Below are 57,671 nucleotides of genomic sequence, written 5' to 3' on the forward strand. Positions count from 1 at the left end.
TGCTGGGCGATCCGTCAAGATGACTTGCCTGGACGCATACGCCAGGGCGGTCGAAACCCGCCGTGGCTGAGATGGCTGCCAGCGCAAAGTAAAAATGCCAGCTCGGTTCAAAACCGGGCTGGCATTTTTGTGAATGGAAATCGGAAATGGAAGCTTGGCTCTGTCAGTTAAAGAAGTCAGTGATGACCGTCCTGATGTCGCGCCGCTTGATCAGTTCATAGCCCTGCAAGGCATATGTTTCGCGTTTGGTGCCATCTTCGACCAGTGCCAAGCAGGCAGCCTGGATGTCGGCTGTCTTAACGAAATTCAGCCCACCGCCGCGCAGATCGGCCTCAATCTCCAAGTCATCGCTGAAATCACAGACGACCGCCTTGCGGTTAGCCATCAAATAGGACACTCGAACTATCTCGAAGATGTTGCCACGAGAGAAATTGACCACCACCTTGGACCGAGCGATGAACTCGTCGCGTTGCTTGCCCCAAACATTGCACAGCGTCATCACCGACATGCCGGTCAGGTCCGGCCGAAGGCCGGCAATATTGTGCAAGGAGTCAAAGCGATCAGGCGTGATATTGCCGTAGTACAGCACATCAATGTCTTGTTCCAGGCCGCGCGGGATCTTTTCCAAGTTGGGCGCGTAGGCAGTCTTGGCGTAATAGGCCGGGAACTTGGGGCTCAGCAAATTCCAGGTGTCCACATTGGCCTGGCTGTAGTCCCAAATTTGGAACTTGTTTGCCACATGGTGAGCGCCCGTGCCGAACAAGGACTTGCCGGCGTAGCGCTCCATATTGAAAAAGATCGTGTTGGCCGGGAAAGTGTCGATCAATCCGAGCTGCATGGGGATCTGAAACCCGAAGACGATATTCAGCGCCTCGGGGTCGAAATGATTGACACGTCTATCGACACTATGTCCTAGAGCCGCAAAGCCCCAGTGGTAAGACTCCACCACCTCGTTATAGGCCTCCAAAATACCGATTTTGGGGTAGAACGGGTTGTACTGAACCAAGCATATTTTCATGAACTCATGCCCTTGGGAAATGCGATATTTCAGACTGGAGCCAGATCTTGCGGATGAGCTCGAATCAGATAGCGCTCCGCGCTTTGCACCAACACCAATTGGGCGTTGACGCTTGCACAATATTGGAAATCGATCATCGTGTTCCAGACGAAATGCACTTGGCCGAAGAAGGCGGAGAGCAGATCGGAGAAGCCCACGTCGAATGAATAGCTGTCGCCGAAGATCACTACCGAGGTCTGATAGGGCGCGCGCTCGTTTTGCAGCACATAGTGATTGCCGACATGGGCGCCTGTCGTAGCCATCAGGCGGTTGTCGTAAACCACACGGGCTCTGCGGGCGATGCTGATGACGCTCTCGAAACAAAGCTCGTCGGTGTATTTCAGCAGCAGATCATGGCGCCACCAACTGCGCGCCAGTGGCACCCGCTCGAAATCGAAGCTCAGCTCCGGGCAAACCGACTGCATCAGCTCACAAAAACCGAACCAAGCGCCGCTGGCACACCAATGGCTATTGCCCCGCCAGCACAACTCAGCGCGCCAGGATTCGGCCCGCAAGCGCTCGACCGGATAGACCAAGCCTGACGGTATACGTTGAAGCAGTTGCAAGGCCGGTCGCGCTTGCGTTGCAGTCTGGCTACCTTGTGGCCAGCGTGCGTGCGGAATGATGGATTGCTTCTCTGGCACTACCAGATGGGCGAAGCGCGCACCTATGGCCGCACTATGGGCCTGGCGGCGCGCAAAGGTCTGCTGCCAAGCCTGCAGAGTGGGCTCGTCCAGTGTCACTTGACCCAAATACTGTTGCTCCCAGGCGTTATTGCCATTGGCGATGTACTGCCAACCATCCAGCCCGGCGATCGCTACTTGGTCGACAGACAGCTTTTCGAATGGCTGATCGTAGTGGCGGGCAAACAAAGCGCGATTGGTATGGGCCAGCTCGCGCTCGACAGCCAAGAACTCGCTCAGTCGGCTCATGATTCAGGCCGCTGCCAAGACCGGCGTGGTGGCCAGCTCCTGGCGACTGCTGGCGCCGCTATAGACATGCCAAAGTGCGAGAAACGCCTCTTCGGCGCCCTCCTCGGCCGCCGCCAGGCCGGGCATCACCGAGGTCAATTCGGCCATATCTTGCTCATGACCATAGCGCAGCTTGATCAAGGGGCACAAACCGGCCAGATTGGTCGCCGCCTGCGTCGCTGTCAGCTTACCCAAGCGGCGTCCGCCAAGCGTCAGGGCAATATAGGCCAGATGCGCCAACTTCATCGGCCGGCCCATGGCATTGGCCGAATGCTGCTCGGCACTGGTGCGAAAGTAGCCCAGATGCTCGTTGATATAGCCCAGCGATCCGCTCAAGCTGGCCTTCAAGAATGCGCCCAGATCTTCCAGTCCCGTGAAGCAAATGCCGCCCATGCTGGGGTCATCAAGCTGTACGGCCATCTCAGCGGAGAAGGTGGCATTGGAGAACTCGCCCAGCCAATTGCTGCTGACCGCTGCAGTCTGGGCAAACAAGAGATCGCAACCCAGGACCAGCATGCGCTGAGGATGTTGAGCAATGGCGGGAGGCACCGGCAAATCCCGCATTGGCTGCCCGGACTCCAGGGCTGTCCAGCGCCGGCTCACCACACAGTTCAAGGCGGCTTGGCGATGGGCGTCGAGATGGCGCTCGTAGAAGCTCGGATAGGGAATGTCATCGTCCAGTAGAAGATGAAACAACTCGCTGGGGCCGCCGGCTTGTTCGCGGTAAAGCCTCAGCAGATGCCGAAAGTTGTTGTAGGCGCCGTTGCGCGGGCCGGCCACAACCAAAACCTGCAAGTCGGCCACCAAGCTCTTGAGTGGTTCGGCATTCAGCATTGCGACAAAGGTCTGATCAGGGCTGTCGTCCGAGATGATCACCCGGGCTGGCTTGACCGTCTGGTGGCGCAACGCTGTCAGCAGTTCGATCAAGTACTTGGGCTTGTAGGCCGGAACCAGGGTGGTGATTTGCATGATGGATGAGTGACTGTTTAGCGGAGGGCCGCCTTGACCACCGAAGCAACCCGGTTGACATCCTCGACTGTCATATAGGGGGCGATGGGCAGGCTCAGCAGCTCGCTTTGCAGGCGTTCTGCGATCGGAAGGTTTGGCCAGCTTTGCTGCGCAAAGGCCTGCTGGCGGTGGCACGCGATCGGGTAATGCACCATATGCCCGATACCAGCTTCGCTCAGCGCCGCTTGTAAATGCTCGCGTCGGTCGGTCCGCAGCACCATCAGATGCCATGCTGACTCTGCCCCCTCAATCTGCTTTGGCAACTGCAGCGGAGCGTCTTGCAAGGCCGCCATATAGGCTGCGGCGAGGCGGCGGCGGCTGGCATTCTCGGCGTCCAACTCGGGCAGCTTGACGCGCAGCACGGCAGCCTGAAGTTCATCAAGGCGCGAATTGACACCCGCCAACTCATGGTGGTACTTGATGCTGGAGCCGTAGTTGCGCAGCATGCGCAGCCGCGCAGCGAGCGCATCGTCATTGGTTGTGATGGCACCGCCATCGCCAAGTGCGCCAAGGTTCTTACCCGGGTAAAAGCTGAAACCGGCGGCATCACCAAGGCCACCTGTGCGCCGTCCCAGGTAACGCGCCCCATGCGCCTGGGCAGCGTCCTCGATTACCTTCAGGCCATGGCGCTGAGCGATTTCCATGATCGGAGCCATGTCAGCGGGCTGGCCGTACAGATGCACCGGCATGATGGCTCGAGTAGCCGGGGTAATGGCTGCCTCAATGCAGGCAGGATCAAGGTTATGCGTAGCAATATCGGGTTCTACCGGCACTGGCTTGGCACCTGCCTGACTCACCGCCAGCCAAGTGGCGATAAAGGTATTGGATGGCACGATGACTTCGTCGCCGGTACCGATCCCATAAGCCCGTAAAACCAGGTGTAAGGCATCCAAGCCATCGGCAACACCAATGCAATGCTTGACGCCACAGAATTCTGCAAACTCATGCTCAAAGCTGGCAACCTCTTCTCCCAAGATGTACCAACCCGAGTCCAGCACGCGGGCAATCGCCGCGCGTATGCCCGCATCGTGGGCCGCGTTAACCCGCTTGAGATCAAGAAAGGGGATCGTTTGATTCTGCAAGCTCATTTACTCCACCTCGCCCTCATGAACTCGGCGTAATCGCGGTGGTAATCGTCTTCCGAGAATTTGGTCGAGGCCAGCACCATGCAGACGGCGCCGGACGAGAAGTTATCGAGCTCGCGCCACATCATTGGGCAGACATAGAGCCCCTGGTAGGAGCGATTCATGTGTACGCGTTTCTTGTCCTTGCCATCATCGAGCAGCACATCAAAGCTGCCCGACATAGCAACGATGAACTGATGCAATGTCTTGTGCGCATGGCCGCCGCGCTCTGAACCACCGGGCACGTCATACAAATAATAGACGCGCTGGATGTCGAAGGGGATGTGAACCCCGCCTTCGATAAAGGTTAGGTTTCCGCGGGGATCATGAATTTTTGGTAGATCAAGGATCTGGCAGCGATCAATGGACATGGACACACCCTTTAGCTTATGGCTGCCATTGTGCATCCAGCCTTTGTGCCAAAGGCGGCGAAAAAGGCCCTGAAATGGGCCAGATCAGCGCCGCATCTTTTTGAAGCGAGCCGAATAGATTTCTTGATCCAGTAACTCTACTTTCGCAGGCACTTTGAAGGCCGCCAGCTTTGCCAGGCAGGCCTTACGCACGCGAAGCCGCAGTTCTGACAGAGGTTCGGCATCGTGCAACGCTATCTTGGCAACGACGATTTGGCCAAGCAGGGCATGCTTCTCCCCAACCACCACCACATCGGCGACATTGGGCAGCGCCAAGATGACGTCTTCAACCTCGGCTGGATAGACTTTTTGCCCACCCACATTGATCAGATCGGTAACCCGACCGAGGATACGGAAGTAGTCGCCATCGACTTCGACCCGGTCCTGTGTATTGAACCAACCCTCAGCGTCAAAACCCGAGGCTGCGTTCAAGTAACCGAGCATTCGATAGTCCGAGCGTATCCACAGAATGCCATCGCGGACCTCGGTCTCAAAGCCAGAGCCGCCAATGCGAACCCAGAGCGAGCCGTCGGGACGCGACTGCGAACGCAACACACCGACTTCGGATAGTCCATAGGTTTGTTGGAGTTCAACCGCTGGAAATTTGGCTCGGATGCGGTCAAGTGTCGCCTGCGGCATGGTCTCGGTGCCGTAGGTGATGCGCTTGAGTGAACTCAAGTCATAACGTTGCGCCAGATCTGTCGCGGCCAGCAGGGTCAAAAACGAAGGTGTCGTGGGCAACAACTCGACGCGGTGATTCTGGATCGCTTCGCAAATCGTCGGGATGCTGCGATTCTCAGCCGTGACCACCGTACCAAGACTGGCTGTGATGGCAAGAATCGTGTTGATGCCGCCGAAATGATCGAGCATCAAGAAGGGTATCGCCACGACTGGGGTGCGGGCAACGCGAAACTTGTCCATCACCCGCTCAAAATCATGCAGCATGCCCTTGGGCTTGCCGGTGGATCCGGACGAAAACAGCACCAAGCCAGCGCGAACGCTGGCACGCAGTTCGTCCAACAAAGCGTTGCTGACTGGCACCGAACGTGGTCTCAAAGCCCAGCTCAAACCGTCGGGCGAGAATTCGATCAGATGGTCACAGCCTGAGATGGCCAGTGCCTCGGACTCCTCGATGACGGAGCCGCGCGTCATGGGTACCACCATGGTCTTCAGCGAGGCCAAGGCCAAAATAATACTGAACACCTCAGGGGCATAGTCGGCGAGCACCACAACGGTCTGGCCAGCACTCACCCCCTGTCGGCTCAGCGTTTCAGTGAAACGCCGAATATCAGCCGAAACCTGGCCATAGGTGCAAACTTGGCCTTTGTGAACAAAGGCAGCACGCTGCGGATCAGCGGATGCAAAGCGCTCAAGCAGCCACTGCATGGTCAGGCCGCGAGTTGCTCACCCAGCACCAGGGCGATCAGCTTGTATGAGGTGGCATTGGCGGCGTCCTCGTCTGGAATCGACACGCCGAAACTCTCTTCCAAAGCCAGGATCAAATTCATCTGCCGCAGCGAATCCCAGCCGGGTACGTTGTCCATGCTGGAATCGACATCCAGCGTACCGGCCTCGACCTCCAGGACCGAGGCCATGACTTTCTTCAACAAAACTTGATCAAGCATTGCGTAACTCCACCCATTCACTGTCGGCCAGCTGCACTGCGGCCAAATTTGCTTCGTAGGAGCGACTTCCGTCACTCGCCTGCGCCAGCCTGGGCAATCCCAAGCGGTCATAGAAGTCTGCCACCTGTGCGTTCTTGGCGGTCGGATGATAAGCGGCTCGCAGCCAGCGTTTTCCCCGCGCAAGCGCGTCGGCGCAGACTGCGCGCCAGACCGCGAACTCTATGCCCCGCCCTATCACCCGGCAGCTCATCAGAAAGCTGTGAACGACAACTGCGTCGCCTTCGTCCTCGGTAATCAGTACGCCGGTCAAACCGTGTTCGGCCAATCGGTCGCTGACCGAGAACGAATAGACCAAGGCATCGCTGCGCGCCATCAGCGCTTGCACCTCACCGGCCGCCAAGCGTCTCGTGCTCAAGTTGAACTGATTGGACTTCGCCATCAGTTCGGTGATGCGTGCCACTTGCGCTGTAGCGTCGCGCTGCAGTGTCACAGCCAATTGCAGGGATTGAAGGTAGTCTTGCTGGCTGGCAAAGCCTGCTTGCAACTCACTTGCCTGAGCTAGTGCTCGGTATTGCTGAGTCTTGTTGCTGCTTGAACCTTTTGAAGAACCGACGCCGAACAGCGGTGCGATCTCATCGCGCACCAGCGCTGGATAGTCTTGCAAGGCCTTGGGCACTTGGAATACCCGCACCTGCGGCAACTGCTCGCGCACAGCCTCGATCTCGAAGGCCGAATCGTCAACAAAGACAAAACTGTCTAGCCCCAAATTGAGCTGCTCGGACAAGGCGCGCAGATTGCTGGGCTTGTCCAGCCAGTTGACCTGTTTGCAAAGGATCTGCGCGTCACGCAGCACCATGTCAGGGTGCGTGAGCAAGACCTCGTCGACATCCGCTGGATTGTTCTTGCTGTTCAGACACAACAAGACGCCCTGCCGCTCCAGCGCCTTGAACTGCTGCTGAACAGTCCAAAATACATTGCCGGGGAAGCTGTGGCGGTCCAGCTTCAGGCCACCAATCCCGTCCTCGCCCACGATCCCGCCCCACAAAGTGTTGTCACAGTCCAGCACCAGCACCTTGTAAAAATGGCTGCCGAAGCCGCGCGTGGCCCGGCCGACCTGCTCTGCTAAGGCGTCGACAAAACCAGCCGTATAGGGTGCCTTGGCGCGGAAGTAAAAGCGAGCATCGAAGGCATGTCGGGCGCCGAACTGGCTCAGCAAGCCGGCCATGTCTACCAGCTTGACCTGAACCTGGTCCGCCGCCAGCGCGCCAAGGCCCTGGTTGAAGGAATCAAGTGCCCGCTGTTGCGCGCTGTCGGCTGGCACCAGCACGTTCAACAAATGTGCACTGCACAGCAGGACCTGACCTATGCCTTGCGCTGCATCCAAGGCCAACGCCAGACGATGGAGGTAGTCGGCCTGTGCGGACGCCCAAGCGCCGTCCTCCAACGCGCCAATCTGACTTTCCCAAGAAGGCTGCAGGTTGTCGAAAAAGGGAAGAATCAGCAGCAGATCAACGCCGGCATGGGCCTGCACATCGCCGAGTAAATCGTCATACGTGCCCTTGGCGACTTGCAGGCGTACACCGGCCAGATAGGCATGGCGGCGCAGATAAGTGGCCAGCAGGTCAACTGTGATGTTGGCCGCCAAACCCAGCTTCAAACTGCGGAATTCAGTGGAACTGTGATCCAGGTGTTTGAGCGCCTCCATAACCTCGAACTGGGCAGCGTCGGCACGGGCCAAGACCGCCAAAGCGGCCTGCGTCGCCTCGTCAGCAATCACCATGACATTGAGCTCCCGCCATTGACCCTGAGGTTCTGGCCGGTCACATAGGCGGCCTGCTCGGAGGCCAGATAGGCAACAGCGCCTGCGGTGTCCTCGGGCTCAGCCAAGCGACGCAGCGGGGTCTGCCGTGCGACCATCAATTGATGCTTTTCCGAAACGGCGGCGATGAAGGCCGTATTGGTCATCCCCGGCGACACCAGATTGACAGTAATGCCTTGCGGACCCAACTCGGCCGCCAGATAGCGGGTTAGCGTCGACAGCGCGCCTTTGGCGATCGCGTAGGCGGTCCAACCAGCCACCGGCACCCCGTCCCAGGATTGAGAGCCGATCGAAATCACCCGCCCACTGCCTGCCAACACCATGGCCGGCTTGCAGGCCTGGATCATCAGCAAGGCGCTCTTGAGCTGAACGTCTAGTTGCTGCTGTACTTCGTCCCAGGCCAACTCCTCGATTGAGCGCGCGACGATGCGTGGCGAGGCAGCATTGACAAGCACGGTGATGCCGCCGAAATGCTCGACTGCCGCATTTGCCAGCTTGGCCGCACCGTCGGGCGTTGACACATCGGCTTGCACGGCTAGCGCGGTGGCACCGCCCTCCTTCAACTGGGCCACCAACTTGAGTGCCTTGTCCTGACTTGCTTTGTAATTGACGACCACCGCGAAGCCATCGGCCGCCAGCTTGGCGCAGATCGCCCGGCCTATGCCACCGGCCCCGCCTGTAACGATGGCGACCTTCAAGCGAACGCCGGGTGCGGCCGGCTTAGGCTTGGGCGGCTCCAGCAACTTGACCTTGCCGCCGCCGCTAAGCACGACTTGGCCGTGCTGGTTGCAGATGCGGGTGTCAAGCTCCAGCAGGCGCTCGCGCGGATGCTTTTTGAGCACAGTGCAGGTCACGGTCAAGGTGTCACCCAGACGTACCGGCAGATTGAACTCCATGGATTGCGACACCCACAGCGCGCCGGGGCCAGGCAGCTTGGTGCCGATGACGGTCGAGATAAAGGACGCGCCGAGCATGCCGTGGACGACGATCTCCTTGAACGAGGTCTCACTGGCGTAATCGGGGTCCACATGCAGGGGGTTGTCGTCACCGGTCAACTCGACAAAGCGACGGATATCGGCTTCGCCAATCTGTTTGACCAGGGATTGCTGATCTCCCTCTTTGACCGCGTCAAAATCGGCAAAAACATTCATTGCGGAACTCCCAGGGTCCAACGCCAGACGCTGGCCGCGAAATTGAAACCGGCACCCACACCGGCCAGGGCGACTAGATCGCCGTTTTTGATGTGCCCGCCGCGTACCGCCTCGCTCAGGGCAATGGCCAAAGATGCCGAGCCACTATTGCCGATCTGCGCCACATTGGTGTAAGTCTTGTCCAGCCCCAGGCCCATCTTGCGAACCAGATACTCGATTAAGCGCAGATTGGCCTGATGGAAAATCATGAAATCCAAGGTCTTTACTTCCACCTCAGCCTTGGCGCAGGCGCGTCGAATGGTCGGCGGCAAATGCGTGATGGCCTGCTTCCAAGTGGCGATGCCGTTCATCTCCATCAGGTCGACGGTCGCATCAAACGGCCGGCCGTTATTGGCGAATGAGGCGCCGCCGCCGCGCAGACGAACCGCCTCGTAATTGGACGGGTCGGTATGGAAAGCGGAGGACTGTACGCCCTCTCCCGGCTTGGCCGGGCCTAGCACAGCGGCGCCGGCGCCGTCACTCAGATAGATGGCGGTGTTAGCGTCCTTACGGTCGATATAGCGGCTGCACATCTCTACACCAATGACCAGAGCGTAGCCAACGCTGGTGTCGACCCGCATACGGTCGCTTGCGCTCGTCAGGCCAGCCACAAAGCCGGAACAATTGGCCTGTAAATCAAAGGTCTGGGCGTTGGAAGCGACTAACTGCTGCGCGACCTTGACCGATAGCGGCGGAAACTGATAGTCGCCTGAAAAAGTGCAGCAGACAATCAGACCCAACTGGTCCGCTGCGATACCGGCCATTGCCAGCGCCTGCCTTGCGGCCGCGACCGAAAAGCCCCAGGCCGTGTCGTCGACGGCGGCTATGTAGCGTCGCTCAATGCCGGTTTTCTCGATGATCCATTCCGGCGTCACGTCCAGATGCCGGCAAAGGGTCTCGTTGTCCTCAAACTGGGCAGGCAGATGATGGCCGACGCCGATGATGGAAACCGCAGGAAGGTGAGGATTCAAGACTGTCATTGGGGGCAAGGTCAAGCAGGATGGGGGGCGGACATAAAGGCTCGCAGCTCTTCGTTGTGCGCGTGGATTTGATGGATGGTGGCCGTTCCGCCATGGCCCGGCAGCACCAAGACATCGGGCGCGATCCAGGCAAATAGACCGCGCAACGAGCGACGCAATTGATCATGGTCCTCGCCCGGCAATTTGGACAGAGCGGTACGGCGGGCGTAAAGCGAGTCACCGGAAAACATCAGGCCATCGACCAGAATGGCTGCGCTGCCCGGCGTGTGGCCGGGCAGCGGGTGAAAACTGAATTGCCGTCCGATCAATTCCAGCGCGGCGTCGCCATCGTCAATCAGGCTGAACTCGGGCAGAGCGATGCGATTCTTAAGCTTGAAGGCGGCCATCATGAAGTTGGACAGCTTGGCCTGCTTAAGATCGGCTGCGCTCAGGTAGACCGGCAGGCCGTAGGTTTGTTGCAGCCAGGCGGTCCCGCCAACATGGTCGAAATGCCCGTGGGTGCAAAGCACCGCCACTGGCCGCCACCCGCTTGTGACGATTGCAGCCTCGATGCAGGCGCGGTCCAGGCCAGGATCGATGACGACGCAGGCGCCGCCCTGCCCCGCATCTGACGGGCCGGCGAGCAAGTAGGTGTTGGAATGCAAATCTGTATTGGTGACGCGCAGCAGCGTGCCGCCCAACAGAGATTCGAACATGTGTTTCACTTCAGTTAACTCCGCCGAGATAGACCGTTTGGGCGGTCACATAGGCACTGCGTTCGGACGCGAAGAAGTCCACCACATTGAAGATATCGTCCGGCTGCGCATACCGCGGCAGTGGCAGACCTGCCACCACGGCATCGATCTTGTCCTTGGGCAGTTGGGCCAACATATCGGTCTCGATTGCCGTGATGGCCAGGGTGTTGCAGGTCACGTTGAAGGCGGCAAACTCGCGCGCCATCACGTTCGCCAGGGTAGAAATCGCGGCCTTGCTGGCGGCGTAAACCGAGTCACCCATCGGTTCCAAGCTGCTGGCCATAGAGCCGATATTGATGATGCGGCCCCATTTGGGTTTGCGCATCAGCTTGGCCGCCTCACGCGAGACCAAGAAGGTGCCGAGGATATTGACCTCCAACATGGTCTTGGCTGCCGCGGCCGGCATGATCATCGCGTATTGAGAAACCAACTGCGCGGCATTGTTGATGACGATATCGATTTGGCCGAACTCCTGGCGGATGCGCGCGAAACCCTGTGCCACCGAGGCCGGGTCGGCGATGTCCACTGCCATCGAGGTATAGCCGGGCAACTCGTCCTCATCTTCGTGACGGTTGAAGCCAATCACCCGCGCTTCGCCGGCCAAAAAATGCTCGGTCAACAACCGTCCGACGCCGCGCCGCGCTCCGGTGATCAACACCACCTTGCCGACATAGCTGGTAACGCTCATCCTACTCAGGCCAGCAGTTCGAGAATATAGGCCTGTAGCGACGTCACATCGCTGAACGGCACTGGGTCACGGCTCATCGCCTTGTCGTCGGTCAGGCTGATGGTGCGTCCAAATTTGTCGCTCACCAGAGTTTCCAGATCAACGATGACCGAGACCAAGGAGAGCGAGTCCAACTCGGACCCCTCACCGAAGAGGCTGGTGCTGGTGCCGATCTCGATTTGCTCGTCGGCTGCACGTTCCTCGTTCAGGGCACGCAGAGCTTGGTAAATCAACTCCAGAACCGACACGGCGTTGTCATTCGTTGTCATCTGCATCACTCCAATCAAGTATTCAAGAAATTAGCTTTGGCTGCTGGCTCTGGGTCGACCGGCTTTGATCAAGGCATTCATGCGCGGCAGCGCGGCTGCTTGGTACTCAGCTTCCAGCATGCCGAAGCAGACAGCGTCCTGAAAATGCCCATTGAGGAAGTAATGGCGGCGCAAGCGCCCTTCTTCCTTCATGCCCAAGAACTTCTGCCATTTGATCATCAGCAGGTTGTCGGACGAGATCGTACCGAAGACGCGTTCCAGCTTGAGTTGCTCAAAGACCAACTGATAGACCAGCTTCATCGCCTCGACCGCAGCCGGGATACCGCGCACCGCTTCCTGCTCGCCGATCAAGAAGCGACCGGGCTCGGCATGGCGATGTTGTTCGTCGATGCCGGTGATGGCGACCATACCGACCGGCGCTCCGTCCTTCAGACAGATCAGAAAGTTGTATTCACTGCTCGGCCGTGCGGCTATCCACGCCGCTTGCTGTGCCACCGTCGTCGCACCGCGGTTGAGGTTGGCGGCGCGATCGCTTTGGCGCCAGCTGAAAGTCAGCGCCGCATGCTCAGGCGCCAAGGGAATCAGGTCGACGAACTCGCCGTGCAAGGTCAGGGCGGGCATCTCGTTCAGGCCTTGGGTGTCAGCACCATCGCCAGCGCGCTCGGTACGGGTTGGCCGGGGCTGGTCGGCGCGTAGGCATTGGCGAAAAAGCAATTCTCCATGTGCAGGCCGGCCGCCTCGACTTGGTCCCAGACCTCCTGCGGCTGACGGTAGAGATAGATGTGATCGGCATGCGCAGCATTCAGAGCCGCCGTAACGAATAACTTGCCGTCATTGCTGCACAGACCCTTCAAGCCCTTCAACAAGGCGACCGGGTCCTCCAGATGCTCCAGCACCTCCACGCAAACCACTGCCGCGAAGCGTTGCTCGCCGGGCTGTTCGATGATGTTTTGCTGACGGGTCTGGTAGCGTGAGGCGAAGCCGAAGCTCGCGACATGACTGGCTGTGAACTGCAGCGACAGCGGACTGATATCAAGACCTACGCCGCGCAACCCGACGTCGTTCTGCAAAGCCAGACGAGAGTAGATGCCTGTGCCGACGCCCACTTCAGCAAACTCAAGCACCTGCCGAGCCCGCATCCAGGGCAGGAAGTAGCTCTTGAAGTACTCAATCTGCTGATAGTGATGAGGCCACAGATAGTGCGAGAGCAAGAGTCCGGGCAGGTACTGGCGGCGCATGTAGTCGTCGTTGTAATAGACCTCGGCGGCCGCCTCTGCGTAGGTCTTGGCAGGGTAGCTGAGCTCTTTCTCGAAGCGCTTTTGGCGCCGCATCGAGTCCATCACAAAGGCAGCATAGCCCTTCACCGCATCCAGCAGCGCCGTATCGTCCGTGTAGAACTGGCTCAGCATGGCCGAAAAATCGGTTTCCCAGGCTGGGCCGAATTCGGCCGCCGCGCGGTGCACGCTCTCGCGTGCAAAACGGGCCGACCCATCCATCAGAGTGAGCAATTTGGCGATCGGCGCCTGAGCAGGGTTGGCGAATGCGTTCATGGACAGGCGATCCCTCAAAATTTCGTCTATGTGCCGCTAGTAGATCCCGAATCGCAAGGGGCTAAACGGCCGAACATGGGCGACGTAACAGTCTAACTCCTCGGCACAAGGCCGAAGTGGCTAAAGGCTCAGCGCAGCGGCGTTAGAACGCCCCGGCCCATTGACCACATTAAGGCCACTAACTGCTGAGCGTCGAAGAGCGCATTCACATGCGCCACCCGCATCGAGTAATAGTCGCCTTCGGCCGCCATGACATCGAAAAGCGAACGCCGGCCGAGCTGCTGCCACTGCTGCAAGGTCGAGGCACGCACGCGGTCGCTATTGCGCAAAATCTCGACCACGCGGCGCGCCCTGTCGAGCGCCGAGGTGGCGGTCTCATAGGTTTCCAGCAGGCGGTAGCGTTTGACTTCCACTGTGTCATCGCGCTGCATGCTGGCTGCTTGATAGCGGCTCTTGGCTGCTTCGAAGCTAGCATCCGCGCCCGGCTGCAGCAGAGGAATATTCACTGTCACTCCGCCAATCCAGTCGCTTGAGCGACCGACACCCGCCAGCGTCGTGCCGTTCATCAAGAGGCTGACACTGGGGCGCTGACCAGCCAAGACAGATTCGGCATAACTGCGTTGTGCGCTTGCTTGCGCGGCAGCCTGTGCTACATCAGGGGCTTGCAAGATGTCCGCTTGCATTTCGGCCAAATCGGGCAGTTGCGCCAGCACTGTGCTCAAGCTGGCACTGATGGGGAGCTGATCACCCACAAAGCGGCGCATTTTGATCTCGGTCTGACGCATCGCTGAAAGGGTTTGCTCATATTGCAAATCGGCCTGTTGCAGACTTTTTTGCGCCTGTACCAACTCGCTGGCGCGGCCTTTGTCGGCTTTGGTGATGACCTCGAGCGATTCCACCAAACAGGCCATCTTGCGTACATATTGGGTGTAGACCTGAGCTTGTAGGGTGTAACGGCTCCGATCCAGAGCCAAGCTAACTGTCTGCAAGGCCACCTGCTCTTCGGCGCTGCTTTGGCCATATTTGGCTGCGTTGGCCAATTGAACCCGCCATTCGGTCAGCTTGGTGATCCGCCCAGCGTCATAAAGTGGCGCTGTGACGCTGACGGTGGCGCTGCCTTGAGTTCCCGTCACTGTGTTTGCCCCTGGGACGGCGCGGCCAATATAGCCAGCTCGGCCGAGCAGATTTACCTGGGGCAACCGTGAAGCTTTGGCTTCAGCTACATCGGCCTCAGCGGCCTGGCTTAGGAGACGCAATGCGCCAATCGAGCGGCTGCGCTGCAAAGCCAATGCGACGAGATCTTGCAGTTGTACGCGGGGGTCGGCAGCGCTGGTCTCGACCATGGTGGCATCGCGGCCGGCTCGTGAAGGGCCCGCTTCGTCCTCAGCGCAACGACTTTGAACCTTGGCTTGCGCTCGGGCCGTCGGCACCGAAGCCAATAGGCTCAGACCCAGCAGCACAGACAACACAAGTGGTTTGGACATGATAGAAAGTACGCAACAAAGAGGTTGATCCCCGATACCGCTACTACATCACGTTTGGTGTCACACCGAAGTCTCGATTAGGGGCGGTTGCCGCCCCTTTATGAGAGAGTGACTAACTTTCCTATCGCTCGCGTAACGCTTCTTGCGACTTCATCATTGGCCGCACCAAATAGCTCAGCACACTGCGCTCACCGGTTCTGATCTCGACGGTGGCGGTCATGCCGGGAATCACCGGCAGCGTCTTACCTTTGAAGCGCAGGTTGTTGCGCTCGGCAGTCACTGTGGCGCGGTAATAGCCGCCTTCTGCGCTCTTCTCGGTTTCGCCCATGGCGTCGGGGCTGATGTATTCAATCCGGCCGGTGAGGCCGCCATAGACGTTGTAGTCATAGCCCGAGAGCTTGACCTGCGCCAGCTGGCCGACGCGCACAAAGCCAATATCACGTGGCTTAATACGGGCCTCGATCAGCACCCGTGGCCCAATGGGAGAAATCTCCATGATGGGCGCTCCGGCAGTGACAATTCCGCCCACCGTGCTGACACGAATGTTCTTGACCACACCGTGCACCGGCGATTTGAAGGTCGTCCGGGTCATGGCATCCTCCCGCACGACCATCTGCTCATCAAGCTGGGACAGCTCGTTTTGTACCCGCACCAACTCACCGCTGGCCTCCTGCCTAAAGCGGCTGATTCTTTCGGCACGTTGCTGCTGCAGCTCATTGACTTGACGGCTTAAACGCATCACCTCCACGTCGGACATCAATCCTTTGGCGGCCATGTCCTGGGACATTTTCTGTTCTCGGGCCAGCAGGCCGCTACTGCGTGCGATGCTACTGACCGCCTCGTCCATCAAGCGGCGCCGAGCCTCATAAGCCTCCATTTCGGCCTCGGCAATGCGCGGCACTGCCAGCACCTCGCGTGGGAAGACAAGCGGCTTGCCACTGGCCTCAGCGATCAAACGAGCAGCCTGAGCCTTCAAGGCAATGCGTTTGGCCTGACCTTCGTTTTGCTGCGCTTCGACTCGTGTCGGGTCAAGTCGTGCCAACTCCTCACCCTCTTGGACTTCTTCACCCTCGCGCACGTAGAGTTCACGCAGAATGCCGCTCTCCAGGCTGGCAATGATTTGCTCACGCCCATCCGGCACGATGCGGCCATCGCTGCGGGTAACTTCATCCACGGTGGCCAGTGCCGACCAGACGATGGCCACCGTGACGGCAATCAACATCAGGTATATCGCCCACATCGCATGAGGCAAGGGCTCCTCGATCTGGGCATGGCTCAAACCCGTGACAAACATGCCCTCTTCGCGACTCAGGGCCATGCCGCCCGATTTATTCTTGATGCTCATGATTTATACGGAGGCGGAACGCTGCACCGGCTGGGCCGAAGGGTGCATATGCAAATTGGCGCCGGCTCCATTGGACGCCGCAGGCTCTGTCGTTGCCGCACTGGGTCGCACGCCCGACAAGGCTGCCAGGACTTGGTCTCGCGGCCCATCCAACACCACTCGCCCGTTGTCCACCACGACGATGCGGGCCACCAGTTCCAGCACCGCAGGTCGGTGGGTCACAACCACCAAAGTGCAAGTACCGGCGGCATCACGCAATTGGCGCAAAAAAGCCATCTCGGACTGTGCATCCATAGAGCTGGTCGGCTCATCCATCAGCAAGATTTGCGGTTTGGTGACCAAGCTGCGGGCCAAGGCCACGAGCTGACGCTGGCCGCCTGAAAGAAGACCGCCCATTTCACCCACGGGCAAGTCCCAGCCCTTGGGATGACCGGCCACCACGCGGTCTAAGCCCGTCAGTCGAGCTACCTCGACGAGGCGCCCCGCGTCCAAGTGGGCGCGACCCATCAAGACGTTATCGCGCAGCGTGCCGTGGAAGAGCCGCGGCTCTTGAGACACAAAGCCTACACGGGCACGGAACTCGGCCGGGTCGACCTGGCGCAAATCAATGCCGTCTACATCCACCATCCCCTCGGTGGGCTGGTACAAGCCGGCCAGAAGGCGCAGGATGGTTGACTTGCCACTGCCGATACGGCCAAGCACAGCGACGCGTTCGCCGGCCTGCAGGCGTAGATTGACGGCCTTCAAAATCTTTGGAGCTTCGCCTTGGCCCACCATTGGGTAAGAGAAACCCACATCATGGAGCCCAAGCTTGCCACTCACCTGGGTCAGCGGCACATAGTTGCGGCTGCCGTCGCGCTCGGTCGGTGAGTTCATCATGCGGTCCAGCGACAGCATGGCAGCGCGAGCGCCTTGATAACGCGTCGCCAAACTCACGAGACTACCCAGCGGCATGATGGCGCGTCCGGCAAACATGACCGCGCCGATCAAGGCGCCTGCAGTAATCAAGCCATCTTGAATCAGATACACGCCCCAGACCAGCATGACCAAGTTGATGGACTGCTGCAGCGTCATCGTGATGTTGCTGCTCCAACTCGACATGTTTCTCGCCTGCAACGAGGACTCGGCGGCAATGGCCGTGCTGGTTTCATAGCGGCGCAGGAACCTGCCTTCAGCGCCCGATGTTTTGAGGTCCTCAAGGCCCTCAATGGCTTCGACCAGCGTGCCTTGCAGATCGGCGGTCTCGGCCATATTGGTGCGCATGGCCTTGCGCAAATAGCCTTGAATGGCATAGGTCAAAGCCAGAATCAAAGGGATCGTGAGCACCAGCACCCAGCCCAGCGGGCCGCCGATCACAAAAGTCATCCCGACGAACAGAATAATGAAGGGCAAATCGGTAAGAGCCGACATCGTGGCCGAGGTGAAGAACTCTCGCACGACTTCAATCTGAGCCAGGTAATGCGCGTAGGAGCCGGCCGACTCGGGCTTGTGCTCCATGCGCACGCCCAGCGTCTGGCGGAACAGCTTGGCGCCAATGATCATGTCGGCTTTGCGGCCGGCCAAGTCAATCAAATGGCTGCGCAACTGGCGCGCAAACATGTCGAATATCAAGGCTACGCCTGCCCCTACCGCGAGGGTCCAAAGCGTCACCAGCGCTTGATTGGGAATCACCTTGTCGTAGATCACCGAAGTGACCAGGCCCGACACAAGCATCAAAACATTGCTCAACAGCGCTGCCAACATGGCCGAGCGGTAATAGGGGACGAAGCGCTTCAAAGTGCCCCACAGCCAGTGTTCGCCTGCTACCCGCAGCAGCGGCTCGTCCCGGGTGTTGCGCATGTGTGCTTGCGACTGTTCTTGCGGCGAGGAAACCAGCACAAAGCCGCTGTACTCGGGCTCCAGTTCCGAAGTGAGCGCCGTGCAACTGGCGGCTTCTGGCCCGGGGAACACCACTTCATAGCGGCCGCCTGTAGGCTCTGTGCCGTCGTCCAATCGCTTGACCAGCACGCACGCATCACCCTCGTTGAGCAACAGCACTGCCGGCATCAACAAGGGGTTGATATCGTCGATTGATTTGCGCAGCAGGCCGGCGTTATATCCGGCCTCACGCATGACTCGCAGGGCTTGATCGGGCGCCAATGGCCCTTCAACCGGAGCGCCGGCCCGCAAGGACTCGGCCGATCGAGGTCGGCCATGATGGCGCGTCACCCAAGCGAGTGCGGTCAGCAATGGGTCACCCATGGGCTGCTCAGCCAGACCTTGCAGCGGATCGGGAACCGAAGGCTCGCTGGCAACGGAGCTATCGGCGGCCAGCCTCAAGCCTTTGCCTGCTGTAGCAGCATTGCCGTCAAAAAATGGATCGTGACGCTGCGACACGTTAATCCTTGCTGTAAGTGGGGTACGCGTCAAAAGAACTGCGTGAATTCAGCTTCCTCATGCGAGCAGTGTTTCGCCCCGACGCTGAGACAAAGCCATGCGTTCAAACTCATGCTCAAGATCGCGCACAACGGTGGGAATGTCAAACAATGCCGAGCTTCGGCCATGGTCACGCAAATAGCGCTTGTAGGATTCAATCCGGGCCGGGTTTTGACCCAACTGCACTGCCCTGGACTCGTATTCGGCCAGGCTAAAGGTAATCAAGTCAGGCAAACCAACGGCATTCAGCAAGCTACCTGCCATGCGCGAGATATAGCTGCGTCCTGAGCGGGTCAGGATGGGTGTTCCCATCCACAAACAGTCGCTCGCTGTAGTGCCGGCGTTATAGGGGAAGGTATCCAAGAATAGATCCGCCAAGGCAAACCGCGCCAAGTAGTCCGGCGGAGCCGCCCGAGGCGCAAAAATCAGCCGTTCTTCAAGCACATTGTGCTCGGCCGCCACACGCAACATATTGGCCTTGGCCCATTCGTTATCGGCCAATAGCCACATCACGCTGCCCGGAACTTGCTCCAGGATGCGCATCCAACTGCTGAACACTTCTTCGTTGAATTTGTGGTTGTTGTTGAATGAGCAGTAGACGAAAGCGCTCTCTGGCAGCCCGTATTGCGCACGGCTAGGGGCCGGGCCGACTTCGCGTTGCCGGTCACTGACTTGGTAGCAATTGGGTAGATAGATCGGACGTTCGGTGCAGTAGGGAAGGTATTCGGGCGGCATCACGAAGCGGTCTGCAATGATCCATTCCACGCCGGGTAGAGCGGATGTACCGGGCAAGCCCAAATAGCTGACTTGAATCGGTGCCGGACGGTAGGCCAAAATGTTGGGGCGGGCACCGCTGGTCAGGCCCTGCAGGTCGACCAAGATGTCAATGCCTGCTTCGGCGATCAATCGCGCGGCGGTCAGGTCGTCGACACCCGTGAGACGCACATGGTGGTCCATCGCCTTCAAGATGCGCGCCCGCTGAGCGGTTCCGTCTTCACGGCTCCAGCAAAAGGCATACACCTCGAAGCGCTCACGGTCATGCAACTCGAACAACTCAGGCGTCAACAGGCCGACCGCATGCATGCACAAGTCGCCGGACAAGTAGCCGATCTTGATACGCCCAGTACGAGGCTGGCGTGCCGTCGCAAGCTCATGCAGCGGCCGATCTTTGTAAGGCAGCACCTTCTCGTGCACAAATCGCTGCGCCGCCATCAGCTGAAGGGCAGGATCATCACTGGCGCTCAACATGGCCAAAAGCGATGTGCCCACGAGCAATTGATTGTGTGAAACCGCACCAATGGGCTGATAGACGGGCCAATCACATTGTTTCTGGCGGATGTGGACATAGTGCTGGATCACATCGCCTTGGCCAGCCTTCAGCAAAAGGCTTTGTCGCATCAAGACTTGTGATTCCGCCAAGCGGCGCTGTGTCTCCAGCAGCCTTGCCGAATTGTTCAAAGCGTGCAGTATGAGTTCCAGCACGGCGGGATTGGCTCGGTCCAGTGCCTTGTCCTCGAACACCTTTCTCCACTCACCGAGGGCCTCTTCAATGCGCCCCAGATGTTCCAACTGATGGCCCATATTCAGGCGAGCCTGCGTGAATGTCGGACTCAGCGCAAGAGCGGTCGCGTAGACTTTTTCGGCTTCGGCATGTCGGTTCCTTGACCCCAGCAAGGTGCCCAAGTTGTAGCAAGCCACATGCAACAAGACAGATTTGGTATGGGTCGTCCAGTTTTGATAGAGCAAGATCGCAGTATCGATCAAGCCCTCCCGCTGCAACTTATCGGCCTTTTCCATCAACACACTGAGTTCCATCGCACCGGAGCGTGCCAGATCAAGCAATTGCTCAAGCTCTGGGCTGCTGGCGAGCGTGTTTTTTGTAGCAGGAGTGGTTTTGTCCATGGCGATAGGTCCGCAAAGCGCGGCTCGTGAAGGCTTAAGCGATGTTAGAGCGCTGCCCCAAAACGGGCGGCTTGATTAGGCCGGGTAATTGGCGGCATTTCCTGGCTCCGCGGCAGCGAACTCTGCGGGCTTACCCTTGACACAGGCGAAAAAGGCTGTCGGGACCGGCTATTTTTGTGCTTCAGTTCGAGCCCCGGCTGACGAAAATTCAGGCAAGCCCTCTGGAGGGGGAGACGGCCGATACCGGTCGCTATAAGTAGAGCTAAAAATGCTGAATGCAATTCTGACTCGTTGGGCCAGGACACGCGTAGCGTCCTCGTCAGCAAACGCGCTCGGGGCCTCGCGCTTTTCGATTTTGGGGCGCAGCACCGAATGCCCGCCAAGCCGCCCAAGCGCTCAGGGCGCGGACTCCGTTTGGCAGTCCCTGCTGCGTTTGATGCCGGGCGAGGCTGACCCTTTAGGCACTGCCTTGCCCTGCCAAAGCGTACTCCTGCACAACGTGCCGAACGCACGCGCAGCCTTCGAGGCTTGCCTGAGTGGATTGCACAGCGGCGATATCGAAGAGTTGCAGCGCAGCATTCAGCGCAGCCGAAGTCTGCGTGATCTGTGGCATCTGCGCACCTGGCTGTACACGGAAGTTGCCCGAGCCTTCTCGCAGGCCGAGGCCGAAGTGCGTCTGAGCCGGCTCAATGCCCATTTCCAGTTTGGCGCCAGCTTTGGTTTCGGCAGCCAGAATCTCGGTGCATCGGGTCCGACACGAGTGGCCAAGCATTGATGAGCCTGCATCTGACCTTGCGCGACATTCCGCACTTTCCTCCGCCCTGGTCCTATGCCTGCGTAGGCCGGTCCAACGAGCGCCGGGGGCGCATCGCAACGCGTCGCGCTTTCGTTGAGCTCAAACTCGCATTCCTGCGCGTCGCGGCGGAAGTGCCGGGCGAGATGGGTCGCCATTTACAAACGCTGGTGCGTCACGCCAGCGAACCGATTGAGCTGTGGCTGTTGCATGCCAGCTTGCTCGCCGCTGTTCCCAAGGATCTGGAACCGGAACTTGGTCGAGTCCAGCAGCACCGCCTCAGCTTGATGGCGGCCTTGGCTCAAAACTATCCTGACAGAGCGCCCGGAGAATCCCGCTGAGCCTGCGGAAAGGCGTCATCGCTAGCGCCAATTTATGACACTTGCTGCGAGCAAGGCAGAATGCGGCTCAAGTATGAACATCATCATCCTCGACGACTACCAAGACGCGGTGCGCAAATTGCGCTGTGCGGCCAAGCTAGAGCATCTCAATGCCAAGGTCTTCACCAACACGGTCAAGGGCATAGGCCAGTTATCGGTGCGTCTGCGCGACGCCGAAGTGCTGGTATTGATCCGCGAGCGCACCCAGTTCAGCCGGCAACTACTGGAAAAGCTGCCCAAGCTCAAGCTTATCGCTCAGACCGGCCGAGTCGGAGCCCATATCGACGTTGAGGCCTGCACCAAACTCGGTATCGCGGTTTGCGAAGGAGTCGGCGCGCCAACCGCGCCGGCCGAGCTGACTTGGGCCTTGATCATGGCCGCGATGCGCCGCTTGCCCCATTACATCAGCAATCTGAAGCATGGCGTGTGGCAGCAGTCGGGTTTGAAGGCGGCCTCGATGCCGCCAAATTTTGGGCTCGGCATGGTCTTGCGGGGCAAGACGCTCGGGATTTGGGGCTATGGCAAGATTGGCCAAATTGTCGCCGGCTATGGGCGAGCTTTTGGCATGCAGGTGCAGGTCTGGGGCAGCGAGGCCTCTCGTTTGCGCGCTGAAGCGGACGGGTATGTCGCTGTGACAAGCAGGGAGGCGCTGTTCGAGACCAGCGATGTGCTCACGGTCCATCTGCGCTTGTGTGAGCAGACGCGGGGCTTGATCGGCCCCGAAGATTTGGCTCGCATGCGGCCCACCTCCCTCTTCGTCAACACTTCCAGAGCCGAACTGCTGACCGAGGGCGCTTTGGTCTCGGCATTGAATCGCGGCCGTCCCGGCATGGCCGCTATTGATGTGTTCGAGAGCGAACCCATCTTGCAAGGCCACCCCTTGCTGCGCCTGGAGAATGCCGTGTGCACGCCGCACATTGGCTATGTGGAACAAGATAGCTATGAGCTCTATCTCAATGCCGCCTTTGACAATGTGCTGAACTTCATCAAGTCCGAGCCGACGAATATCGTCAACCCGGAGGCCTTGCGGGTCATGCGGTGATGGCGAACCCCGGCCCTGCCTCGCTCGCCGAGCTGTTCTGGGCTTTCAATCGGCTGGCCTTGCAAGGCTTCGGCGGAGTGCTGGCAGTGGCGCAGCGCGAACTGGTTGAACGTCTGGGCTGGCTCAGCCGGGAAGAATTTTTGGACACCTTTGCGATTGCTCAGGTGCTGCCCGGGCCGAATATCGTCAACATCTCATTGATGCTGGGCGACCGTTTCTTTGGCGCTCGGGGCGCTTTTGTAGCCTTGGCCGGGATGCTGGCGTTTCCTTCTCTGATCGTCATTGGCATGGCAGCACTGTACGGCGAATTTGCCCATCTACCCGTGATCAGCAATGCCTTGCGTGGCATGGGTGCGGTTTCGGCCGGCTTGATCATGGCCACCGGCTGCAAGCTGTTGCCTAGCCTGAAAAAGAGCCCGCTGGGAAGACTGGCTGCACTGCTGCTGGCCTTGGCGACGATTGTGGCCGTGGTGGTGTTGCGCCTGCCCTTGCCACAACTGCTGCTGAGTCTTGGAGGGCTGGGCATGGCAGTGGCTTGGTGGCGCCTGAGGCAAGCGGACAAGGCTGCAGCATGACGGCAGCTCAGCCCGATCTCTGGGCCTTGTTCTTGCACTTCTTGACGCTGTCGCTGCTGTCAATTGGTGGGGCCATCACCACTGCCCCAGAAATGCATCGTTACTTGGTCGGTGAGCAACACTGGCTCAGCGACACGCAGTTCACCGCCTCGATCGCCCTGGCGCAGGCTGCACCAGGCCCCAACGTTTTGTTCGTCGCGGTACTGGGCTGGAATGTCGCTGGGCTGGCGGGGGCTTTTGCCGCGATGGCCGGCATCATGCTGCCCTCCACCACCTTGGTGCTGGCCGCCACCCGCTGGGCGCGCAATAACCGGGAGAGCATCGGTGTGCGCGCCTTCACAGCCGGCATGGCTCCTATCACCTTGGGCCTGTTGCTGGCGACTGGCTGGCTATTGGCTCAGCCCTTTCTGACGGCGCCTGAGCATCTCTGGAGCACCTTGGCGCTGATGGCTGCTACCTTGGCCCTGACCCTCAGGACAAAGATCAGCTTGGTCTGGATGGTATTGGGCGGCGGCGTGCTGGGGGCGCTGGGCTGGGTGTAAGCATCACCGATCAAAAGAAGGCTTATCTAGCCTTTCAAGATCGAAAGAGGGCTACTAGCCTTCTAAGATCGAAAGAGGGCTACTAGCCCTCTTTCGTCCCGAAGATCTTGTCGCCGGCGTCGCCGAGTCCCGGGATGATGTAACCCTGCTCATTCAAATGGCTGTCGATTGCTGCCGTCCAGCAGCGCACATCCGGGTGCGCGGCGGTCAGCGCGGCCACGCCTTCGGGGGCGGCCACCAGCACCAAGGCCCGGATGTCTTTGCAACCGCGTTTCTTCAGCAAATCGATGGTGGCAATCATCGAGCCGCCAGTCGCCAGCATCGGGTCGACGATCAGAGCCGTGCGCTCATCCAACTGGCCGACAAAGCGCTCAAAATAATGCACCGGCTGCAAGGTTTCATGGTCGCGGGCCAAACCGACCACGCTGATTTTGGCGTTAGGGATCATGTCCAAGACGCCGTCCATCATCCCTAAGCCAGCACGCAGAATTGGCACCACCGTGACCTTGCGGCCGGCGATCTGGTCCACCTCGGTTGGGCCGCTCCAGCAGTCAATGGTGGTTTTCTCGAGCGGGAAGTCGGCGGTCGCCTCATAGGCCAACAAGCGCCCGACTTCGCCGGTCAGCTCGCGAAACTTCTTGGTCGAGATGTCGGCCTCGCGCATCAAGCCGATTTTGTGTTTGACGAGCGGGTGTTGAACTTCGATGACGCTCATGGCTTTGGCTCTTTGTTTGAAGAAGAAGCTGTGCGCTGACGCAGCGCTTCGAACAAGCACACGCCCGCCGCCACGGACACATTCAGGCTCTCCACCGAACCCTGCATCGGAATACGCACCAGCTCATCGCAAGTCTTGGCGGTCAGCTGACGCAGGCCATCCCCTTCCGCGCCCAGCACAAAGGCGATCGGGCGATTCAAGTCCAGGTCATAGATGGACTTCTCGGCCTGATCCGAGGTGCCTACGACCCAGATGTCATAGTCCTTCAGCTCCTTGAGCGAACGGGCCAGATTCGTCACCATCAGATAGGGCACGGTCTCGGCTGCGCCGCTGGCGACCTTGGCCACCGTCGCGTTGAGACCCACGGCATGGTCTTTGGGGGCGAGCACCGCATGCGCGCCGGCACCATCGGCCACGCGCAGGCAAGCGCCCAGATTGTGTGGGTCGGTGACGCCGTCCAGCACCAAGACCAGGGGCATGCCCTCAATGGTCTCGATCACATCGTCCAGGAACTGCGGCATTGCCAACGCCTGCACCTTGGCGACCACGCCTTGGTGGCGGGTGGTGCCGGCGATCTTGGCCAAGTGTTCATCATCGCTTTCGATCAGCTTGGCGCCGCTGTCGCGGGCGCGGTCGACAAAGGCGCGCATGCGCTGGTCGCGCCGCGTGGTGTCGTAGTGGATTTCGCTGATCGACGTGGGGTGCGTCTTAAGGCGCACGGTGACGGCGTGAAAGCCGAAAAGAATTTTGTTGGAGCTCATCCTCGCATCGTAGCGGCAAGCTTGAGCATTCCGATCAAAACGGGCTGGTGAAGCATGTAGAAAGTCAGCGACCAACGCCCCAATAAAGCCAGCGGCGCGAGCTTAGGCGAAATATCAGCCCGGCACCAAGACGCGCGGTGGATCAACAGCCATCTGCCCAGTGCAAACCCAAAAAGTAGCACACCCAGCCAGGGCAAGATCGGGACATAGTCTTCAGCGATGGGCTTGTGGGTCACCAGCCCCAGCCAGTTGGTCCAGCGCGAGTCGAAGAATGGATGACTCAAAAGCTGCGGCGCCATCAAGGCGAATGCGCCCAAGGCGCAACAAGCCCATATTGGCAGGCGAGGCCCGGCAAAGCGCAGCAGCAAGAGCATCAAAGCCATGCCGTGCAGCACACCGAAGCTGATGAAGCTGCGCGGATACATCATGTAGGAGCCGATAGAGACGGCGATCGCACAAGCTGCTATTTGTACCCAGCGACGCCAAAACCTGGGCCAACTCAAGCCTTGCTGCAGGGCCAGCGCCTGCCCCATGCCGGCACACAGCAAAAACAGGCTGACGATCAAGGTGCGCTGACCGGTCCAGAAAGCATCCCGGTAGAAGTCCTGGCTGATCCAGCCGAAATGATTCAAATCAAAGGCGAAATGAAAGGCTGCCATCCAGACGATGGCCGCACCGCGCAAGGCATCCAGCCTGGGATATCGAGCCGTAGACCCGAACGAAGAAGTTGAAGAAGACGAGTGCACGAGCAACGAGGTTTTAAATGAGCAGCGAGTGAGCAGTCTAAGCGGCGCGTGCAGTTCAACTCACAGCAGCGACGGTTCAATTCACTTCGACTTGTGCGTGCAAGCCCTGTGTTACCGTCAGCGCTGCATGAACTCTGATTGGGCAGACAGGCGCAAAGCATGAGCCAAAGCCAACTTCCACCGCCAGCTGACAGGCCAGAAAGCTCCAGAATCGCGCTGATTCGTCGCGGCTTGGCCTATTGGCCAGCCTTGTTGGCAGCTCTTGGTGGGCTTGGCTTGTCATTTGTGCTGCTGTGGGCGCGTCAGACCCAACAATTGGCCAACGAGCAGGCACAGCTCAACAGCGAATTAAGTGCCATCCGCACCCGCTTGGAGGCTGTGGCCCAAGCGACCTTCAGCCCCACTGTCGGCCTTGAGGCCATGATTCAGTTGGACGGCGGCATCTCAAACGCCCGGTTCGAGGCGCTCAACCGCCGTGTCGTCAAGCTGCTGCCTGAGGTGCGCAGCATCGTCGCTGCACCTGATGATGTCGCCCGTTATGTCTACCCGCTGCAAGGTAACGAGGCGGTATTGAATCTGCGCTATCGCGAGGTTCCGCTGCAATACGCCCAGATACAACAGGCCCGGGCTCTGGGCCAGCCCTTGCTGGTCGGGCCCGTCAAACTGGTTCAAGGCGGCCAAGGCATCATCCAGCGCACGCCGGTGTTTCTGCCTGCGACCGGCTCATCGGCAGACGCTGGCACAGGTTCAGACCAAAGTGCCGGTCGCTACTGGGGGGTAATCTCGGTGGTGGCGGATTTGGACCTGTTCATGCGCGCGGCGGGATTGAACGACCACGCGAGCCTGCGCCTGGCGGTCTTTCAGCTGCAGGCGGATCGCCTCACGATTCGTGCCCCGATCTGGGGCGATCCGGCATTGGCGACACTGCCAACAGCCGTACATCAATCGGTCCAATTGCCCGGCGCCACTTGGTCGATCTCAGCGGCTCCTGGCGCCACACCGGATTGGCGCGCCAAGGCCTATGGTCTGGAGTTTTTCGCCAGCCTGCTCGGCAGTGCTGCATTGAGTGGCGTGGCTTCGTTGGCGGTGTACCGGCGCCGTATGTTGCTGCAGCAAAACCGCATGCTGGCGCAGCAGATCGAACAAAGCCTGCGTACCCAGACCGATTTGGAGGCCGCGCAGTCTCGCTTTAAGAGCCTGACCGAGCTGTCCGCTGATTGGGTTTGGGAGCAGGACGAGAACTTTTTGTTCACCTTCACTTCACGCTCCACCGAAGAAGCCACCCAGGTTGGCAGCCCCCAGTTGCTCGGGCTCAAACGCTGGGAGTCGCCTGCCTTGGCACCGGGCACCGATTGGTCCGGGCATATCGCATCGGTTGAGCGCCATCAGCCATTTCGAAATTTCGAATATGCCCAATATGCGGAGGACGGCACCCTGCGCTACGTCAGTATTTCTGGCCGTGCTTTTTTTGATGCACAAGGGCGCTTCAAAGGCTACCGCGGGACGGGTCGCAACATCACCGAAAGCAAGCTCGCGGAACGCGAATTGCGCGAATCAAAGGCGGCCTTGACCTTGGCGCTGGATCGTCTGCAAGCCGTGCTGAACGCCGCGCAGGAGTTTTCCATCATCGCCACCGATTTGGAGGGGAGAGTCAGCTTATTCAACCGCGGTGCCGAACACATGCTCGGCTACACGCAGGCGGAGATGGTGGGGCTGTCCCCTGCCCGCTTGCATCTTGCCAGCGAGGTCATCGCGCGCGGAGCCGAGTTGAGCGCAAGCTTGGGGCGCCCCATCCAGGGCTTCGATGTCTTTGTCGAAGTGGCGCGCAGCAGCGGCAGCGAGACGCGTGTATGGACCTATGTGCGCCAGGATGGCAGCCATTTGGAAGTGTCCTTGACCGTCAGCCTGGTGCTCTCCCAAACCGGTGAGCCCAGCGGTTTCTTGGGCATTGCCCGTGACATCACCGCGCAAAGACAGGCCCAGCGGCAGCTGGCGGATCTGAATGCGGAATTGGAGTCCAGGGTGGAAAGCCGAACAGCCGAGCTCAAACAGGCCCAGGCGGTGCTCAGCCAAGCCAAGGAGGAGTTGCTGCGATCGGAGAAGATGGCGGCTTTAGGTTCCTTGGTGGCCGGCATTGCGCATGAGCTGAATACGCCGCTAGGCAACTGCCTGACCACGGCCTCCACATTGGAGGAGTTGACCGCACAAATCCGGCGCAGCTTCGAGCATGGGCAGATGCGCCGCTCGGTGCTGGAAGCCTATTTGAACGATGCCCAAACAGCCAGCAGCATCATGCTGCGCAGCATGGCCACCGCCAATGAGTTGGTCGCGCATTTCAAGCAGATATCGGTCGATCAGACTTCGGCACAGCGGCGCCGCTTCAGCTTGCAATCGGTCGTCGAAGATGTACTCAGCCTCTTGCGGACCCAGCTGCGTAAGGCTGGTGTCGAGGTCAAGGTCGACCTGGATCGAACGCAAGAACTGGACAGCTTTCCAGGCCCGCTAGGTCAGGTCTTGACCAATCTGATTCTCAACGCCAATCTGCACGCTTTTGAGGCGAGACCGAGCGGGGCGTGCATCCACATTCGAGCGGTCGCGGTGGACGAGCGGAGCTTCACCCTGACGGTCGAGGACAACGGTTGCGGCATGCGGGCAGAGGTGCAGCGCCGCGCCTTTGATCCCTTCTTCACCACCAAGATGGGCTCGGGCGGCACCGGCCTGGGCCTGAACATCGTCTACAACATCGTCACCGGCATTCTGGGTGGCCAGATCGAGTTGCATAGCGAGCCAGGAATGGGCAGCCGCTTTGTGATGCGGCTACCTTTTGTGGCGCCTTTTGTGGCGCCCTGACCCTTCAGCCTTTAGGCAACCCAGCGGCGCGCATTGCGGAACATGCGCATCCAGGGGCTCAGTTCATTGACGTCGCCAGAAGTACAGCTCATCTGCACATTGCGGAACACGCGCTCGGGGTGCGGCATCAAGACAGTGAAACGGCCGTCGGCGGTGGTCACAGATGTCAAACCGTCCGGGCTGCCATTGGGGTTGAGCGGATAGGTCTCGGTGGGCTGGCCGTGGTGGTCCACATAGCGCATGGCGCGTGCCACCTTGCTAGCATCACCTCGCTGCGAGAAGTCGGCAAAACCTTCGCCATGGGCCACGGCGATCGGCAGGCGCGAGCCTTCCATGCCCTTGAAGAACAAGCTCGGGCTGTCCAGCACTTCAACCATCGCCAACCTAGCTTCGAACTGCTCGCTCTTGTTGCGCGTGAACTTGGGCCAGTCTTGCGCGCCGGGGATGATGGGCGACAAAGCCGCCATCATCTGGCAGCCATTGCAAACCCCGAGGGCAAAGCTGTCCTGGCGGGCAAAGAAGGCCTTGAACTGCTCGGCCAAAACCGGGTTGAACATCACCGAGCGGGCCCATCCTTCGCCGGCACCCAAGGTGTCACCGTAGCTGAAGCCGCCGCAGGCGACAAAGCCCTTGAACTGTTCCAAGGTCACGGCGCCGGACTGCAGATCGCTCATATGAACGTCATAGGTGTCGAAGCCGGCCTTGGCCATCGCATAGCTCATCTCGACATGCGAATTGACGCCCTGCTCGCGCAGGATGGCCATTTTCGGCTTGGCACCCAGATTGATGAAAGGCGCGGCCACATCGTCCTGCGGATCAAAGCTCAGATGCACATGGCGGCCGGGGTCGCCGGCCACACCGGTCTGAGCATGTTCGCTGTCGGCGCAAGCCGGGTTGTCGCGCAGCTGGGCGATCCGCCAGGAGACTTGATCCCATTCCTTGTGCAAGGTTTCGACTGGCGCGCTGAACACCTTCTTGGCATCGCGCCAGACTTCCATGCAGGAATTGCCATTGGGCTTGCCGACCACATGGCTGAGCTTGGACAGGCCATGGGCGCGCAAGACCTGCAACGCTGAGTCACGGTCCGCTGTGCGCACCTGCAAGACGACGCCTAACTCCTCGTTGAAAAGGGCCTTGAGCGTCAGCTCCTCGCGGCGAGCACCGACCTGCCCCGCCCAGTTCTTGGCGTCGCCGGTATCGGCGCGGCTGTCGCTGACGCCATCACCCTCGGTGATCAACATGTCCACATTCAAGCTGACGCCGATATGGCCGGCAAAAGCCATCTCGCAGGCGGTCGCCCACAGGCCGCCGTCGCCACGGTCGTGATAGGCCAGCAACTTGCCGGCGGCGCGCAGCTCATTGACGGCCGCGACCAAACTCTTCAGTTGCGAGGCGTCGTCCAGATCGGGCACAGCGCCACCGAATTGATTCAGCGCCTGCGCCAGGATCGATCCGCCCATGCGGTGCTGGCCGGCACCCAGGTCAACCAGGATCAGGCTGGTGTCGCCGGCATCGGTGCGCAATTGCGGTGTCAGCGTGCCGCGCACATCGGCAATCGTCGCGAAGGAGGAGATGATCAAGGAAACCGGCGCGGTGACCTGTTGGACATCGCCGTTAGCATCGGACCAACGCGTGCGCATCGACAGCGAATCCTTGCCGACCGGGATCGAGATGCCCAGCTCGGGGCACAAGTCCATGCCGACCGCCTTGACGGTATCGAACAGCGCCGCGTCTTCGCCCGGTTCACCACAGGCCGCCATCCAGTTTGCCGACAGCTTGACGCGCGGCAACTCGATCGGCGCGGCGAGCAAATTCGTGATGCTTTCGGCCACCGCCATGCGGCCCGATGCAGCGGCATTGACCGCCGCCAAAGGCGTGCGCTCGCCCATCGCAAACGCTTCGCCGGCAAAGCCCTTGAAATCGGCCAGCGTGACCGCGCAATCGGCCACCGGCACCTGCCAAGGACCGACCATCTGGTCGCGGGAATTCAGGCCACCGACCGTGCGGTCACCGATGGTGATCAAAAAGCGTTTCGATGCCACCGTTGGATGGCGCAGCACGTCGAGAGCAACCGTCGCCAGATCGACGCCGGTCAGCGCCAACACGCCGCCATTGCGCTCGACGCGTGTGACATCGCGGTGCACTTTGGGCGGCTTGCCCAAAAGCACTTCCATCGGCATATCGATGGCGCGCTCGCCGCCCTCACCGTCTTCCAGGATCAGCTCGCGTGCCTCGGTCGTCACGCCGACCACGCCAAACGGGCAGCGCTCGCGCTCGCACATGCTGCGGAACAGCTCCAGGCTCTCGGGTGCGATCGCCAGCACATAGCGTTCCTGGCTCTCGTTGCACCAGATTTCCTTGGGCGCCAGGCCGGACTCTTCCAGCGGCACCTTGCTCAAGTCGAAGCGCGCGCCACGATGGGCGTCATTGACCAATTCCGGGAAAGCGTTCGAGATGCCGCCGGCGCCGACATCGTGAATCGCCAGAATCGGGTTCTTCTCGGCCAGACCCCAGCAATGGTTGATGACCTCTTGCACACGCCGCTCGATTTCGGGGTTACCGCGCTGGACCGAATCGAAGTCCAGGTCGGCCGTGTTGGTGCCGGCCGCCATCGAGCTGGCCGCGCTGCCGCCCATGCCGATGCGCATGCCGGGGCCGCCAAGCTGGATCAACAGCGAGCCGGCCGGGAATTCGATCTTGTGGGTCTGGTCGCTGCGAATCGCGCCCAGGCCGCCGGCAATCATGATGGGCTTGTGATAGCCGCGCTGCACGCCGTCGACTTCCTGCTCATAGACGCGGAAGTAACCAGCCAGAGCCGGGCGGCCGAACTCGTTATTGAAGGCGGCGCCACCGAGCGGCCCTTCGATCATGATTTGCAAGGCGCTGGCGATATGCGAGGGCTTGCCGATATTGGCCTGCTCCCAGGGCTCGCTAAAGCCCGGCAGGCGCAGATTCGAGACCGAGAAACCGGTCAGGCCCGCCTTGGGCTTGGCGCCGCGCCCGGTCGCACCTTCGTCACGGATCTCACCACCGGCGCCGGTCGAGGCACCCGGAAACGGAGAAATGGCGGTCGGATGGTTGTGCGTCTCGACCTTCATCAAGACATGGGCGGTTTCCTCGCGTGCCTGGTACTTCGGCGCGCGCGCATCACCGGCCGGCATCCAGCGCTCGATCTGGTGGCCTTCCATGATGGAAGAGTTGTCCGAGTAAGCGACGATGGTGTGCTGCGGGCTCAGCTTCTCGGTATTGCGGATCATGCCGAACAAACTCAGCGGCTGGTCGACGCCGTCAACGGTGAACTTGGCGTTGAAGATCTTGTGGCGGCAATGCTCGGAATTTGCCTGCGCAAACATCATCAGCTCGACATCGCTGGGGTTGCGCCCCAAAGTCTTGAAGGCCGCTTCGAGATAGTCGATCTCGTCCACCGACAGTGCCAGACCAAAGGTCGTGTTGGCCGACTCCAGCGCCGCCCTGCCCTGCCCCAGCACGTCCACATGTTCGAGCGGCTGTGCTTCTCGCTCGTCAAACAGATGGGCAGCGTCTTCGCTGGCCAAAAGCACGCTTTCGGTCATGCGGTCATGCAGCAGGTCGGCACAGGCCTGCAGCTCCGCCGCGGTCAGCACCTTCACGCCGCCCAGCAGACCTGACTTCAGCGTAATGCGGAACTCGGTCACGCGCTCGACCCGGTGCAGCTTCAGCCCGCAGTTGTGGGCGATATCGGTGGCCTTGGACGCCCAAGGACTGACGGTACCCAAGCGAGGTGCCACCAGCACCAACTGCCCCTCATTGCCCCCCACATAAGCATCGCCATAGTTCAACAGCGCGGCCAGCTTGACTTGATCGTCCGCGTTCAGCGCGCTATCGCACCAAACCCAATGCACATGGCGGGCATGCACGGCGTTGATGCGCTCGTTGACCGATTGCAGCTGCGGCAACAAGGCCTGGGCACGGAATGCGGAGAGTGCGTTGCCGCCTTCAAAAGAGAGCAGTTGCTTGGAGGTGGCCATGGAGTCCCGTAGCGTCGGCGCGCTGCAAGCGGCATTGGCCGAGTTTGCAGCGCTAGATTTGCGAATTGCTGGCGCGAACCGACAAGGTCCGGCCAAGAAAGTGCGCATTTTACCGATCTGCTGCGTCTGACCGGCGATAGACGCAAAACAACCGTTCACGCATTCGCTCGCCCGTTCGTGACAAAGCGCACGGCTTGGTCAAGCCCACCGCAACATCTTGAAACAGTTGGCCGACACAGCCGCATGGGATCTCCCTAAAGTCGCCCCCATGGCTGAGGCCATACCCCACACAAGGTCCCCCCCGACCTACCCGCAGTAAACGCAGTAAAAGGTCCAAACCATGAACAAGCACTCGATCACTGGCTGGCAAAAAAGTCTAGGCTTAGGAATTTGCATCATCAGCGCCGCAGCGCTGATTGCCTGTGGTGGCGGCGGTGGCGCCGCTAGCCCCACGCCCGAGGTGACTCCGGCCGCGCCGCCCCCAACGGCTGCCAACGCGTCCACGCTGACGCTGATCGAAGGCACGATCACCGGCTTCGGCAGCGTGGTGATCGACGGCGTTCGCTACTCGGATGCGGGCACCAAGGTCGAAATCGGCGACAACCCGGAACTGAAGAAATTGGCCACCCTGGGAGACCTGCGCACTGGCATGCGGGTGCAGGGCGAGATCAACAAGGACGGCGTGCTGCAAAACCTGCTGGTCAACTTCGCTTTGGTCGGCACCGTGTCGGCGATCGACCTTGCTGGCGGCAGCATCACGGTCTTCGGCCAAACCATCAAGATCACCAGCGGTGGGCAATTGCCGACCGTGTTGGACGGGTTCAACAGCCTGAGTCAATTGCAGGTCGGCGACTTGCTCAAGGTGGCCGGCTCGGTCGCGGCCGACGGCGGCATCACGGCCACCCGCATCGAGCGCAAGCTCAAGGAAGGTGGTGAGCTCTATCGCTTGAGTGGCCCTGTACAGACCTTGGACGCGAGCGCCAAGCGCTTTGCGCTCGGCGGCAATAGCAGTGTGACCGTTGACTACGCCAAGGCCAAGGTGTTGCCTGAAGGTGCGGTGATCGAAAACGGCAAGCTGGTCAGCGTGGTCGCCACCGCCGCCCCGGTAACAAGCGGCGGCCAGACGGTGCTGACGGCCAGTGCGGTCGAGGTCAAGTCGCGTCAAACGCCCGATGCCAAGGAACTCAGCATTGGCGGGCAGATCAATGATTTCAAGAGCTTGGCTTCGCTGCGCATCGGCGATGTGCTGGTGGACGCCAGCAGTGCGGAGTTGAAGGAAGGCACCGTGCTCGCCGACCTCGTCAACGGTGCCCAGGCCTATGCCAAGGGCAGTTTGACGGCCGGCGTTTTGAAGGCTGCGAGCCTGAAGGTCTTCAAGCCCGAAACCGCCTTGAAGGCCATGCTGATCGGCCAGGTAACGGACTTTGTGTCGTTCGCCAACTTCAAGCTGCGCGGCACCGATGTGGATGCCTCACAGGCGACCTTTAGCAAGGGCAAGGCGGCCGACTTGGCCACCGGCGCCTGGGTCAGCATCAGTGGCCAGTTGACGGCCAGCGGCGTGTTGGCCAAGACGGTCGAGATCCTGCCACCACCTGCCGACAAGCCGGCCAGGCTGGAAGGCGCCATCAGCGGCGTTGATTTGGCAACGAAACGTTTCAGCCTGCTCGGCACCACAGTCCAGTGGAGCGACACGACCAAGCTGAACCCCAGCAATATTTCGCTCGCCAACTTGGCCAATGGCGTGGTCTTGGTGCTTGAGGGCAGCTACTCGGAGGCCAGCGGCCTGTTCACTGCGAGCAGTGTCAAGGTCATCGCCACCACCGGTGTGCTCAAGACCGTGGGCTTCTCGGGCATCGCCTTTGATGTGACGGACACCGGCTTCAAGGTCGGCAGCAATAGCGTCGTGTTGGGTCAAAACATCAAGTTCGAGCCGACCGGCACCACCGTGGCCGACCTTAAGAACGGCGCCAAGATCAGCGTGCAAGCGACACTGAGCAATGTGGACGGCAAGGCCACGCTGACCGCGACCAAGATCGAGGTGCAAAAGCCCGAGAAGGACGGCGAGGGAGTCGAGTATGTTTACCTGAGCGGTTTAATCGCGGACTTCGTCAGCAGCGCCGACTTCAAGATCGGCAGCCAGAAGGTCAATGCCAGCGGCAGCGGCGTGGAGTTCATTGACGGCGATGCCGCCAAGTTGGCCAGCGGCTTGAAAGTCGAGATCAAGGGCAGCGTCGGCAAGGACGGCACTTTGATCGCCAAGCGCGTGCATTTCATGCCGGGCTGAACGGCTCTAGGCACTGACTAAACGAAAGGGCCATGCCTCGCGGCAAGGCCCTTTTCTATTTCAATGCGGACAGTTTTACAGGCCGGCCTTCATCTGACCGACGATGTGCTCGATGCGGTCCAGCACGCCGACCTGATCGACCGTGGTCAAGACCCGACCCTTGAGCACTTGGCGGCCACCGACCCAGACGTCGGACACATGCTCGCGCCCGGCCACGTAAACCAGTTGCGCCTCGGGGTTGTAAACCGGCCGGCATTCCAACGCGTCAAGCGCAACTGCCACGACGTCGGCCAATTTGCCCACTTCGAGCGAGCCCAGATCGCTAGCGCGGCCCATCGCCTTGGCGGCGCGGATGGTGGCCATCTCCAGCGCCGTGCGGGCCGACACCGTGGTCGAATTGCAGGTCGAGCCCTTGGCCAGCAAAGCCGCAGCGCGGATTTCGCCAAACATGTCCTGGCGGTTGTTCGAAGCCGCGCCGTCGGTACCCAGAATTACGTTGACGCCGGCGGCTTCCAGGGCTGTGACGGGGCAAACACCTGAGGCCAGCTTCATATTCGAGTTGGGGTTGTGCACGAGATGCACTTTTTGCGCGGCCAGCATCGCAATCTCGGCCTCGTTCAGATGCACCATGTGCACGGCCATCATCTTCTCGTTCAAGACGCCCAGCTTGTTCAGGCGCTCAAGCGGGCGCATGCCGTGCTGCTGCACGCTGGAGTCGACCTCGAACTGGGTCTCGTGAATATGGCAATGCATCTGCATCTCATATTTTTCAGACAGCTCCCGCAAGGCGACAAAGGTCTCGTCCGACACCGTGTAAGGCGCATGCGGGGCCGAGGTCCAGTCCAGCGAGGCCTCGCCTTTGAACTGCTCATAGGCAGCCAGGCCGTTGGCGATGTATTCGGCCGCATTGGCCGCATAGCCGGTCGGGAAGTCGATCACATTGATGGACACACCGGCGCGGATGCCGCTGTCCAGCGCCGCCCGCGCCATCGCGGCGGGGAAGAAGTACATATCGTTCAGATAGGTGACGCCGCCGCGCAGTGCTTCGCAGGCCGACAGCATCGAACCCTGGTAGGTCCAGTCATCGCTGACCCACTTCTTCTCCAGCGGCCAGATATGGTTTTGCAGCCAATCCATCAAAGGCACATCGTCGGCGACGCCACGCAGCAAGGACATCGCCGAATGGGTGTGGCCGTTGATCAGGCCGGGGATCAAGACATGTTCGCCCAGCTCGACGCGCTCGGCGTCCGGGTACTGGGCCTCGGCCTCAGCCCAGGGCAGAACAGCAGCGATGCGCTCGCCGCTGATCACCAGGGCGTGATCTTTCAACACGCCGCTGCCGGGAGCCATGCTCAGCAGCCAGCGAGCTTTCAGAATGGTGGTTTTCATCTTTACTCCATGAGTTTTGGTGCGATGGCCATGACTGTAGCCTTTTGAGGCTTAAGCGACTTAGGCTGCGTCGAAAGCCTGATCGAAAATAGCCAGCACACGCTCAGCCTGCACCGCAATGCAAACCTGCTGCGCGGGGCAGCCGCTCCAAGGCGTTTGCGCGCCGCTGGGCTTGCGGAAGTCTTGGATGGTTTGGCCGCGCGCAATGCCCTCGGTCACCACACGCACCGGCCCAGCACGCAGCGTGAAGGCCTCCGGCTCGATGGCATAAACGATGGCGCTGGCGTCATGTGCATAGACGCCATTGATGCCGTCCACCGATTGATAGAAATCCTGATAGTGGCGCGTGGCTTGCCAGAGGAAGTCGCCCACCTTCCCTCCACGCCCTTGGAGACTGGATAGATAGGCCTCACTCATCACCGTTTCGTGCGTAACGTCCAAGCCCACAATCACAACCGGCCAATCGGCGCTGAAGACCAGATCCGCCGCCTCGGGGTCGTTGATGATATTGGCTTCGGCAACCGGCGTCACATTGCCGCAGCGCGCTTGAGTGCCGAAGGCGCCGCCCATCACGATGACGCGGTGTACCTTGCTCGCAATGCTGGGGTCATGGCGCAAAGCTAGTGCCAGATTGGTCAAGGGGCCGACGGCAATCAAGGTGATCGCACCGGGTTCGGCATTGACCATATCGCAAATCAGCTGGAAAGCGGGCCGTGCATCCAGGGGGCTAACTTCGACATTGATCATGCCGGCCACGCCGCCCAGACCATCGTCGCCATGCACATGGACGGAGAACTCACGCTCTGCATCCACATGCAAGGGCCCGGCGGCACCTTTGGCGACCGGCACCGCTTGCTCGAAAAACGCCGCCAGCAGTTGCCCGTTCCGGCTCGTCACCTCGACAGAGGCGTTGCCAAAAACCGTCGTGATGGCTCGCAAATCCAGCGCCGGATGGCGCGCCAGCAGGTAAAGCGCCATCGCATCGTCGATACCAGGGTCGGTATCGAAAATCACCGGCATGGGGTGTATTTTTTTCATTGCAATATCTCGCAAAAATTGAATCTCGCAAATTAGATTCAGGCCAACTCGCCACGACGTGGCATCGCCGCCTGCACTCCACTGCGGCTGACCGCAATCGAAGCGGCCGCCTGGCCCAGGCGTACCGCGTCGGCAGCCGTCATGCCCTCGGCCAAGCCGGTGACCAGGCCGCCGACAAAAGTGTCGCCTGCCCCCACTGTGTCGATGGCTCGAACGGGCAACACCGGAAAATGCTGCATCGCTTCATTCGTGCACAGCAAGGCACCGTCGGAGCCCAGCGTGATCAGCACCTGCTTGACGCCGCTTTGCAACAACTGTGCCGCTGCCAGTCGGGCTTGCGCCAGCACAACGACCGGCTCGGCCAAGTCGGCCGTTTCAACATGAGGCCGCCCAGCGAGCTGATGGGCTTCGGTTTCATTCAACACCAACCAATCGGTCAGGCTCAACAATCCTGCCGGCAAGGCAAGCGCTGGAGCGGCGTTCAACACCGTGACAGCGCCACTCTTGCGAGCAAGCTCGAAAGCGGCTTGGATCGCCTCCAGCGGCACCTCGAGTTGCGCCACCACCACCGCCGCTGCCCGCACAGTCGCCGCTGCGGCCTGCACATCGGCAGCGCTCAGGTCCGCATTGCTGCCGGGCACATAGACGATGGAATTCTCGCCGTCGCTGCTGCCGACCATGATGACGGCAATGCCGGGCAAGGCCTCAGCGTCGCGCACCACTGCGTCGCAAGCGACCCCCTCGGCCGCCAAGGCTTGCAGCAGCTCGCCCCCATATTGGCGCATGCCGACGCGGGCCACAAAATCCACTTCAGCGTTCAGGCGCGCCGCCGCCACCGCTTGGTTGCCGCCCTTGCCGCCCGGCGCCATCACAAAAGCATCGCCGGTCAAGGTTTCACCGGGTGCCGGCAAGCGCGGCGCATGGGCCACCATATCCATATTGATGCTACCAACCACGAGTACGCGGCCTGCTTTGTTCTTTGTCATAAGTTCAGTCATCCCTGCATGCCCAGCTGCGGTGGCGCGGTGCTCTCGCGCAGCACCAATCGCGGCGTCAGCAGCACGTCTTTTATGGCGGCCGCTGGATTCTCGATGCGCGCAATGAGCACCCGCCCGGCCTCTGCACCCAGGCGCCTGACGCCGCAGCCGACGGTGGTCAAGGCCGGAAACACATAACGGCTCAATTCAATATCATCAAAACCGACGATGGACAGCTGCTGCGGCAGCTTCAGGCCCAACTCGGTCGCGGCTCTGAGTGCGCCGATTGCCATCATGTCGTTGCTTGCAAAAATGGCGGTGACGGGGTTCGAGCTTGCCCGATCAGCCTGAGCGCGCAAGATGCGCCGCGCGGCCTCATAGCCGCCGGGGCTGCTGAAGTCGCTCGCCGTGACCAAAGCTTCGTCGACCTCGATCCCGGCCTCACGTAGCGCATGGCGCCAGCCCTCCACGCGTTCTCGGGCAACCTCGAATTCGGCGGGGCCGCTGATGCAAGCAATGCGGCGGTGCCCAAGGTCAATCAAATGCTTGACGGCGTTGCTGGCACCTTGGCTGTTGTCCACACTGACCCTGTCGGCGCGTGCACCGGCAACCAGCCGGTCCACCGTCACCGAGGGCACGCTGGCCAGCTTGAAAATCCGCGCCAGCGCTTCGTCGTCACCGGCCGAAGATAGCAACAGCCCGTCGACGCGCTTTTCCAGCAAGGTGCGCATGTATTGCTGCTGACGCTTGGGGTCGTTGTCGGAGTTGCACAGAAACACCGAGTAGCCGGCGAGGCGGCAACATTCCTCGACGCCGCACACCAGCTCCGCAAAAAACGGGTTTTGCACATTCGGCACCAAGACGCCAATGATCTTGGTTTCGCTCTTGCGCAAGGAGCGCGCCACCGCGCTGGGCAAATAGCCGATTTCATCGACCGCCGCCAGCACGCGCCGGCGTGCATCGGCGCTGACCGGCCGGGTGTCGTTCAAAACATGGGAGACGGTGGTAAAGGACACGCCGGCCAGGATGGCTACGTCTTTGATCGTGCTCAAGTGTGCTGACTCAGATGGGGTAAGGGCCTATGGAGGCAAACGTTTGCCAATTTGCGCAAGCATAGCCCAAGCCGGGAGCTCTTTGCAGCGCTCGACGAAGATATTCGCAGATCGCACGCGCTTGGCGGAACTTTCGCTTGATCGCCAAGTCCTGCAACGAGCTTGGGGTGCGAAAAAAAACCTCGCGCCCAAAAAGGGCTGCGAGGTTTGCTTTCGCTGCTGTAGCCGAGCGCCCTTGCCGAGCGCAGTGCCGCTACTGCGCTCAGCGCTTGTTGATCGCCAGCACGTCGCGTGCGGTGGCACCGACGAACAACTGGCGTGGGCGGCCAATCTTGTACTCTGGATCGCCGATCATTTCATTCAACTGGGCGATCCAGCCGACCGTGCGAGCCAAGGCGAAGATCGCCGTGAACAAGCTGACGGGGATGCCAATGGCGCGCTGCACGATGCCGGAGTAGAAGTCGACATTCGGGTACAGCTTGCGCGACACGAAATAGTCGTCTTCCAGAGCGATTTTCTCCAAGGCCATGGCGAGCTTGAACAGTGGATCGTCATGCAGACCCAGGGCCGTCAAGACCTCGTGGCAGGTTTCACGCATCAGCTTGGCGCGCGGGTCATAGTTCTTGTAGACCCGGTGACCGAAGCCCATCAGCTTGACGCCGGAGTTCTTGTCCTTGACCTGCTTGATGAACTCGCCGATCTTCTCGACGCCGCCATTGCGCTGGATTTCTTCCAGCATGGTCAGTGCCGCTTCGTTGGCGCCGCCGTGAGCCGGGCCCCACAAGCAAGCCACGCCGGCGGCGATGGCCGCAAACGGGTTGGTGCCGCTTGAGCCGCACAGGCGCACGGTCGAGGTCGAGGCGTTTTGCTCATGGTCAGCGTGCAAGATGAAGATGCGCTCCATGGCCCGCACCAGCACTTCGTTCGGCTCGTACTTCTCGCAAGGTGTCGCGAACATCATGTGCATGAAATTGGCTGTGTAGCCCAGATCATTGCGCGGATAGATGAAGGGCTGGCCGATCGAATACTTGTAAGCCATCGCGACCAGGGTCGGCATCTTGGCAATCAGGCGGATCGCGGCGATTTCGCGGTGCTCCGGATTGTTGATGTCGGTGCTGTCGTGATAGAAGGCCGACATCGCGCCGACCAGGCCGGTCATCACCGCCATCGGGTGCGCGTCACGGCGGAAGCCACGCAGGAAGAACTGCATCTGCTCATTGACCATGGTGTGATGCGTCACACGGTGATCAAAGTCGGCTTTTTGAGCCGCGTTTGGCAGCTCTCCGTAAAGCAGCAAATGACAGGTTTCCAGGAAGTCGCAGTTGGTGGCCAACTGCTCGATCGGGTAGCCGCGGTACAGCAGTTCGCCCTTGTCACCGTCGATATAGGTAATGGTCGAATTGCACGAAGCAGTCGACAAGAAGCCGGGGTCGTAAGTGAACTTGCCCGTTTGCGCGTAGAGCTTGCGGATATCGATCACATCCGGGCCGACCGAGCCTTTGTAGATCGGCAGATCCATAGGAGGGCTGCCGTCCGAGAACGACAGGGTGGCTTTGACGTCTGACGGGGTCATGAGCTTGTCCTTTTGACTTCTGAAAACACTTAAATAGAAACTTTTAAGCAGTGGTGGTTCTGAGCATGCTCAGAACCTCTTGAACATCGGGTCTATCCAACTCGTCCGTCGCTTCCTTGCGGCGCAGCAGCAGGTCCAGCAAATCGTTATCGGCCAGATCCATCAATACACGCAGCCCCTCGGCCTGAGTTTCGGTCAAACTGTCCGAATAGCTGTTGAAGAAGCGCTCAATGAAGAGATCATTCTCCAGCAGGCCGCGCCGGCAACGCCAGCGCAGTTTGGAAAGCGCCCGCTCGTCGATCAATGCACCGGTGGGTGCGGCTTCGGGCTTCATTTCAACAGCAGGCTTCATCAATGGGCTTCAAGGGTTAGCAGACGAGGCGCATCAGACCGCGCGGCGAACCATCATTTCCTTGATCTTGCCGATCGCCTTTGTCGGGTTCAGGCCCTTGGGGCAAACATCGACGCAATTCATGATGGTGTGGCAACGGAACAAGCGGTACGGGTCTTCCAGGTTATCCAGACGCTCGGCGGTCGCTTCATCGCGGCTATCGGCAATGAAGCGATAGGCTTGCAACAGACCAGCCGGGCCGACGAACTTGTCCGGGTTCCACCAGAAGCTTGGGCAAGAGGTCGAGCAACTTGCACACAAGATGCACTCATACAGGCCGTTGAGCTCATCGCGCTCTTCGGGGTACTGCAGGCGCTCCTTGTCGGGCAGCGGCGTGTCGTTGATCAAATAAGGCTTGATCGAGTTGTACTGCTTGAAGAACTGCGTCATGTCGACGATCAAGTCGCGCACCACCGGCAGACCCGGCAGCGGCTTCAAGACGATCACGCCGGGCAAGGTGCGCATATTGGTCAGGCAGGCCAGACCATTCTTGCCGTTGATATTCATTGCGTCTGAACCGCACACGCCTTCGCGGCAGCTGCGGCGGAAGCTCAGAGTCGGGTCCAGCGCCTTCAACTTGCCCAGCGCGTCGAGCAACATGCGCTCGGTGCCGTCCAGCTCGACCTCCAAGGTCTGCATATAGGGCTTGGCATCCTTGTCCGGGTCGTAGCGGTAAATCTGAAAGGTACGCTTGGTCATTGTGTTTTCCTTGACTTCTTGTCTGTGGCAATCGCGCGTTAGAACGTGCGAACCTTGGGCGGAATAGATTCCACCGTCAGCGGCTTCAGGTTCACTGGTTTGTAGTCCAGGCGATTGCCTTCCGAATACCACAGCGTGTGTTTCATCCACTCGGCGTCGTTACGGCCATTCGGATGCTCAGGGGTGTCAGCATAGTCGTCCACCGTGTGCGCACCACGGCTTTCGCGGCGAGCCGCTGCCGAGATCATGGTGGCCTTGGCCGCTTCCATCAGGTTCTCGACCTCCAGCGCTTCGATGCGGGCGGTGTTGAAGACTTTGGACTTGTCCTTCAGCGTGATGGACTTGGCGCGCTCGGCGATGGCGAGAATCTTGCCGACGCCTTCGTCCAGCGTCGCTTGGGTGCGGAACACACCGGCGTACTGTTGCATGGCGTTGCGCAAATCATTGGCCACGTCCTGCGCGTATTCGCCGGCGGCGCTTTCATCCAAACGCGCCACACGAGCGGCCGACTCGGCCCCCGCATCTTGCGGCAGCGGCTTGTGGATCTTGCTCTTCAGGCCCGACTCAACGATATGGTTGCCGGCCGCACGTCCGAACACCAACAAGTCCAGCAGCGAGTTGGTGCCCAGACGGTTGGCGCCGTGCACGCTCACGCATGCGCATTCACCCACCGCATACAGGCCGTTCACGACCGCGTTCGGGTTGCCATCTTTGGGGACCACGACCTGACCGTAGATATTGGTCGGGATGCCGCCCATCTGGTAATGGATGGTCGGCACGACAGGAATCGATTCCTTGGTGATGTCGACGTTGGCAAAGTTGTGGCCAATCTCGAACACCGAAGGCAGACGCTTCATGATGGTGTCGCCGCCCAAGTGGGTCATATCGAGCTCGATATAGTCCTTGTTCGGACCGCAGCCGCGACCTTCCTTGATCTCCTGGTCCATGCAGCGTGAGACGAAGTCACGTGGCGCCAAGTCCTTCAAGGTTGGCGCGTAGCGCTCCATGAAGCGCTCGCCATTGCAGTTGCGCAAAATCGCGCCTTCGCCACGGCAGCCTTCGGTCAGCAGCACGCCGGCCCCGGCCACGCCGGTCGGGTGGAACTGCCAGAACTCCATGTCTTCCAGCGGGATGCCGGCGCGCGCCGCCATGCCCAGGCCGTCACCGGTGTTGATGAAGGCATTGGTGGACGCCGCGAAGATGCGCCCTGCTCCGCCTGTGGCCAACAGCACGGTCTTGGCTTCCATGATGTGCAGCTCACCGGTTTCCATTTCCAGCGCGGTCACGCCGACCACGTCGCCGGCCTCGTCCTTGATCAGGTCCAAGGCCATCCACTCGACGAAGAACTGGGTCTTGGCCTTGACGTTTTGCTGATACAGCGTGTGCAGCATCGCGTGACCGGTACGGTCGGCTGCAGCGCAAGCGCGCTGCACCGGCTTTTCACCGTAGTTGGCGGTGTGGCCGCCGAAGGGGCGCTGGTAAATCGTGCCGTCGGCATTGCGGTCGAAAGGCATGCCGAAGTGCTCAAGCTCGTACACCACCTTGGGCGCTTCGCGGCACATGAATTCGATGGCGTCTTGGTCACCCAGCCAGTCCGAACCCTTGACGGTATCGAAGAAGTGATAGTGCCAGTTGTCCTCGCTCATATTGCCCAGCGAAGCGCTGACGCCGCCCTGTGCGGCGACCGTGTGGGAGCGCGTCGGGAAGACCTTGGACAGCACTGCCACATTCAGGCCCGCCAGGGACAGTTGCAAGGAGGCGCGCATGCCCGAGCCACCGGCTCCGACGATGACCACATCAAACTTACGCTTTGGAATCGACTTATTTGCCACCGTCATCACAGTCTCCACAACACTTGAATCGCCCAGCCGGCGCATCCCACCAACCACACCAAGGAGGCCACCTGCAAGAACAGGCGCACACCGACCGGCTTCACATAGTCCATCCAGATATCACGCACCCCAACCCAGGCGTGGAACGCCAGCGACAAGATCGTCACAAAGGTCAAAACCTTCATCCATTGCTGGGAAAAAATCGCCGCCCAATGGTCATAACCCAATTCACCGGGCATCAAAAACTGCACCAGCAAAGCGACCGTGAACAGGGCCATCAAAACCGCCGTGATGCGCTGAGCCAGCCAATCACGCAGTCCGTAATGCGCACCGACGACGATGCGCTTGGAACCAAAAGTACTCATGCTTGTGTTCTCCGAGTTCTATTCAATACAAGCCAAACAACTTGGCGCCGAGCAACACGGTCAAGACCACGCTGCTGACCAAGGTGAACACGGCCGAGTTATGCCCCTGCTCCTTGCTGACGCTGTGTGTGGCATCCATCCACAGATGCCGCACACCGGCGATGAAATGGTGCAGATAGGCCCACAGCAGACCCAAGACCACCAGCTTGACGAACCAGGCCGGCACGAAGCCGATGCCCGCTACGAAGGCATTGGTGAAGCTTTCATAGGAGATCTCCGAGGTCAGGCTGTTGTCAAACAGCCAGATCACGAAGGGCAGGAGCAAGAACATCATCACGCCGCTGACCCGGTGCAGGATCGACACGATGCCGGCCGGCGGCAAGCGATACGAAACGATCTGCGTGATATGAATATTGGTAAAAACCGGCCGTTTGGGCCTTGATCCGTTGGTGGTGTTCGTCATACCCAGCCTTTTGTTGTAATCAAATGAAACTCGCGCAGTTTATTGCAATGCAGCACGACCCATTGGCCCGACGTACCCGCCGCGCAACGCGAAAGGATTAGTTAAGCTCATTGCGATAGAAGTGCGAGGTGGTGCTATACAAGCCGCGGCGCAACTCTACCGCCTTGTCGCCATAGGTGAAGGACAGTCGCTCAACGCTGAGCAGCGGTGCGCCAACCGGCACCTGCAAGAGTTCCGCAGAGGCCTCATCGGCCGCAACGGCCCGAATTTTCTCTTCAGCCCGAATCATCTGCACGCCGAACTCACGCTCAAACAAACCGTAAAACGGCCCGCGGTGAAGATTCAGGCGCTCGGTGGTCAGGCCCTTGAATAAATCGCCCGGCAGCCAGATATCGTCCAGCACCACCGGCACGCCTTTGCTACTCAGCAGGCGGCGCACTTCCACCATGGCGTCCCCGGTGCGCATTTGCAAGGCGCGGGCAATTGCTGTTGTGGCGCGCTGGCGCCGGCAGTCCAGCAGTTGCCGCTCTAACGACTCCGAACCTTCGTCGGGCATCAGGCGCAAAAAACGGTATTGCACTTTTTGCTCGGCGTGGGTAGCCACAAAAGTGCCGCGCCCTTGACGGCGCACCAGTAAATTTTCGGCCGCCATCTCGTCGATGGCCTTGCGCACCGTGCCCTGGCTGACGCCAAAACGCTTGGCCAGGTCCAGCTCACTGGGGATCAAGTCGCCCGCCTTCCATTCCCCTGACTGCAACTTGGCAGTGATTAGAGCCTTGATTTGGGCATACAAAGGGCTGAATGAGGGCGAATCCGTCGCATCCGAGCGAGCAGGGGCTTCAGCAATTGATCGAGGAGAGCTCGGCATGGTTGCCATTGCAGCACAAGCCGGCGAAGCTTGTCCATTGAATGATCACAAGAAAACCATTGACGTCTTATATAAGACATAAGACAGTTGGTTTTGCGCAAAAATGGCGATAATCGCAAAAGCAGCAGCGTCGCAGCGATGTCGGAACTAGGGGATAGCCCTGAGTCTGGCCTACACTTGCGGCGCACCCTTGGGCGAGGCTCAAGGGCAGACCGAATTTGTCCCCTTTTTCAACACTCTCGGAGCCATCACACATGAGCAAGAAACCCGTTCGCGTTGCCGTCACCGGCGCTGCAGGCCAAATCGGCTACGCCCTGCTGTTCCGCATTGCCTCCGGCGAAATGCTGGGCAAGGACCAGCCCGTCATCCTGCAACTGCTGGAAGTTCCTGTCGAAGGCCCGCAAAAAGCGCTCAAGGGCGTGATGATGGAATTGGAAGACTGTGCATTCCCGTTGCTGGTCGGCATGGAAGCGCACAGCGACCCGATGACAGCCTTCAAGGACACCGACTACGCCCTGCTGGTGGGCTCGATGCCCCGCAAAGCCGGCATGGAGCGCGCCGAGTTGCTGGCCATCAATGGCCAGATCTTCACCGCGCAAGGCAAGGCACTGAACGCTGTCGCGTCACGCAACGTCAAGGTGCTGGTCGTCGGCAACCCTGCCAATACCAATGCCTATATCGCGATGAAGTCGGCACCGGATCTGCCGGCCAAGAACTTCACCGCCATGCTGCGCCTGGACCATAACCGCGCTGCATCGCAAATCGCTGCCAAGACCGGCAAACCGGTCGCTTCGATCGAGAAGCTGGCCGTGTGGGGCAACCACTCGCCAACCATGTACGCCGACTACCGCTTCGCCACGATTGACGGCGCTTCGGTGGCCGCCATGATCAACGACCAGGTCTGGAACAAAGACACCTTCTTGCCGACTGTAGGCAAGCGTGGCGCTGCCATCATCGAAGCGCGTGGCCTGTCCTCGGCCGCATCGGCCGCCAACGCCGCCATCGACCATATGCGCGACTGGGCCTTGGGCACCAATGGCAAGTGGGTGACGATGGGTATCCCGTCGAATGGCGAATACGGCATCCCCAAGGAAATCATGTTCGGCTTCCCGGTCACTTGCGAAGGTGGCGAGTACAAGATCGTCGCTGGTCTGGAGATCGATGCCTTCTCGCAAGAGTGCATCAACAAGACCCTGGCAGAGTTGCAAGGCGAGCAGGACGGCGTCAAGCATCTGCTGTGATGCCCTGGCCTCAACCCGAAGTTGAGGCGCGCAAAAAAGCTCAGTAAGCTAAGGGTTGGCGTGAAGACATGCCAACCCTTTTTTTTCTAAATGATCCGCTCAGCCACCCTTTTGTCACCCTTTTGTCAGCCACGTCGTGAATCAAGTTGTGAGTCAAGCCCTGCATCCTAAATTGGCGCTGTTCGAGGACGGCGAAGTCGCCACCGCGCTGCCGGTGGTCGATCATTACTGCGGTGTTGAGGTCCGCATGCGCAAAAGCCTGGAACTGCAGGCACAAATGGGGCCGGTGTTCGACATCACACTGGATTGCGAGGACGGCGCGCCAATCGGCGGCGAAGCCGAACATATCTCCCTGGTGGCGGAGATGCTCAACAGTGCCAACAACGCCCATGGCCGCGTCGGCGCACGTGTGCACCCCTTGAGCAGTGCTAGCTTCGAGGCTGATGTCGATGGCCTGATTGGCAAGGCGGGTGAGCGCTTGGCCTATCTGATGGTTCCCAAGCCGCGCAGCGCTGCCGAGGTGGAAGCAGCTTGCCAGTTCATCGACGCCAGCCTGCAGCGCCATGGCATTGCCAAGCCTTTGCCGGTTCATGTCCTGATCGAAACCCATGGCGCTCTGCGCGATGTTCAGAAAATTGCCGCCCATCCCCGTATCGAGTCGCTGTCTTTTGGTTTGATGGACTTTGTTTCTGCGCATCGCGGAGCGATACCGCGTCACGCATTGAGCTCCGAAGGCCAGTTCAGCCATCCCCTGGTGACGCGAGCCAAGCTTGAAATTGCGGCGGCCGCTCATGCTTTCGCCAAGACGCCCTCGCATTGCGTGGTGACCGAGTTCAAACATGCCGCCGCCATCGAAGCCGCAGCGGCAAGGGCGGCGCGCGAATTCGGTTACACCCGCATGTGGAGCATTCACCCCAGCCAGATCCAGCCCATCATCGACGCCTTCGCGCCAAGCGTGGCAGAGATCGACGAGGCCATAGACATCATCCATGCGGCGATGGCTGCCGCGTGGGCCCCGATTCAGCACCACGACGTGCTGCATGATCGCGCCAGCTACCGCTATTTTTGGCATGTGCTGGAGCGCGCGCATCGCACCGGCCAAGCCTTGCCCATTGAAGTGGCACTGGAGTTTTTCGGCTCAGCCTGAACTCAAAGACCCGCTTGTTGCACCAAGAGACAAATTGCTGACTCAAGGCCAATCAAACGGGCACCTTCTGCACCGACAATCAAACCATTGCGACCTCGGAAATATCTTTTCATGCAAACGATCCGCCCATTATTCAAGTCTTCCGTCCTTGCCTGCGCCTTGGCGCTGGCGTCAGCACCTGCCTGGTCCGCCGTTGCAGACAGCAGCAAAGCCAAGAGCCGCCCAGCAGCCAAAGCAACGCCGGCTCCAAAAGCGCCTATCGCCGAGCCGGTAGACAACACGCCCTTGAACGAAGAGCAAATCGCCGTCGCACCACAGGTGCATGCCGGTGATGCCAACTGCGAGTTCAAGAACAAGGTGACGGTGACGCCGGATCCCGAAAATCCCGGTCGCTTCCGCCTTCAGTTCGGCAAACTGGTCTACAACATGGTCCCGGAACCGACTACGACAGGCGCGGTGCGCCTTGAAGACAAAAAAGCCGGCGTGGTGTGGTTGCAGATTCCGACGAAGTCGATGTTGATGAACACCAAGGTAGGCCAGCGCATGGTGGACTACTGCATGCATTCCGCACAGGTTTCCGAGGCGCAATCGGCCGCGCTGTCCAGTGCGCAAGAAGAAAGCAGCCCCAAGCCCAGCGGCGGCAGCAGTGCCTTGTCGGGCGGGGCTGCAGACAAACGCTGAGTCAAGGCAAAACCCGCAGCAAGTGCTTTCACCGGGGCCACCCTGCTTTGGCGTAAAAACTTGCTGCGGTACGCTGAATTAAGTACGTATAATGAATGCATACTTTCTTCCTCGGGAGGTTCAGCATGGAAGCTACCGTTGCCGAACGCGGCCAAATCACCCTGCCCAAGGCCGTGCGTGACGCATTGGGCTTGAGCAAGGGCTCGACACTCAAGGTCGAGCTTGACGGTGCGCGCATCATCTTGCGCAAAAATGTCGATGACGCCATCTCTCGGGCGCGTGGACGCTTCAAGCTGCCTGAGGGCACCAGCTCCGATGATGTGATGCGCGATCTGCGCGGCCGCGCTCCCGGCGACCCGATCTCGGAATGACGCGCTCAAAGCTCAACCATGATCGCCGTTGACACCTCCGTTTTGATCGATCTGCTGGGCGATGACGCCCGCGCCGACGCGGCCGAAGCTTGCCTTCGACTGGCGCTGAGCTCCGGTCCGGTGGTGGTGTGTGACGTGGTGGTGAGCGAAGTCACCGCCGGCCTTGGACATGGCTCCGAAGTGATGGATGTGCTGGAGGAAATGGGCCTACGCTTTTTGGCCCTGGACCAACGCGCAGCCATCCGCGCCGGCGAGATGCAACGCAAGTACAAGCAGCGGGCGCTCGCGGGGCCAAGCTCTGCCGCGTCTCAGCGCACGATTCCTGATTTCTTGGTGGGCGCACATGCCATGCTGCAGTGCGACGCCCTGCTCACCCGCGACGAAGGTTTTTTTCGCGACTATTTCAAGGGGCTGAAGGTCATCACGCCGACCCTGCCCTGATTTTTTCCTGTCCCTTATCCAACCTCATAGCAAGCTCTGGAGAGAACGACCATGCTGCAAGCCTACCGCCAACATGTTGCCGAACGCGCCGCCCTCGGCATCCCGCCGCTGGCCCTCGACGCCAAGCAGACCGCCGAACTGATCGAGTTGATCAAGACCCCGCCCGCTGGCGAGGGCGAGTTCCTGATGGATCTGCTGACGCACCGGATTCCGCCCGGTGTCGATGATGCCGCCAAGGTCAAGGCCAGCTTCCTGGCGGCCGTGGCCCACGGTGACTTGGCGGTCGGTCTGATTTCCAAGAACCGCGCCACCGAGTTGCTCGGCACCATGGTCGGCGGCTATAACGTCAAGCCTTTGATCGACCTGCTGGACGACACGGAAGTAGCAGCCACGGCCGCAGCCGCGCTGAAGAAGACGCTGCTGATGTTCGACTTCTTCCATGACGTCGCTGAAAAAGCCAAGGCCGGCAATGCGCAGGCCAAGGACGTGATGCAGAGTTGGGCCAATGCCGAGTGGTTCACCACCCGCCCTGAAGTGGCAAAGAAGATCACCGTGACCGTCTTCAAGGTCACCGGCGAGACCAATACCGACGATCTGTCCCCTGCCCCGGACGCTTGGAGCCGCCCGGACATTCCGCTGCACTATCTGGCGATGCTGAAGAACGCCCGCCCCGGCATAACGCCCGAAGAAGACGGCAAGCGCGGCCCGATGAAGTTCATCGAGGACCTCAAGTCCAAGGGCAATTTGGTCGCCTATGTCGGCGATGTGGTCGGCACCGGATCTAGCCGCAAGTCGGCCACCAACAGCGTCATCTGGGCGACCGGCGAAGACATTCCCTTCGTGCCGAATAAGCGCTTTGGCGGCGTCACGCTGGGTGGCAAGATCGCGCCTATCTTCTTCAACACACAGGAAGACTCGGGCGCCTTGCCTATCGAGGTCGACGTTAGCGCCTTCAATATGGGCGACGTGATCGACATCTACCCCTACGATGGCAAGATCGAGAAGGACGGAAAAGTTGCCGCCTCCTTCAAGCTCAAGAGCGACGTGCTGTTCGACGAAGTGCGTGCCGGTGGCCGCATCAACTTGATCATCGGCCGCTCGCTGACAGCCAAGGCACGTGACTTCCTGGGTCTGCCTGCCGCCACCACTTTCCGCTTGCCAACTGCGCCAATCGCAACCAAGGCCGGCTTCACGCTTGCGCAGAAGATGGTCGGCCGCGCCGTCGGTCTGCCTGAAGGCCAGGGCGTGCGTCCCGGTACTTATTGCGAGCCACGCATGACGACGGTCGGCAGCCAGGACACCACCGGTCCGATGACCCGTGACGAGTTGAAGGACCTGGCTTGCCTGGGCTTCAGCGCCGATTTGGTGATGCAGTCCTTCTGCCACACCGCGGCCTATCCAAAGCCGGTCGACGTCAAGACCCACCGCGAACTGCCCGCCTTCATCAGCAGCCGTGGCGGCGTGGCGCTGCGTCCTGGCGACGGCGTGATTCACAGCTGGCTGAACCGTCTGCTGCTGCCCGACACCGTCGGCACCGGCGGAGACAGCCACACCCGTTTCCCGATCGGCATTTCCTTCCCCGCCGGCTCTGGTCTGGTCGCCTTCGGCGCCGCTACCGGCGTGATGCCGCTGGACATGCCCGAGTCGGTGCTGGTGCGCTTCAAGGGCCAGATGCAGCCCGGCATCACGCTGCGCGACCTGGTGCACGCCATCCCCTTGTATGCGATCAAGGCCGGTTTGCTGACCGTCGCCAAGGCCGGCAAGATCAATGAATTCTCGGGCCGCATCCTTGAGATCGAAGGCCTGCCGGACCTCAAGGTCGAGCAAGCATTTGAGCTGAGCGATGCCTCCGCCGAGCGTTCCGCTGCAGGCTGCACCGTGCACCTGAACCCCGCCCCGATCAAGGAATATCTGACCAGCAATATCGTGCTGATGAAGAACATGATCGCCGACGGCTATCAGGACAAGCGCACGCTGGAGCGCCGTATCGCTGCGGTCGAAGCCTGGTTGGCCAACCCACAGCTGATGGCTGCCGACAAGGACGCCGAATACGCTCATGTGATCGAGATCGATCTGGCCGACATCAAGGAACCCATCCTGTGCTGCCCTAACGATCCGGACGATGCCAAGTTCCTGAGCGAAGTGGCCGGCACCAAGATCGACGAGGTCTTCATCGGTTCTTGCATGACCAATATCGGCCACTTCCGTGCCGCCTCCAAGCTGCTCGAAGGCCGTCGCGATATCCCCGTTAAGCTGTGGGTCGCACCGCCAACCAAGATGGATGCATCCGAGCTGACCAAGGAAGGCCATTACGGCACCTTCGGCGCGGCTGGTGCCCGCATGGAAATGCCCGGTTGCAGCTTGTGCATGGGCAACCAGGCACAGGTGCGTGAAGGTGCCACAGTGGTGTCCACCAGCACCCGCAACTTCCCGAACCGCCTGGGCAAGAACAGCAATGTTTACCTGGCCTCGGCCGAGTTGTCGGCGATCGCGTCCAAGTTGGGCCGCATCCCGACCGTGGCCGAGTACCACGCCGACATGGGTGTCATCAACAAGGACAGCAGCCAGATTTACAAGTACCTGAACTTCGATCAAATCGAGGAGTACTCGGACACCGCCAAGGGCGTGCAAGGCTGATAACGGGGTAGCTAAGCTGACATCGCGTCGGCTTGGCTCAGTTTGATGACAAAGAGGGCCCGCGGTTCAAATCGCGGGCCTTTTTCTATTCAGCGGACAGACCAGTTGATGCTCAGCGCCAGACGCCCTCGCGGTTTTCTTTTTGCGTGGCGTAGTAGGTGTAGAGGATTTCGTCGGTGACGTTCTCGGTTTTCAGCAGTCCCTTGCTCGCCATTTTGTGCGACCAGGTTCGGTCGGCCCCGTAATGACCGACCCACGGTACTTGCAAGACCAGCTCCCGTCGTATCGGGGTCAGGTGTTGCGGATTGCGGTAATAGCCTTCCGGCGCGTCGACCCAGACCTTGTTCTTGATGCTGTAGAAAACCGACTTGAACGGGCCGCCTTCGACACTGACCCGGGCCGAGAAGCCGACACAGTCGACCCCAGTAAGCAGCGGGTAGATGGTGTCAACATAATGCTCAGAAATGACGTCATCGTCGTCCACGAAATTGACATACTCGCCCTGGGCAATGTCAATCATGGCCTGTAGCTTGGGGCCATACTGGCGGCTGCGGTTGTCCTCCAGCACCAGCAACTCCACATCGGGATAGCGAGCGACTTGAGGCTCCAAGATATCCAGCAGCCGCTTGCGCAGCTCTCGCCTTGCCGGCAAGGTGGGCACAAGAATCGACCATTTGAACTTGCGGGCCTCGCCTGCTCCTGACGCTGCACCAGCCTGTGGTTTGATCAAGCGATGGGCTGCATCGACATCATCGCTGGGCAGACGGAGATCGGTCTGCTTGGTGCGAGCCGTTGTGCGTTCACGCAGCGAAGTCTCGACCTTGCGCAACAGCAGGCGAGAATAACGCGCCTGCTCGGGCTCGCAGTGCCTACCGTCAAGATCAAGCGGCTCGGCGCCCAGCAGCTCGAAGCGATGTTCGAACCAGTCCAAGGACCAAAAGAAATCGCTGCAGGCTCGGCCTATGCATTCGTGCAGCGCTTGCAGAGCAACCGGCGACGAGCCGGGCTCAAGCCCAAATGCGCCGGGCAACTCCAAATGCAATTCACCGCCCACTTGCAATAGGCGCAAAGCGTTGCTCAGCAAGGCTTTCAGCTTGCACTCGTCGAGGTCCAGCCGCCCGGCCTGTATGACATCTGCGCTAGTTTCGGCTAACTCCACCTGCCCCTGGTGCACTGTCTTGCTGCTGAGCGGGAAGTTGTGCGGCGCGCACAGGTCAAGCATCCAGTCGGGCTCGCTGGAGGCTTGCGCGTCGAGGTTGAGCCAGCCGGCCCGATACGCCGCCCCCGCCCCCAGACTGATGCAGTTGGGTGACCAGGCGCCTGCAGGGCGAGCTTGATGATGAGCTTGAGTCATTGCGCAAGCCGAGACCAGCACATCGGCATAGGCTTTGGCAGGGTCGCTCGCCTCGAAGCGCTGCAAAGCAAGTCGCGCTCGCTCGAAGAAAGTGGCGCTGCCAAACTGCTGCTGAAAAAAGGACTCAAGCTCCTCGTCCCTCAGCCAGAACACTGTCTCATCGAACGGAGGAAGGACGTCGGTATGCGCCGCACGCTCCGAGATCACGGGCGTACCCAGCGACATGCAATGCGTCACGCGAGCTTGCTCGAACCGGCTGCTTTCGTAGAAATGCATATTGATCACGGCCTTGGCCTGCTTGATGAACTCGTCGCGCTCAGGGCCGTACAGCGGTCCGTCAAACACCGCCACGCTCAGACCCAGGGCTTCGATGCGCTCCAACCAGCCGCGCCGGCGCTCATTGATGCTGCCGAAAAACAGCAAGTCAATGGGCCTGTCTTCCAGGGGAATGGCGGACGCTGGCTTCAGGTAGGGCGCAAACCACAAGGGCAGCACCGGGATATCGTTTGGGATTGCCGCGTAGGCGCTGCGATTGCCGGCATGGTAGTCCACGACGCTATTGCTGGCCAGCAGTTGCAGGTACTCCGGCGAGACCGTGGCTCCACCCTCCCCTAACTGTTCCAAGTTGACGAATACGCAGGCGTGGCTTTGGGTCTGGCTGGCCTCAAAGCCCAGATGCGCGCCGAAGACGAAATTGATCGCGTCGTAGCGCAAGCGATTCTTGGACATGCTGACGCTGGCGCCCAGGCGGCGGAACTGGTATCGAAAATACCGGGCCTGATCCAAGAAACCCAGCGAATGCACATAGTTAGCGGGCTGCTGAATGCACAAATGGATATCGGGCGTCGAGCTCATGGAGGCTTCTTTCCGGGCTGAAATTTGGGCGAGTTTTGCCGTGGTGCCTTGGCGCATTTGGGCGCAGCCGGGCGCATTTGGGCATTCAAGCCCAGATTCCACAAGGATATTAAGAACAAGCTTTGAACAAAGCACCGTGGAGCCAGGCAAATCGCGGGCAATTTGCACGAGGGATGGTTTTGGCACCTTCGTCTGACCAAAGCTTCGCGTTGAGCTTGCAATCCATGGCTACAATGCGCCCCGTCAGGAGAGAGTTCCCTCGCGGGAGCCGCCGAAGGCGCAGTGGCACTGGTGATCCCACGCTGCGAACGCTCAGGCAAAAGGACTGATAAAACGCCCGTTCACAAAACGTCGGGCGTCCTCACTGGAGAGAGACGGGTCTTTGAGCCCGTCCACTGAAGGGGCAAGCTGCGGGCAATACGCCGGCGGCCAATCTCTCAAGTAAAGCGGACAGCGAGGGCATCCCCCCTACTCCTTGGTTGGAGTAGGTCAGTTGACTGCCCTCGAAGGATTTCCGCCATGTCTAGCTCCGACAACTCCACCCCCTTGCTAAAGACCCCGCTGCACGCCTTGCACATTGAGCTGGGCGCCAAGATGGTGCCTTTCGGCGGTTACGACATGCCGGTTCAGTACGCTATGGGCGTGATGGCCGAGCACAAACACACCCGCGCCGCGGCCGGCTTGTTTGACGTCTCGCACATGGGCCAGGTGCTGCTCAAGGGCGACGGCGCCAGCGCCGCTCTGGAAACCATCGTGCCGGTGGACGTGATCGACCTGGGCCTGTTCAAGCAGCGCTACGCGCTGTTCACCAATGAAACCGGCGGCATCTTGGATGACTTGATGATCGCGCGCCGCCCGGACGACCTGTTCGTCGTCGTCAACGCCGGCTGCAAGGTGCAAGACATCGCCCACATGCAGGCCAAGATTGGTGACAAGTGCCAGGTCTTACCCCTGCCCGAGCAAGCGCTGTTGGCGCTGCAAGGCCCGCAGGCGGTGACCGCGCTGTCGCGCCTGAACCCCGACGTTGCCAAGCTGACCTTCATGACCGGCGGCTTCTTCAATCTGGACGGCATTGAGACCTTCCTGACCCGATCCGGCTATACCGGCGAAGACGGTTTCGAGATCTCGGTGGCCGGTGATCAAGCCGAGTTGCTGGCGCGCAAGCTGCTGGCACAGCCCGAAGTCAAGCCTATCGGCTTGGGCGCGCGCGACTCGCTGCGCCTGGAAGCCGGCCTGTGCTTGTACGGCCATGACATCAACACCGAATCCACCCCGGTTGAAGCTTCGCTGACCTGGGCAATTCAGAAGGTTCGCCGCGCCGGTGGCGCGCGTGCCGGCGGTTACCCCGGTGCGGCCGTGGTGGACGCCCAACTCGCCAATGGCGCGGCGCGCAAACGTGTCGGTCTGGTCAGCTCGGAGCGCATGCCGGTGCGTGAAGGGGCGAAGTTGGTCAACGCAGACGGCCTTGAAGTCGGCGTTGTCACCAGCGGCACGCTGGGCCCCACGGTTGGTAAACCGGTCGCCTTGGCCTACCTGAGCAAAGAATATTCGGCCATTGGCACCGAGGTCTTCGCCATCGTGCGCGACAAGCGCACGCCGATGACGGTCAGCAGCACGCCTTTCACACCTAACGGTTATTTCCGCGGGTGATTGCGCTAAATTTTTCTCGTCCCTTTTCCATCAATACACGGAGCACAGCATGAGCAACATCAAGTACACGCACGACCACGAATGGGTCCAGATCGAAGCCGACGGCGTTGTCACCGTGGGCATCACCGTACACGCGCAAGACGCGCTGGGCGATGTGGTGTTTGTGGATCTGCCTTCGGTCGGCACAAGCTTTGCTTCCAAAGAAGTCGCCGGCGTGGTCGAGTCCGTCAAGGCGGCGGCTGATGTCTACATGCCCGTCAGCGGTGAGATCACCGAGGTCAACGAAGCGCTGCGCGACGATCCGTCGCTGGCCAACACCGACCCGCTGAAGGCCGGCTGGTTCTTCAAGGTCAAGCTCAGCAATGCCGCCGAACTCGACGGTTTGATGGACAGCGCTGCCTACGACGAGTTGGTTAAGAACAGCTGATCGCTGCCTTGCCCGCGCCGGCCGGCATCCTGCTGACCGGTGCTTGAAGAGAATAAAGAAATGGGCTTGGCGGCACCACAAGTGCGGCTTGCCCCTCAAGGATTTGCCATGTTGATGTCTGCTAACAAGCCCCTGGTCGCGCTCGAGAACGCCGCCGAATTCCACGCTCGCCATATCGGCCCCGATGCGGCTGATGAAGCCGGCATGCTGTCGGTGATCGGTGCGGCCTCGCGCCGTGCGCTGATCGATGCGGTGGTGCCCGCCAATATCAAGCGCAGCAATGCGATGAACTTGCCGGCGGTCGCCTCGGAAGCGCAGGCGCTGGCCGAGTTGAAGGCTATGGCCGCGCAGAACAAGGTCTTGAAGAGCTATATCGGCCAGGGCTATTACGACACCCTGACCCCCGGCGTCATCCTGCGCAACATCCTTGAGAACCCCGCCTGGTACACCGCTTACACGCCTTACCAGGCCGAGATTTCGCAAGGTCGCATGGAGGCCCTGGTCAACTTCCAGACCATGGTTACCGACCTGACAGGCATGGCCATCGCCAACGGCTCGATGCTGGATGAAGCCACGGCAGCCGCCGAGGCAATGACGCTCGCCTTGCGCGTGGGCAAGAGCAAGTCGCAGGTGTTTTATGTCGCCGATGACGTGCTGCCGCAGACGCTGGAAGTGGTGCAGACCCGCGCCAAGCCGCTGGGCTTGACGGTGCAAGTGGGCCCGGCCGCCGACGTAGGCAAGAGCGAATGCTTTGCCGCCTTGCTGCAATACCCTGGCCTGCAAGGCGATGTGCGCAGCCTGCAGGCCGCGGCCGATGCGGTTCACGGTCAAGGCGCTTTGCTGATTGCCGCCGCGGACCTGCTGGCTCTGACGCTGATCAAGTCGCCCGCCGAGATGGGCGCCGACATTGCCGTC

General features: G+C 60.2%; 51 protein-coding genes and 2 riboswitches (1 of these 53 running past the window's edge). Of the genes, 16 read left to right on the forward strand and 35 right to left on the reverse strand.

The genetic code is table 11. The annotated features are described in order from the left end of the window. Positions 1–163: 163 nt before the first annotated feature. The 19 genes from LNV08_RS17715 to LNV08_RS17805 form a co-directional block, all read right to left on the reverse strand. Positions 164–1,018 carry a hypothetical protein gene (locus LNV08_RS17715; RefSeq protein ID WP_263535068.1) on the reverse strand — a complete coding sequence of 285 codons (855 nt, stop codon included), beginning with the start codon at positions 1,016–1,018 and terminating at the stop codon, positions 164–166. 29 nt (positions 1,019–1,047) lie between these two features. After that, positions 1,048–1,989: a hypothetical protein gene (locus LNV08_RS17720; protein WP_263535069.1), complete on the reverse strand. Its 942-nt coding sequence runs from the start codon at positions 1,987–1,989 to the stop codon at positions 1,048–1,050. Positions 1,990–1,992: 3 nt separating this feature from the next. Then, positions 1,993–2,997 (reverse strand): glycosyltransferase family 2 protein, encoded by a 1,005-nt coding sequence (locus tag LNV08_RS17725; protein ID WP_263535070.1) that lies wholly within the window; start codon positions 2,995–2,997, stop codon positions 1,993–1,995. 17 nt (positions 2,998–3,014) lie between these two features. Continuing rightward, positions 3,015–4,124: a DegT/DnrJ/EryC1/StrS family aminotransferase gene (locus tag LNV08_RS17730; protein ID WP_263535071.1), complete on the reverse strand. Its 1,110-nt coding sequence runs from the start codon at positions 4,122–4,124 to the stop codon at positions 3,015–3,017. After that, positions 4,121–4,531 carry a sugar 3,4-ketoisomerase gene (locus LNV08_RS17735; protein WP_263535072.1) on the reverse strand — a complete coding sequence of 137 codons (411 nt, stop codon included), beginning with the start codon at positions 4,529–4,531 and terminating at the stop codon, positions 4,121–4,123. The genes LNV08_RS17730 and LNV08_RS17735 overlap by 4 nt, the downstream gene beginning before the upstream one ends. 84 nt (positions 4,532–4,615) lie before the next feature. Beyond that, entirely contained in the window at positions 4,616–5,956 is a 1,341-nt protein-coding gene (locus LNV08_RS17740; RefSeq protein WP_263535073.1) for a class I adenylate-forming enzyme family protein, read from the reverse strand. Positions 5,957–5,958: 2 nt separating this feature from the next. Further along, positions 5,959–6,195: an acyl carrier protein gene (locus LNV08_RS17745; RefSeq protein ID WP_263535074.1), complete on the reverse strand. Its 237-nt coding sequence runs from the start codon at positions 6,193–6,195 to the stop codon at positions 5,959–5,961. Next, complete coding sequence (locus LNV08_RS17750; protein WP_263535075.1) at positions 6,188–7,975, reverse strand: HAD-IIIC family phosphatase; 1,788 nt, start codon at positions 7,973–7,975, stop codon at positions 6,188–6,190. The genes LNV08_RS17745 and LNV08_RS17750 overlap by 8 nt, the downstream gene beginning before the upstream one ends. Beyond that, positions 7,969–9,165 carry an SDR family oxidoreductase gene (locus tag LNV08_RS17755; protein WP_263535076.1) on the reverse strand — a complete coding sequence of 399 codons (1,197 nt, stop codon included), beginning with the start codon at positions 9,163–9,165 and terminating at the stop codon, positions 7,969–7,971. Before LNV08_RS17755 ends, LNV08_RS17750 begins: the two co-directional genes overlap by 7 nt. Next, on the reverse strand, positions 9,162–10,175 hold the full coding sequence (locus tag LNV08_RS17760; protein WP_263535077.1) for a 3-oxoacyl-ACP synthase III family protein: 1,014 nt from the start codon (positions 10,173–10,175) through the stop codon (positions 9,162–9,164). The genes LNV08_RS17755 and LNV08_RS17760 overlap by 4 nt, the downstream gene beginning before the upstream one ends. A gap of 20 nt (positions 10,176–10,195) precedes the next feature. Beyond that, positions 10,196–10,879, reverse strand: coding sequence for an MBL fold metallo-hydrolase (locus tag LNV08_RS17765; RefSeq protein ID WP_263535078.1), 684 nt, complete (start codon positions 10,877–10,879; stop codon positions 10,196–10,198). A 10-nt stretch (positions 10,880–10,889) separates the two neighbouring features. After that, entirely contained in the window at positions 10,890–11,606 is a 717-nt protein-coding gene (locus LNV08_RS17770; RefSeq protein WP_263535079.1) for an SDR family NAD(P)-dependent oxidoreductase, read from the reverse strand. 5 nt (positions 11,607–11,611) lie between these two features. Then, entirely contained in the window at positions 11,612–11,914 is a 303-nt protein-coding gene (locus LNV08_RS17775) for a hypothetical protein (RefSeq protein WP_263535080.1), read from the reverse strand. A 30-nt stretch (positions 11,915–11,944) separates the two neighbouring features. Continuing rightward, positions 11,945–12,535: a GNAT family N-acetyltransferase gene (locus LNV08_RS17780; RefSeq protein ID WP_263535081.1), complete on the reverse strand. Its 591-nt coding sequence runs from the start codon at positions 12,533–12,535 to the stop codon at positions 11,945–11,947. A gap of 5 nt (positions 12,536–12,540) precedes the next feature. After that, on the reverse strand, positions 12,541–13,464 hold the full coding sequence (locus tag LNV08_RS17785) for a class I SAM-dependent methyltransferase (protein WP_263535082.1): 924 nt from the start codon (positions 13,462–13,464) through the stop codon (positions 12,541–12,543). A gap of 128 nt (positions 13,465–13,592) precedes the next feature. After that, positions 13,593–14,948: a TolC family protein gene (locus LNV08_RS17790; RefSeq protein ID WP_263535083.1), complete on the reverse strand. Its 1,356-nt coding sequence runs from the start codon at positions 14,946–14,948 to the stop codon at positions 13,593–13,595. A gap of 121 nt (positions 14,949–15,069) precedes the next feature. Continuing rightward, positions 15,070–16,293 carry an HlyD family type I secretion periplasmic adaptor subunit gene (locus LNV08_RS17795; RefSeq protein ID WP_263535084.1) on the reverse strand — a complete coding sequence of 408 codons (1,224 nt, stop codon included), beginning with the start codon at positions 16,291–16,293 and terminating at the stop codon, positions 15,070–15,072. A gap of 3 nt (positions 16,294–16,296) precedes the next feature. Next, positions 16,297–18,534: a type I secretion system permease/ATPase gene (locus tag LNV08_RS17800; RefSeq protein ID WP_263535085.1), complete on the reverse strand. Its 2,238-nt coding sequence runs from the start codon at positions 18,532–18,534 to the stop codon at positions 16,297–16,299. Positions 18,535–18,726: 192 nt separating this feature from the next. Further along, the gene (locus tag LNV08_RS17805; RefSeq protein ID WP_263535086.1) at positions 18,727–20,610 is read right to left on the reverse strand and encodes an acetylglucosamine transferase; all 1,884 of its coding nucleotides are present in this window, start codon (positions 20,608–20,610) and stop codon (positions 18,727–18,729) included. A 268-nt stretch (positions 20,611–20,878) separates the two neighbouring features. Between LNV08_RS17805 and LNV08_RS17810 the strand changes: the two genes are divergently transcribed. The 5 genes from LNV08_RS17810 (at position 20,879) to LNV08_RS17830 (ending at position 23,942) form a co-directional block, all read left to right on the forward strand. Continuing rightward, positions 20,879–21,385 carry a hypothetical protein gene (locus LNV08_RS17810; RefSeq protein WP_263535087.1) on the forward strand — a complete coding sequence of 169 codons (507 nt, stop codon included), beginning with the start codon at positions 20,879–20,881 and terminating at the stop codon, positions 21,383–21,385. After that, positions 21,385–21,744: a hypothetical protein gene (locus tag LNV08_RS17815; protein ID WP_263535088.1), complete on the forward strand. Its 360-nt coding sequence runs from the start codon at positions 21,385–21,387 to the stop codon at positions 21,742–21,744. Before LNV08_RS17810 ends, LNV08_RS17815 begins: the two co-directional genes overlap by 1 nt. 73 nt (positions 21,745–21,817) lie before the next feature. Next, a complete protein-coding gene (locus tag LNV08_RS17820; RefSeq protein WP_263535089.1) occupies positions 21,818–22,825 on the forward strand; it encodes a D-2-hydroxyacid dehydrogenase family protein in 1,008 nt (335 codons plus the stop codon). After that, positions 22,825–23,400, forward strand: coding sequence for a chromate transporter (locus LNV08_RS17825; RefSeq protein WP_263535090.1), 576 nt, complete (start codon positions 22,825–22,827; stop codon positions 23,398–23,400). Before LNV08_RS17820 ends, LNV08_RS17825 begins: the two co-directional genes overlap by 1 nt. Beyond that, entirely contained in the window at positions 23,397–23,942 is a 546-nt protein-coding gene (locus LNV08_RS17830) for a chromate transporter (RefSeq protein WP_263535091.1), read from the forward strand. Before LNV08_RS17825 ends, LNV08_RS17830 begins: the two co-directional genes overlap by 4 nt. An 82-nt stretch (positions 23,943–24,024) precedes the next feature. Here the strand turns inward: LNV08_RS17830 and upp are convergent, their stop codons facing one another. The 3 genes from upp to LNV08_RS17845 are packed head-to-tail and all read right to left on the reverse strand — an operon-like array spanning position 24,025 to position 26,164. Then, entirely contained in the window at positions 24,025–24,657 is a 633-nt protein-coding gene (gene upp / locus LNV08_RS17835; RefSeq protein WP_263535092.1) for a uracil phosphoribosyltransferase, read from the reverse strand. Continuing rightward, positions 24,654–25,418 carry a 23S rRNA (guanosine(2251)-2'-O)-methyltransferase RlmB gene (rlmB, locus tag LNV08_RS17840; RefSeq protein WP_263535093.1) on the reverse strand — a complete coding sequence of 255 codons (765 nt, stop codon included), beginning with the start codon at positions 25,416–25,418 and terminating at the stop codon, positions 24,654–24,656. The genes upp and rlmB overlap by 4 nt, the downstream gene beginning before the upstream one ends. After that, positions 25,415–26,164, reverse strand: coding sequence for a DUF1624 domain-containing protein (locus tag LNV08_RS17845; protein WP_263535094.1), 750 nt, complete (start codon positions 26,162–26,164; stop codon positions 25,415–25,417). The genes rlmB and LNV08_RS17845 overlap by 4 nt, the downstream gene beginning before the upstream one ends. Positions 26,165–26,413: 249 nt before the next feature. On the opposite strand from LNV08_RS17845, the gene LNV08_RS17850 reads away from it, so the two are divergent. After that, positions 26,414–29,014 carry a PAS domain S-box protein gene (locus LNV08_RS17850; RefSeq protein ID WP_263535095.1) on the forward strand — a complete coding sequence of 867 codons (2,601 nt, stop codon included), beginning with the start codon at positions 26,414–26,416 and terminating at the stop codon, positions 29,012–29,014. A gap of 11 nt (positions 29,015–29,025) precedes the next feature. Here the strand turns inward: LNV08_RS17850 and purL are convergent, their stop codons facing one another. Then, on the reverse strand, positions 29,026–33,021 hold the full coding sequence (gene purL / locus LNV08_RS17855; protein WP_263535096.1) for a phosphoribosylformylglycinamidine synthase: 3,996 nt from the start codon (positions 33,019–33,021) through the stop codon (positions 29,026–29,028). Positions 33,022–33,361: 340 nt separating this feature from the next. Between purL and LNV08_RS17860 the strand changes: the two genes are divergently transcribed. Further along, entirely contained in the window at positions 33,362–35,305 is a 1,944-nt protein-coding gene (locus LNV08_RS17860) for a DUF5666 domain-containing protein (RefSeq protein ID WP_263535097.1), read from the forward strand. Positions 35,306–35,380: 75 nt separating this feature from the next. On the opposite strand, the gene LNV08_RS17865 is transcribed toward LNV08_RS17860, so the two are convergent. From LNV08_RS17865 to LNV08_RS17915, 11 genes are all read right to left on the reverse strand, one after another. Then, the gene (locus LNV08_RS17865; protein WP_263535098.1) at positions 35,381–36,694 is read right to left on the reverse strand and encodes a TRZ/ATZ family hydrolase; all 1,314 of its coding nucleotides are present in this window, start codon (positions 36,692–36,694) and stop codon (positions 35,381–35,383) included. Between the two features lie 60 nt (positions 36,695–36,754). Continuing rightward, positions 36,755–37,714, reverse strand: coding sequence for a nucleoside hydrolase (locus LNV08_RS17870; RefSeq protein ID WP_263535099.1), 960 nt, complete (start codon positions 37,712–37,714; stop codon positions 36,755–36,757). A gap of 56 nt (positions 37,715–37,770) precedes the next feature. Next, the gene (locus LNV08_RS17875) at positions 37,771–38,718 is read right to left on the reverse strand and encodes a ribokinase (RefSeq protein ID WP_263535100.1); all 948 of its coding nucleotides are present in this window, start codon (positions 38,716–38,718) and stop codon (positions 37,771–37,773) included. 8 nt (positions 38,719–38,726) lie between these two features. Further along, a complete protein-coding gene (locus LNV08_RS17880; protein ID WP_263535101.1) occupies positions 38,727–39,761 on the reverse strand; it encodes a LacI family DNA-binding transcriptional regulator in 1,035 nt (344 codons plus the stop codon). Between the two features lie 262 nt (positions 39,762–40,023). Further along, positions 40,024–41,334, reverse strand: a complete 1,311-nt coding sequence (gene gltA / locus LNV08_RS17885; protein ID WP_263535102.1) for a citrate synthase — start codon at positions 41,332–41,334, stop codon at positions 40,024–40,026. 43 nt (positions 41,335–41,377) lie between these two features. Then, complete coding sequence (locus tag LNV08_RS17890) at positions 41,378–41,686, reverse strand: succinate dehydrogenase assembly factor 2 (protein WP_263535103.1); 309 nt, start codon at positions 41,684–41,686, stop codon at positions 41,378–41,380. A 33-nt stretch (positions 41,687–41,719) separates the two neighbouring features. Further along, the gene (locus tag LNV08_RS17895; protein WP_263535104.1) at positions 41,720–42,424 is read right to left on the reverse strand and encodes a succinate dehydrogenase iron-sulfur subunit; all 705 of its coding nucleotides are present in this window, start codon (positions 42,422–42,424) and stop codon (positions 41,720–41,722) included. A gap of 38 nt (positions 42,425–42,462) precedes the next feature. Then, the gene (sdhA, locus tag LNV08_RS17900; protein WP_263535105.1) at positions 42,463–44,262 is read right to left on the reverse strand and encodes a succinate dehydrogenase flavoprotein subunit; all 1,800 of its coding nucleotides are present in this window, start codon (positions 44,260–44,262) and stop codon (positions 42,463–42,465) included. Next, positions 44,262–44,621: a succinate dehydrogenase, hydrophobic membrane anchor protein gene (gene sdhD / locus LNV08_RS17905; protein WP_263535106.1), complete on the reverse strand. Its 360-nt coding sequence runs from the start codon at positions 44,619–44,621 to the stop codon at positions 44,262–44,264. Before sdhD ends, sdhA begins: the two co-directional genes overlap by 1 nt. A 22-nt stretch (positions 44,622–44,643) precedes the next feature. After that, positions 44,644–45,084 carry a succinate dehydrogenase, cytochrome b556 subunit gene (sdhC, locus tag LNV08_RS17910; protein WP_263535107.1) on the reverse strand — a complete coding sequence of 147 codons (441 nt, stop codon included), beginning with the start codon at positions 45,082–45,084 and terminating at the stop codon, positions 44,644–44,646. 97 nt (positions 45,085–45,181) lie between these two features. Further along, complete coding sequence (locus LNV08_RS17915; protein WP_414858764.1) at positions 45,182–45,961, reverse strand: GntR family transcriptional regulator; 780 nt, start codon at positions 45,959–45,961, stop codon at positions 45,182–45,184. A gap of 245 nt (positions 45,962–46,206) precedes the next feature. Here LNV08_RS17915 and LNV08_RS17920 point away from each other — a divergent pair, with 245 nt between their 5' ends. The 6 genes from LNV08_RS17920 to acnB all read left to right on the forward strand — a co-directional run bounded on the left by LNV08_RS17920 (position 46,207) and on the right by acnB (position 52,470). Further along, positions 46,207–47,193 (forward strand): malate dehydrogenase, encoded by a 987-nt coding sequence (locus LNV08_RS17920; RefSeq protein ID WP_263535109.1) that lies wholly within the window; start codon positions 46,207–46,209, stop codon positions 47,191–47,193. A 148-nt stretch (positions 47,194–47,341) separates the two neighbouring features. Then, positions 47,342–48,340 (forward strand): HpcH/HpaI aldolase/citrate lyase family protein, encoded by a 999-nt coding sequence (locus LNV08_RS17925; RefSeq protein WP_263535110.1) that lies wholly within the window; start codon positions 47,342–47,344, stop codon positions 48,338–48,340. 111 nt (positions 48,341–48,451) lie between these two features. Next, a complete protein-coding gene (locus LNV08_RS17930; RefSeq protein WP_263535111.1) occupies positions 48,452–49,021 on the forward strand; it encodes a hypothetical protein in 570 nt (189 codons plus the stop codon). 125 nt (positions 49,022–49,146) lie between these two features. Next, positions 49,147–49,392, forward strand: coding sequence for an AbrB/MazE/SpoVT family DNA-binding domain-containing protein (locus tag LNV08_RS17935; protein ID WP_263535112.1), 246 nt, complete (start codon positions 49,147–49,149; stop codon positions 49,390–49,392). Between the two features lie 18 nt (positions 49,393–49,410). After that, positions 49,411–49,833 (forward strand): type II toxin-antitoxin system VapC family toxin, encoded by a 423-nt coding sequence (locus LNV08_RS17940; RefSeq protein WP_263535113.1) that lies wholly within the window; start codon positions 49,411–49,413, stop codon positions 49,831–49,833. Positions 49,834–49,884: 51 nt separating this feature from the next. Beyond that, entirely contained in the window at positions 49,885–52,470 is a 2,586-nt protein-coding gene (gene acnB, locus LNV08_RS17945; RefSeq protein ID WP_263535114.1) for a bifunctional aconitate hydratase 2/2-methylisocitrate dehydratase, read from the forward strand. A gap of 112 nt (positions 52,471–52,582) precedes the next feature. On the opposite strand, the gene LNV08_RS17950 is transcribed toward acnB, so the two are convergent. Next, on the reverse strand, positions 52,583–54,679 hold the full coding sequence (locus tag LNV08_RS17950; protein WP_263535115.1) for a hypothetical protein: 2,097 nt from the start codon (positions 54,677–54,679) through the stop codon (positions 52,583–52,585). A gap of 234 nt (positions 54,680–54,913) precedes the next feature. Further along, positions 54,914–55,017, forward strand: a riboswitch (glycine riboswitch). A 16-nt stretch (positions 55,018–55,033) separates the two neighbouring features. Beyond that, positions 55,034–55,143: riboswitch (glycine riboswitch) on the forward strand. Positions 55,144–55,198: 55 nt separating this feature from the next. Between LNV08_RS17950 and gcvT the strand changes: the two genes are divergently transcribed. The 3 genes from gcvT to gcvP form a co-directional block, all read left to right on the forward strand. Then, complete coding sequence (gcvT, locus tag LNV08_RS17955) at positions 55,199–56,329, forward strand: glycine cleavage system aminomethyltransferase GcvT (protein ID WP_263535116.1); 1,131 nt, start codon at positions 55,199–55,201, stop codon at positions 56,327–56,329. A 49-nt stretch (positions 56,330–56,378) separates the two neighbouring features. Further along, a complete protein-coding gene (gene gcvH, locus LNV08_RS17960; protein ID WP_263535117.1) occupies positions 56,379–56,756 on the forward strand; it encodes a glycine cleavage system protein GcvH in 378 nt (125 codons plus the stop codon). 108 nt (positions 56,757–56,864) lie between these two features. Next, a protein-coding gene (gene gcvP / locus LNV08_RS17965) for an aminomethyl-transferring glycine dehydrogenase (RefSeq protein ID WP_263535118.1) crosses the window boundary here: on the forward strand, positions 56,865–57,671 show its 5' portion. Its footprint extends 2,091 nt past the window's final position; only the first 807 of its 2,898 coding nucleotides appear in the window; it begins with the start codon at positions 56,865–56,867; the stop codon falls past the right edge of the window.

Origin of the sequence: Paucibacter sp. TC2R-5, assembly GCF_025717605.1 — a bacterium.
GTDB classification, from domain to species: Bacteria; Pseudomonadota; Gammaproteobacteria; order Burkholderiales; family Burkholderiaceae_C; genus Paucibacter_A; species Paucibacter_A albus.

Excerpts from the sequence above, each read along its gene's own strand:
- acnB (WP_263535114.1), top strand. The coding sequence starts at position 49,885 with ATGCTGCAAGCCTACCGCCAACATGTTGCCGAACGCGCCGCCCTCGGC.
- LNV08_RS17735 (WP_263535072.1), bottom strand. The coding sequence starts at position 4,531 with ATGTCCATTGATCGCTGCCAGATCCTTGATCTACCAAAAATTCATGAT.
- LNV08_RS17950 (WP_263535115.1), bottom strand. The coding sequence starts at position 54,679 with ATGAGCTCGACGCCCGATATCCATTTGTGCATTCAGCAGCCCGCTAAC.
- LNV08_RS17780 (WP_263535081.1), bottom strand. The coding sequence starts at position 12,535 with ATGCCCGCCCTGACCTTGCACGGCGAGTTCGTCGACCTGATTCCCTTG.
- sdhD (WP_263535106.1), bottom strand. The coding sequence starts at position 44,621 with ATGAGTACTTTTGGTTCCAAGCGCATCGTCGTCGGTGCGCATTACGGA.
- LNV08_RS17875 (WP_263535100.1), bottom strand. The coding sequence starts at position 38,718 with ATGACAAAGAACAAAGCAGGCCGCGTACTCGTGGTTGGTAGCATCAAT.
- LNV08_RS17715 (WP_263535068.1), bottom strand. The coding sequence starts at position 1,018 with ATGAAAATATGCTTGGTTCAGTACAACCCGTTCTACCCCAAAATCGGT.
- LNV08_RS17930 (WP_263535111.1), top strand. The coding sequence starts at position 48,452 with ATGCAAACGATCCGCCCATTATTCAAGTCTTCCGTCCTTGCCTGCGCC.
- LNV08_RS17740 (WP_263535073.1), bottom strand. The coding sequence starts at position 5,956 with ATGCAGTGGCTGCTTGAGCGCTTTGCATCCGCTGATCCGCAGCGTGCT.
- LNV08_RS17790 (WP_263535083.1), bottom strand. The coding sequence starts at position 14,948 with ATGTCCAAACCACTTGTGTTGTCTGTGCTGCTGGGTCTGAGCCTATTG.
- LNV08_RS17830 (WP_263535091.1), top strand. The coding sequence starts at position 23,397 with ATGACGGCAGCTCAGCCCGATCTCTGGGCCTTGTTCTTGCACTTCTTG.
- sdhA (WP_263535105.1), bottom strand. The coding sequence starts at position 44,262 with ATGACGGTGGCAAATAAGTCGATTCCAAAGCGTAAGTTTGATGTGGTC.
- LNV08_RS17820 (WP_263535089.1), top strand. The coding sequence starts at position 21,818 with ATGAACATCATCATCCTCGACGACTACCAAGACGCGGTGCGCAAATTG.
- gltA (WP_263535102.1), bottom strand. The coding sequence starts at position 41,334 with ATGACCCCGTCAGACGTCAAAGCCACCCTGTCGTTCTCGGACGGCAGC.
- LNV08_RS17805 (WP_263535086.1), bottom strand. The coding sequence starts at position 20,610 with ATGGACAAAACCACTCCTGCTACAAAAAACACGCTCGCCAGCAGCCCA.
- LNV08_RS17730 (WP_263535071.1), bottom strand. The coding sequence starts at position 4,124 with ATGAGCTTGCAGAATCAAACGATCCCCTTTCTTGATCTCAAGCGGGTT.
- LNV08_RS17895 (WP_263535104.1), bottom strand. The coding sequence starts at position 42,424 with ATGACCAAGCGTACCTTTCAGATTTACCGCTACGACCCGGACAAGGAT.
- LNV08_RS17915 (WP_414858764.1), bottom strand. The coding sequence starts at position 45,961 with ATGGCAACCATGCCGAGCTCTCCTCGATCAATTGCTGAAGCCCCTGCT.
- LNV08_RS17795 (WP_263535084.1), bottom strand. The coding sequence starts at position 16,293 with ATGAGCATCAAGAATAAATCGGGCGGCATGGCCCTGAGTCGCGAAGAG.
- LNV08_RS17800 (WP_263535085.1), bottom strand. The coding sequence starts at position 18,534 with ATGGGTGACCCATTGCTGACCGCACTCGCTTGGGTGACGCGCCATCAT.
- gcvH (WP_263535117.1), top strand. The coding sequence starts at position 56,379 with ATGAGCAACATCAAGTACACGCACGACCACGAATGGGTCCAGATCGAA.
- LNV08_RS17940 (WP_263535113.1), top strand. The coding sequence starts at position 49,411 with ATGATCGCCGTTGACACCTCCGTTTTGATCGATCTGCTGGGCGATGAC.
- LNV08_RS17920 (WP_263535109.1), top strand. The coding sequence starts at position 46,207 with ATGAGCAAGAAACCCGTTCGCGTTGCCGTCACCGGCGCTGCAGGCCAA.
- LNV08_RS17755 (WP_263535076.1), bottom strand. The coding sequence starts at position 9,165 with ATGAATGTTTTTGCCGATTTTGACGCGGTCAAAGAGGGAGATCAGCAA.
- LNV08_RS17770 (WP_263535079.1), bottom strand. The coding sequence starts at position 11,606 with ATGAGCGTTACCAGCTATGTCGGCAAGGTGGTGTTGATCACCGGAGCG.
- LNV08_RS17935 (WP_263535112.1), top strand. The coding sequence starts at position 49,147 with ATGGAAGCTACCGTTGCCGAACGCGGCCAAATCACCCTGCCCAAGGCC.
- LNV08_RS17865 (WP_263535098.1), bottom strand. The coding sequence starts at position 36,694 with ATGAAAACCACCATTCTGAAAGCTCGCTGGCTGCTGAGCATGGCTCCC.
- LNV08_RS17890 (WP_263535103.1), bottom strand. The coding sequence starts at position 41,686 with ATGAAGCCTGCTGTTGAAATGAAGCCCGAAGCCGCACCCACCGGTGCA.
- LNV08_RS17775 (WP_263535080.1), bottom strand. The coding sequence starts at position 11,914 with ATGACAACGAATGACAACGCCGTGTCGGTTCTGGAGTTGATTTACCAA.
- sdhC (WP_263535107.1), bottom strand. The coding sequence starts at position 45,084 with ATGACGAACACCACCAACGGATCAAGGCCCAAACGGCCGGTTTTTACC.
- LNV08_RS17825 (WP_263535090.1), top strand. The coding sequence starts at position 22,825 with ATGGCGAACCCCGGCCCTGCCTCGCTCGCCGAGCTGTTCTGGGCTTTC.
- LNV08_RS17725 (WP_263535070.1), bottom strand. The coding sequence starts at position 2,997 with ATGCAAATCACCACCCTGGTTCCGGCCTACAAGCCCAAGTACTTGATC.
- LNV08_RS17860 (WP_263535097.1), top strand. The coding sequence starts at position 33,362 with ATGAACAAGCACTCGATCACTGGCTGGCAAAAAAGTCTAGGCTTAGGA.
- LNV08_RS17720 (WP_263535069.1), bottom strand. The coding sequence starts at position 1,989 with ATGAGCCGACTGAGCGAGTTCTTGGCTGTCGAGCGCGAGCTGGCCCAT.
- LNV08_RS17765 (WP_263535078.1), bottom strand. The coding sequence starts at position 10,879 with ATGTTCGAATCTCTGTTGGGCGGCACGCTGCTGCGCGTCACCAATACA.
- LNV08_RS17750 (WP_263535075.1), bottom strand. The coding sequence starts at position 7,975 with ATGGTGATTGCTGACGAGGCGACGCAGGCCGCTTTGGCGGTCTTGGCC.
- LNV08_RS17745 (WP_263535074.1), bottom strand. The coding sequence starts at position 6,195 with ATGCTTGATCAAGTTTTGTTGAAGAAAGTCATGGCCTCGGTCCTGGAG.
- upp (WP_263535092.1), bottom strand. The coding sequence starts at position 24,657 with ATGAGCGTCATCGAAGTTCAACACCCGCTCGTCAAACACAAAATCGGC.
- gcvT (WP_263535116.1), top strand. The coding sequence starts at position 55,199 with ATGTCTAGCTCCGACAACTCCACCCCCTTGCTAAAGACCCCGCTGCAC.
- purL (WP_263535096.1), bottom strand. The coding sequence starts at position 33,021 with ATGGCCACCTCCAAGCAACTGCTCTCTTTTGAAGGCGGCAACGCACTC.
- rlmB (WP_263535093.1), bottom strand. The coding sequence starts at position 25,418 with ATGAGCTCCAACAAAATTCTTTTCGGCTTTCACGCCGTCACCGTGCGC.
- LNV08_RS17810 (WP_263535087.1), top strand. The coding sequence starts at position 20,879 with ATGCTGAATGCAATTCTGACTCGTTGGGCCAGGACACGCGTAGCGTCC.
- LNV08_RS17815 (WP_263535088.1), top strand. The coding sequence starts at position 21,385 with ATGAGCCTGCATCTGACCTTGCGCGACATTCCGCACTTTCCTCCGCCC.
- LNV08_RS17785 (WP_263535082.1), bottom strand. The coding sequence starts at position 13,464 with ATGAACGCATTCGCCAACCCTGCTCAGGCGCCGATCGCCAAATTGCTC.
- LNV08_RS17870 (WP_263535099.1), bottom strand. The coding sequence starts at position 37,714 with ATGCCGGTGATTTTCGATACCGACCCTGGTATCGACGATGCGATGGCG.